Annotated in this window: 32 protein-coding genes (1 of these 32 only partly in view); 16 read left to right on the top strand and 16 right to left on the bottom strand. The window is 32.3% G+C overall.

Going from position 1 to position 41,264, the window contains the following annotated elements; genetic code table 11:
* Window positions 1–295: 295 nt before the first annotated feature.
* The 6 genes from BMZ09_RS15045 to mnmE all read right to left on the bottom strand — a co-directional run bounded on the left by BMZ09_RS15045 (window position 296) and on the right by mnmE (window position 6,228).
* Complete coding sequence (locus BMZ09_RS15045) at window positions 296–940, bottom strand: P-loop NTPase family protein (protein WP_177183551.1); 645 nt, start codon at window positions 938–940, stop codon at window positions 296–298.
* Window positions 941–991: 51 nt separating this feature from the next.
* On the bottom strand, window positions 992–1,426 hold the full coding sequence (locus BMZ09_RS15040; RefSeq protein WP_090842134.1) for a helix-turn-helix domain-containing protein: 435 nt from the start codon (window positions 1,424–1,426) through the stop codon (window positions 992–994).
* Between the two features lies 1 nt (window position 1,427).
* Window positions 1,428–1,721 (bottom strand): helix-turn-helix transcriptional regulator, encoded by a 294-nt coding sequence (locus tag BMZ09_RS15035; RefSeq protein ID WP_090842132.1) that lies wholly within the window; start codon window positions 1,719–1,721, stop codon window positions 1,428–1,430.
* A 188-nt stretch (window positions 1,722–1,909) separates the two neighbouring features.
* The gene (locus BMZ09_RS15030; RefSeq protein WP_090842130.1) at window positions 1,910–3,532 is read right to left on the bottom strand and encodes a hypothetical protein; all 1,623 of its coding nucleotides are present in this window, start codon (window positions 3,530–3,532) and stop codon (window positions 1,910–1,912) included.
* Window positions 3,529–4,662, bottom strand: a complete 1,134-nt coding sequence (locus tag BMZ09_RS15025; protein WP_090842128.1) for a site-specific integrase — start codon at window positions 4,660–4,662, stop codon at window positions 3,529–3,531. Before BMZ09_RS15025 ends, BMZ09_RS15030 begins: the two co-directional genes overlap by 4 nt.
* Before the next feature lie 174 nt (window positions 4,663–4,836).
* Window positions 4,837–6,228, bottom strand: coding sequence for a tRNA uridine-5-carboxymethylaminomethyl(34) synthesis GTPase MnmE (mnmE, locus tag BMZ09_RS15020; RefSeq protein WP_090842126.1), 1,392 nt, complete (start codon window positions 6,226–6,228; stop codon window positions 4,837–4,839).
* A 64-nt stretch (window positions 6,229–6,292) separates the two neighbouring features.
* Here mnmE and BMZ09_RS15015 point away from each other — a divergent pair, with 64 nt between their 5' ends.
* Window positions 6,293–6,805 carry a peroxiredoxin family protein gene (locus BMZ09_RS15015; protein ID WP_090842124.1) on the top strand — a complete coding sequence of 171 codons (513 nt, stop codon included), beginning with the start codon at window positions 6,293–6,295 and terminating at the stop codon, window positions 6,803–6,805.
* Here BMZ09_RS15015 and BMZ09_RS15010 read toward each other — a convergent pair.
* Complete coding sequence (locus tag BMZ09_RS15010) at window positions 6,802–7,437, bottom strand: rhomboid family intramembrane serine protease (RefSeq protein ID WP_090842122.1); 636 nt, start codon at window positions 7,435–7,437, stop codon at window positions 6,802–6,804. The two genes, BMZ09_RS15015 and BMZ09_RS15010, sit on opposite strands and share 4 nt — an antisense overlap.
* Window positions 7,438–7,500: 63 nt before the next feature.
* Here BMZ09_RS15010 and BMZ09_RS15005 point away from each other — a divergent pair, with 63 nt between their 5' ends.
* On the top strand, window positions 7,501–8,391 hold the full coding sequence (locus tag BMZ09_RS15005; RefSeq protein WP_090842120.1) for a lysophospholipid acyltransferase family protein: 891 nt from the start codon (window positions 7,501–7,503) through the stop codon (window positions 8,389–8,391).
* Window positions 8,392–8,480: 89 nt separating this feature from the next.
* Here BMZ09_RS15005 and BMZ09_RS15000 read toward each other — a convergent pair whose 3' ends face one another.
* The 3 genes from BMZ09_RS15000 to BMZ09_RS14990 are packed head-to-tail and all read right to left on the bottom strand — an operon-like array spanning window position 8,481 to window position 12,462.
* A complete protein-coding gene (locus BMZ09_RS15000; protein WP_090842118.1) occupies window positions 8,481–9,980 on the bottom strand; it encodes an aminotransferase class V-fold PLP-dependent enzyme in 1,500 nt (499 codons plus the stop codon).
* 26 nt (window positions 9,981–10,006) lie between these two features.
* Window positions 10,007–11,395, bottom strand: a complete 1,389-nt coding sequence (gene glmM / locus BMZ09_RS14995; protein ID WP_090842116.1) for a phosphoglucosamine mutase — start codon at window positions 11,393–11,395, stop codon at window positions 10,007–10,009.
* Window positions 11,392–12,462: an acyltransferase family protein gene (locus tag BMZ09_RS14990; RefSeq protein ID WP_177183550.1), complete on the bottom strand. Its 1,071-nt coding sequence runs from the start codon at window positions 12,460–12,462 to the stop codon at window positions 11,392–11,394. Before BMZ09_RS14990 ends, glmM begins: the two co-directional genes overlap by 4 nt.
* Window positions 12,463–12,502: 40 nt before the next feature.
* Here BMZ09_RS14990 and BMZ09_RS14985 point away from each other — a divergent pair, with 40 nt between their 5' ends.
* The 4 genes from BMZ09_RS14985 to BMZ09_RS14970 all read left to right on the top strand — a co-directional run bounded on the left by BMZ09_RS14985 (window position 12,503) and on the right by BMZ09_RS14970 (window position 21,777).
* A complete protein-coding gene (locus tag BMZ09_RS14985) occupies window positions 12,503–13,096 on the top strand; it encodes an acyl carrier protein phosphodiesterase (protein WP_090842113.1) in 594 nt (197 codons plus the stop codon).
* Between the two features lies 1 nt (window position 13,097).
* Window positions 13,098–14,777: a gamma-glutamyltransferase gene (gene ggt, locus BMZ09_RS14980; RefSeq protein WP_090842111.1), complete on the top strand. Its 1,680-nt coding sequence runs from the start codon at window positions 13,098–13,100 to the stop codon at window positions 14,775–14,777.
* A 428-nt stretch (window positions 14,778–15,205) separates the two neighbouring features.
* A complete protein-coding gene (locus BMZ09_RS14975) occupies window positions 15,206–20,887 on the top strand; it encodes a T9SS type B sorting domain-containing protein (RefSeq protein WP_090842109.1) in 5,682 nt (1,893 codons plus the stop codon).
* A 176-nt stretch (window positions 20,888–21,063) separates the two neighbouring features.
* Window positions 21,064–21,777, top strand: coding sequence for a hypothetical protein (locus tag BMZ09_RS14970; protein WP_090842107.1), 714 nt, complete (start codon window positions 21,064–21,066; stop codon window positions 21,775–21,777).
* A 71-nt stretch (window positions 21,778–21,848) separates the two neighbouring features.
* Here the strand turns inward: BMZ09_RS14970 and BMZ09_RS14965 are convergent, their stop codons facing one another.
* Entirely contained in the window at window positions 21,849–22,373 is a 525-nt protein-coding gene (locus BMZ09_RS14965) for a hypothetical protein (RefSeq protein WP_090842103.1), read from the bottom strand.
* Between the two features lie 129 nt (window positions 22,374–22,502).
* Here BMZ09_RS14965 and uvrA point away from each other — a divergent pair, with 129 nt between their 5' ends.
* The 7 genes from uvrA (at window position 22,503) to BMZ09_RS14930 (ending at window position 35,427) form a co-directional block, all read left to right on the top strand.
* Complete coding sequence (gene uvrA, locus BMZ09_RS14960) at window positions 22,503–25,334, top strand: excinuclease ABC subunit UvrA (RefSeq protein WP_090842150.1); 2,832 nt, start codon at window positions 22,503–22,505, stop codon at window positions 25,332–25,334.
* An 88-nt stretch (window positions 25,335–25,422) separates the two neighbouring features.
* The gene (locus tag BMZ09_RS14955) at window positions 25,423–26,112 is read left to right on the top strand and encodes an LOG family protein (protein WP_090842101.1); all 690 of its coding nucleotides are present in this window, start codon (window positions 25,423–25,425) and stop codon (window positions 26,110–26,112) included.
* Window positions 26,113–26,401: 289 nt separating this feature from the next.
* A complete protein-coding gene (locus BMZ09_RS14950) occupies window positions 26,402–29,233 on the top strand; it encodes a gluzincin family metallopeptidase (RefSeq protein WP_090842099.1) in 2,832 nt (943 codons plus the stop codon).
* A gap of 154 nt (window positions 29,234–29,387) precedes the next feature.
* Window positions 29,388–31,799, top strand: coding sequence for an alpha-ketoacid dehydrogenase subunit alpha/beta (locus BMZ09_RS14945; protein ID WP_090842097.1), 2,412 nt, complete (start codon window positions 29,388–29,390; stop codon window positions 31,797–31,799).
* Between the two features lie 82 nt (window positions 31,800–31,881).
* The gene (locus tag BMZ09_RS14940) at window positions 31,882–34,641 is read left to right on the top strand and encodes a T9SS type B sorting domain-containing protein (RefSeq protein WP_090842095.1); all 2,760 of its coding nucleotides are present in this window, start codon (window positions 31,882–31,884) and stop codon (window positions 34,639–34,641) included.
* A gap of 8 nt (window positions 34,642–34,649) precedes the next feature.
* Window positions 34,650–34,913: a DUF202 domain-containing protein gene (locus BMZ09_RS14935; RefSeq protein WP_090842091.1), complete on the top strand. Its 264-nt coding sequence runs from the start codon at window positions 34,650–34,652 to the stop codon at window positions 34,911–34,913.
* A 43-nt stretch (window positions 34,914–34,956) separates the two neighbouring features.
* Window positions 34,957–35,427, top strand: a complete 471-nt coding sequence (locus BMZ09_RS14930) for a hypothetical protein (protein WP_090842089.1) — start codon at window positions 34,957–34,959, stop codon at window positions 35,425–35,427.
* Window positions 35,428–35,506: 79 nt separating this feature from the next.
* On the opposite strand, the gene BMZ09_RS14925 is transcribed toward BMZ09_RS14930, so the two are convergent.
* The 3 genes from BMZ09_RS14925 to holA form a co-directional block, all read right to left on the bottom strand.
* Window positions 35,507–36,067 carry a type 1 glutamine amidotransferase domain-containing protein gene (locus BMZ09_RS14925; protein WP_090842087.1) on the bottom strand — a complete coding sequence of 187 codons (561 nt, stop codon included), beginning with the start codon at window positions 36,065–36,067 and terminating at the stop codon, window positions 35,507–35,509.
* Between the two features lie 164 nt (window positions 36,068–36,231).
* The gene (locus BMZ09_RS14920; RefSeq protein ID WP_090842085.1) at window positions 36,232–36,597 is read right to left on the bottom strand and encodes a cupin domain-containing protein; all 366 of its coding nucleotides are present in this window, start codon (window positions 36,595–36,597) and stop codon (window positions 36,232–36,234) included.
* A gap of 17 nt (window positions 36,598–36,614) precedes the next feature.
* Entirely contained in the window at window positions 36,615–37,619 is a 1,005-nt protein-coding gene (gene holA / locus BMZ09_RS14915) for a DNA polymerase III subunit delta (RefSeq protein ID WP_090842147.1), read from the bottom strand.
* A gap of 70 nt (window positions 37,620–37,689) precedes the next feature.
* Between holA and BMZ09_RS14910 the strand changes: the two genes are divergently transcribed.
* The 3 genes from BMZ09_RS14910 to BMZ09_RS14900 all read left to right on the top strand — a co-directional run bounded on the left by BMZ09_RS14910 (window position 37,690) and on the right by BMZ09_RS14900 (window position 40,113).
* Window positions 37,690–38,142: a type I restriction enzyme HsdR N-terminal domain-containing protein gene (locus BMZ09_RS14910; RefSeq protein WP_090842083.1), complete on the top strand. Its 453-nt coding sequence runs from the start codon at window positions 37,690–37,692 to the stop codon at window positions 38,140–38,142.
* Window positions 38,143–38,176: 34 nt separating this feature from the next.
* Entirely contained in the window at window positions 38,177–39,163 is a 987-nt protein-coding gene (locus BMZ09_RS14905; protein WP_090842081.1) for a glycosyltransferase family 2 protein, read from the top strand.
* A gap of 92 nt (window positions 39,164–39,255) precedes the next feature.
* The gene (locus BMZ09_RS14900; RefSeq protein ID WP_090842079.1) at window positions 39,256–40,113 is read left to right on the top strand and encodes an OmpA/MotB family protein; all 858 of its coding nucleotides are present in this window, start codon (window positions 39,256–39,258) and stop codon (window positions 40,111–40,113) included.
* Window positions 40,114–40,274: 161 nt separating this feature from the next.
* Here BMZ09_RS14900 and BMZ09_RS14895 read toward each other — a convergent pair whose 3' ends face one another.
* Window positions 40,275–40,625, bottom strand: coding sequence for a VOC family protein (locus BMZ09_RS14895; RefSeq protein WP_090842077.1), 351 nt, complete (start codon window positions 40,623–40,625; stop codon window positions 40,275–40,277).
* Window positions 40,626–40,701: 76 nt separating this feature from the next.
* Window positions 40,702–41,264 carry the 3' portion of an L-threonylcarbamoyladenylate synthase gene (locus BMZ09_RS14890; protein ID WP_090842075.1) on the bottom strand. 58 nt of this gene lie beyond the right edge of the window, so the window shows 563 of its 621 coding nt (coding positions 59–621); the start codon falls outside the window, past its right edge; its stop codon occupies window positions 40,702–40,704.

Below are 41,264 nucleotides of genomic sequence, written 5' to 3'. Positions count from 1 at the left end.
ATTTTGGAACTATATGCTATTATATGAATTAATATAAACAATCATTACATAACACTAAAAGCTCTCTAAGATTAAATAAAAAAACGCATTAAAATTTACTCTTATTTCAAAAAAAAAAAAAACAGAACTAATTAGCGACTTTGGAGCGTAACCCTAAAACTTATTTTAGCAAGGACAAAAACGCGTTTTTGAGTTTTGAGGGTACTCAAAGCATACCTTGCTGTTTAAAACACAAAATAAGTTTAACACCTATTTATATCATTGACTTAAACTCAATATTACAAAAGGAAAAAAATTATTCTCTCTTACCAGTTCCTTCTATCTCCAAAAAATTAAACATTTCAACAAATCGATCTTCTACTCTTGATCCGTATCTATTTTTTATGTCTACCAATGATAAATTTGAAGTTACATGAGTTTTAACGCCTTTTAATAAATACTCATTATACCTGTTTAACATTATCCGAATAAAGATATCTTCTTTACCATAATTGCTAGCTTCTTTTTCCGCTCCTAAATCATCAAATAAAAAAACACCTTTTGAATAGTTTTGAACTACATAATCTTTCTTATTATTCAAATTATATTTTTGAACAATATCTGATGATGAAACAATTGGAAACCAAAGTTGTTTTAAATGATATTTTTGAGAAATGGATTGTATTATCTGAAAACTAGTGGTCTTACCCGTACCATGACTTCCCATAACATACAAACCTTTATTCAACTCCCCTTTATGAATCGTTTCAAAAGATTCGTCATGAGCGAAATATTTACAAAGTAGGTTTAGGAAATTCTTGTTGTATTTATCCACTGTGAATATTCTTTTCTTACTAGCGTAATGTTTTTTAGCTTCATAATTAAAAAGTTGCTTCAGTTCGTCAGTACTAATAAGTGTTTTCTTTTTTATCGCAACTTTTTTACTTTCTTTAAAATTCATAGTTGAAAAATTAATTATATTAAAAATTGATTCCATATTTCTTTCCTTTTGTTATTTTAAAATCACACCTCTATTACCATTCATTTTAGCTGACTTGTTTTTGTCTTTAAATTTAGTATTTGATTTAATACTTGAAGTTTTAGTATTATCCTTAAAGAAATCTTTTATAGGTCTATTAAAGTTCACTTCAATAGGCTTCTCATATATTGTTATATACCTATTCAAGATTTCTTTAGTACCCTTATCCCTGTAAGTATGCCTACATATGTATTCATACTCTTCTAAGTTTTTAAGCCAAAAATTTATAGACTGAATTGAGACTTTATAACACTTTACAAAATACTTATTGTTCGCGTAGCAAAAACCTAATTTATTAGTTAATGATGCAATTTCTGCATACAGAATTTTTGCATTTGGAGTCAGTCGTTTATCATACCTAACCTTTGATGGTAAAATAGAATAGTAAGATGGTTCTTGTTTTTCCATATTACGATTTCCTTTTACTTTTTAAAGAATAATCAAGTGCAAGCTCTTCTATTTCCTTAGTAGATTTTTTAATTCTCTTTAATAACCAATTATCCAATAAAGATTTATCGAAAAAAATAAGTTTCCCATTTGGTTTGGAAACACCATCTATGCCGCCTGACGAAGTTAACTTGTACAAGTAACTTCTGGAAATACCTGTATAATCACAAGCTTCATCAAATGTAAGTACTGTTTTATTTCCAACTAATAGACGTTCTATTCTATCTAGTCGTTCTTCTAATTTAATATTGTTCATTATCTTATGTTTAAGATTAATTAATGAACAATTAGCGCTAATTGTTTTTAGTTATTGAATTCTTTTCAAAAGTAGAATAAAGGAAAGTATAAGTCATTTACCTAAAAATAATAGGTAAACACAAAAAAAAGCAATGTTTTGATTTACAGTGTTTTATTTTTTAATTTATTTTGAATATTTATTTTTAATTACTGTTTTTTAGGTAATTGAGCGATAAAAACATCCCAAAACACATGATTATAAATTTTAAAATTCTCTTCGATTAGTCTTTTATTGTACCAATACTTTTTTACGTTACCTGCAGAGAAACCTAAAACTTGGTTATTTTTAGAAAACATTAATTCAATTATATCAAAAGTTTTGTAGATTCTAGTCTTTATAATTCCTTTATGAAGCAATTTTAAAAATATTTTGATGATATTTTGAGTATGATCATCAGGAATAAAATCAACATACTTTAACCTAGTAAACTTTATCAATTTTGAATTATAACCTTGTTTTTTATCCGTAACCTCAATCGTAGTAAAATGATAGACAAGACTTTCTAAAGATTCTTTATCGTATTCTAAATCATAAGATTCAAAATAATGAACTAGAATTTTTAAAAGACTATTTTGATTAAAATTATTAGATAAAACTAACTTATTTGAGTTTTCAATATTATCATTAAATTTAAACCTCTTATTAATTTTAATATTTCCTATGGATAAAAAGGATTCATCTATCCATTCTATCATTTTATTTATATGGGATACTCCAGATGAAATTAATATCCCTTCTGATTTTTTCTTTAAATCCCAAAAATTATCAACATTTACATAATCATCAATTACTTCATCATATTCTAATTTATTCTTAATTTCATTTTCTTTAGAGTTCTCTATATAACTATGTGTTAAATATTCGGAATCTAATATAGTCGCGAGCTCTTTTAAACAGTTTTTAAAAAACAGTTTCTGATTATGAAATTCACAATCGCTTTTACATTCTGACATTTTTTTATTCAATAACTTCTTCCATTCATCTAATGAATAGACCAGAGGGAATACTATTTGAAATCTATAATCTAATTCAGTCTTTAAATAATTAATATTAAAGGCTCTTAATTTATTGGATAGACTTTTTAGCAATTGTTGGGACTTGGTATTAGAAACAGAATAGTACATGAAATCAAAATTGAAATAAAATCCATTTCTAATAACATCTATTTTATTATAATTTGAACTTATATCTTTATATTCAAAATGGCCATACTTTCCGCTTTCAATCCCCAATTCACCTTTATAAATAAAACTATGCTCTAAATAAGTAGACTCTGAAGCATACTCATCTAATTTTAGCTTATTTAACTTTTCACGAATTGATTTCACTAAAAGCATGTTTTTTTTAATTCGCATTGATTTAAATTCCAAAATCTCAATAATTCCTTGCTCAACTTTTACAGATGTAAATTTTGGTAATTCCGTTTGTCTATATTTAAAACTCACGTCAGTTAAGAACATTTTTGTCTTCAACTGTGAATTGGAATTATTAATACCTGAAATATAATCGTTATAATCAATTGGATGATATTCTTCTGGTCTTTTCTCTTCATAAACAAATGAAAGGAATAGCCCTATGTGTTTTTTAGAATAGGCTATACTCAAATCTATATTATCTAATAAATACAAAAACTGATACTCGTTTAAATGACTGATCATCAAAGACAACTCGTCATAATCTGCAAACTCAAATTTACCAGAATTAAATAAGTAGATTAACCTATCAGTATTATAATCTATTTCAAAAAATGCTTTTATAAATGTGCTCATAACTCAATTTTTAATTCTGGAATAATCTCTGACGCCTCTTTCATTCTAGAATCAATAATCTTTGCGTAGATTTCAGTGGTTCGTAATTCTTTATGTCCTAAACGCTTAGAAACCGTGTAAATATCTGCTCCGTTTTCAAGTAATAACACCGCATTGGTATGCCTTGCGCTGTGAAAAGTAATATGTTTAGTAATTCCTGCACGCATGCACCAACGTAAAATTTCAGCATTAAAATGTGCTCCATATTTTAAACCGACAAATACTCGATCACTTTCCATTTGACGTTCTCCAAGCAAATCACGAGCTTGTTTAGAAATATATAAGTACTCTAGTCCATCCGTTTTTTTCTGTCTGAAAATAATCCTTGAACCATTTTCTTCCTCTCTAACTTCTGACCAAATCATTTTATTTATATCACTCCACCGTAAACCTGTTAAACAACTAAATATAAATGCTTTTTTAAGCATGATGTATTTACAATGAGATGTTGACAAAGCTTGAAGTTCTAAATGCGTTAAATACTCTCTTTGCGACTCTCCCTGCTCAAATCCTTTTACTGATTTAAGCACGTTTTCTTTTAAGTATCCATTATCCATTGCACTACGCAATGCTGCTTTAAATTTATTAAAATAAGAATATTTTGAGTTTTGAGATAAGGCAATTCCACTTTTAGTTTTAGCAGAAACATCTAAGTACTTTTTGAATCCCTTAACAAAAGGAATATCAACATCATCAAAAGTAACAGATGCAGAGCAATATCCTTCTAAGTGCTTTTGAGCAGCACTCCAATTATCATAGTTAGATTTACTCTCGTAGCGCTCTTCTTTAATGTTAGTATAATAATCAAGAAAGCGCATTTTACTTTTCTTGGTATTCTTTATATTATATTTTCCCTGAATAAAATCAGCTTGGCGTAATAACAGTATTTGGTTTGCTAACTGCAATGTTTCCTTGTCCTGTCTTTTTTCTTGAGAAGTTTTAGGGTCTTGAGAAATATAAAGCTTCAAATATTCAAAACTTCTATTGTGTTTTTTTACTCCATTAGAGTCAATAATAGAACCATTGTAAAATTCTAGATACAAACTAAACTTTCCACTTTTTAGTTTTTTTTGTTTCAAACTTATTTTCATATTAAAGATGTATTTTAGTACATCTTTTATGAGTTAAATAAACAAAGGTGTACTTTAGAGACAATAAAAGTACAAAAACAAGAGAGATAAAAGAAAACAAAAAACAAATAAATAACAACTAATAGATTGACTATCAAGTAAAAGAAATAAAAACAATACTAAAAGAAAACACGCTTACTTCCCAATACAGAAATTAGCAAAAATATTACCTAGTAAATCATCACTAGTAATTTCGCCTGTAATTTCTCCAAAATGGTATAATGCTTGTCTAATATCAATTGCTAACAAATCTCCTGACAAACCAGATTCTAAACCATATTTTACTTTCTGAATTTCTTCAAAAGCTTTTAATAACGAATCATAATGTCTTGTATTAGTCACAATTGTTTCGTTATTACGAAGTGCTCCTGTATTTACAAAACCGATCAACTTGTCTTTTAACTCCTCTACTCCAAGTCCTGATTTAGCTGATAATAAATGAACACCTTCAAACTCAAGATTCAACCTATCTAACTCTTCTACATTTAGAGTATCTATTTTATTAGCAATAATTAAAAGCGGTTTTAATGGAAACCTATTTTTAATTTTTTCAATTTCTATTTTTAATCGTTTGCTTTCTGTTTTAAATTCTTCAGCAGAAAAAAGAAGCACAACAACTTGAGCTTGCTCCATTTTTTCGAAAGTTTTCTTGATACCGATACTTTCTACAACGTCTTTAGTTTCTCTAATTCCAGCAGTGTCAATAAATCTAAACCCTATACCTTCTATCACTAACTCGTCTTCAATAGTATCTCTAGTCGTACCTGCAATATCACTTACAATTGCTCTTTCTTCATTTAAAAGGGCATTTAAAAGTGTAGACTTTCCAACATTTGGTTCTCCAACAATAGCGACAGGTATTCCGTTTTTTATAACATTACCTACTGCAAAACTATCTATTAAGCGTTTTAATACAAAGGTTATTTTTTCGACTAAAGCTTGAAATTGAGAGCGATCTGCAAACTCTACATCCTCTTCTGCAAAATCTAACTCCAACTCGATTAAAGACGCGAAATTCATTAGCTCTTCTCTAAGTTTAGCTATTTCGCTAGAAAAACCACCACGCATTTGTTGCATTGCAATTTGATGTGATGCTTCATTATCACTCGAAATTAAATCTGCGACAGCTTCAGCTTGACTTAAATCTAATTTACCATTTAAAAACGAACGCAATGTAAACTCACCTGCATTAGCCATTCTACAACCACTTCTTAAAAACAATTGTATAATTTCTTGCTGTATATAAATAGATCCATGACAAGACACCTCTACAACATCCTCTCCAGTATAAGAGTTAGGGTTTTTAAATACAGAAACTAATACTTGGTCAATAGTACGCTTATCATCCACAATATGACCTAAATGTATGGTATGTGTTTTCTGGTTTAAAAGTGTTTTTTGCTTCTTAACAGACTCAAAACAGCGGTCCGCAATTGCGATGGCATCCTTACCTGATAATCTTATAATAGCTACTGCTCCTGCTCCTGAAGCAGTTGCTAATGCTACAATTGTGTCGTTATAAATCATATTGCAAAAATAGACATAAAAAATTCAATTTTTATATTTTATATTTGTGAGAAATAATATTACCATGAAACCATATATCTTACTTTTTCTAGTCGCAACATTAAGTTTTTCTTGTAAACAAGAACCACAAAAGCCTCTTGTTTTTGGAACTAATATTGGTGACTACGCCCCTACATTTACAGCTAAAACACCTGAAGGAAAAGATTTGTCCTTAGGAGATATTAAAGCAGATCTAATCATTCTAGATTTTTGGGCTAGCTGGTGTGGACCGTGTAGAAGAGAAAATCCAAACGTGGTAAAAATGTATAATAAATACCATAGTAAAGGATTAGAAATTGTTGGAGTATCTTTAGATAAGCAAGGCCAAAAGCAACGTTGGATAGATGCTATTGCTAAAGACAAACTAGCTTGGAAACACTTATCAAACCTTGAAGGTTGGCAAGAACCAATTGCACAAATTTATGGTGTGCGCTCGATACCTGCAACCTATATTTTAGATGGTGACGGTAAAATAATTGCTAAAAACTTACGTGGTAAAGCACTTGAAGATAAGGTTGCCGAAATTTTAGGAAACTAGATTTTACCTAATTTTTGCATTACGAATAAAACAACTATTGGAATAGCTAACACTAACACCATTGTTAAATCTGTTTGTAATAACCTAGGCGCAATAATCAAAGTAGTAACATAACCTCCAACAGCACCTCCAAAGTGTGCATCGTGACCAATATTACCTATTTGCTTTTTCATTCCATAAATTGAATATAACAAGTAACCAATACCAAAGACCCAACCCGGAATTATAAAGTTAATTTGCATCCAAGGATCAAATAAAATAGCGGAATAAATAATTCCCATTACCGCACCACTGGCGCCAACTGCACTATAATGGTAGTTGTTTTTATTAAACACTAAGGACAACAAACTTCCAGCTACTAAACTTATTAAATAAATAATTACAAACTTGGTTTGCCCGACTCTTGCTATAACAAGCCATGCAAAAAAGAAAAGTGTAATCATGTTAAAAAGTAAATGCTGCGGATTAACATGCAAAAAACCAGAGCTAAATATTCTAAATTGCTCTCCTCTTTTTATAGCACCAACATTAAATTTATACTTTTCAAAAAAAGCACGATCTTCAAATCCTTTATAGGAAATGATAACATTTGCTGCAATAATTATAATAGTTATTAAATTGAAATTACCCATTATCTAGTTTAAGTTTAAATCAAATATAACATATATTTGTTCTAGCAAAATTAATAAGTATTCATGCAATTATTAGCCTACATTTTAATTTATCCTTTTTTATGGTTAATTTCCATTCTTCCATTCAGGCTATTATATGCTTTTTCTGATGGATTATATTTTTTAATCTACTATATTATTGGGTACAGAAAGAAAACAGTAAAAGAAAATCTTCATCTTGTTTTTCCTGATAAAGCTGAAGCTGAAATTAATGATATTAGAAAAAAATTCTATCATCATTTTTGTGATATGATTGTAGAGGCTATAAAATCTCTAACTATTTCTGAAAAACAAATGATGAAACGTATGACGTTTCCAAACATTGAAGAAATACATAAGCACGAAAACAATAATAAAAGTATTGTTTTAATGTGTGCGCACTATGGTAGTTGGGAATGGATTTTTATCTTACAAAATCATGTTAGTAGTAAAGGATATGCAGTTTACAAGAAATTAGCAAACAAACATTTTGACAAATTAGTCAAACGCATTAGGGCTAAATACAACTCTTACCTTATAACTACTAAGGAAACCGCTGCTACACTACAAAAAGCTAAAAGCAATAACGAATTAACTATAAACGGTTTTGTGTCTGACCAGAGCCCTAAACCACATAAAGCGCATCATTGGTTAGATTTTATGGGTATTAATGTCCCTGTGTATACAGGAGCTGAAATGCTAGCTAAACAATTAGATATGGCTGTGGTCTATTTTGCTGTTAAACGCGTTAAAAGAGGCTATTACCAAACGACGTTTACAACATTAGCGGAAGAACCTAATAGTTTTAAAGATTACGAGATAACGGATGCTTTTTTTAAATTAGTAGAAAACCAAATCCATGAAGCTCCGCAGTATTACTTATGGACACACAAACGCTGGAAACATCGTGATAAATCTCCTGAAGATTATAAATAGTATTCTAAAAAAAAGACCTCAAAATTATTTAAAATTCTGAGGTCTTTTTTTATAATAACTCCTACTACTTTCTCTATCAAAAACAGGTATTACATTTCAAACCAATCACTAACTCTTACATCGTTTTTTGGTACAAATGTTTTATGTATAAACTCATTATTTGCTTTATTATATTCATAATCTTTAGCCCATTCTACATGGTTTTCTGCCAAAGCAATTAAGCTTTCGCAAACATAATCTACTTCGTTACATGTTGTTGTAGGATGTATAGACATACGGATCCAACCTGGTTTACGTATTAAATCTCCTAAAGAAATCTGATTGACTAAACTAGTAGACTGTTCTTGATCTACATGTAATAAATAATGCCCATAAGTACCAGCACAACTACAACCTCCACGAGTCTGAATTCCAAATTTATCATTTAGTAATTTTACACCTAAATTAAAATGTAAGTTATCTATATAAAAAGAAATCACTCCTAAACGTTTTTTTTGATCTCCTGCCAATATATTAATATTGTCAACATGGTCTAAATTACTAAATATTTGGTGTAGTAATTCATGCTCTCGATCCAACATATTTTTAACTCCCATTTGATCCTTTAACTTTATAGCTAAAGCAGTTTTAATGGTTTGCAAAAAGCCTGGCGTACCACCATCCTCTCTATCTTCAATATTATCAATATACTTATGTTCTCCCCAAGGATTTGTCCAACTAACTGTACCACCTCCCGGACAATCGGGAACCATATTTTTGTACAGTTTTTTATTAAACACCAATACACCTGAAGTACCAGGACCTCCTAAAAATTTATGTGGAGAAAAGAAAATAGCATCTAACGCTTCGTCTTCATCTTCTGGATGCATATTAATATCTACATAAGGTGCAGAGCAAGCAAAGTCAACAAAGCACACACCTCCATTTTTATGCATTAATTTAGCAATTTGATGGTATGGTGTTTCGATACCTGTAACGTTGCTTCCGCCTATTACAGAAGCTATTTTTAAAGTGCAATCTTTATATTTTTCTAAAAGAATTTCTAAATTTTCTAAACTAAATGAGCCATCATCGCCAGCAGGAATAACCTCTACTTTAGCCATAGTTTCTAGCCAAGACGTATGGTTAGAATGATGCTCCATATGTGTTACAAAAACGACAGGTCTTATTTCATCAGGAATTGTTGTAAATTTTTTTAAGTTTTCAGGTATTTTTAAACCTAAAATACGCTGAAACTTATTGACGACACTTGTCATACCGTTACCCGCAACAATCAAAACATCGTCCGCATTGGTATTAACATGTCCTTTAATAATTTGCCTAGCCTTGTGATAGGCATTTGTCATAGCAGTTCCAGATACCGTTGTTTCGGTATGTGTATTTGCTACAAATGGTCCAAATTGGTTTAGTAATTTATCTTCTATAGGTCTGTACAATCGTCCTGAAGCCGTCCAATCTGTATATATCATTTTTTGAGTTCCGTAAGGCGATTCAAATTCTTGATCTATACCAACAATATGTTTTCTGAATTTAGAAAAATAAGCTTCTAATTCAGACTTTTCAGTTCTTTGTGCTTTTGTAACGTACATAACTTATAACTTAAAGGTTAATATCCTTAGATGTTTGCAATCTGCTTAATCTCCGCAATAATTTTATCAGCTAAATTATCTGCTTCTGTTTGACTTTTAGCTTCCGTATAAATTCTAATAATTGGCTCTGTATTACTCTTACGTAAATGTGCCCAACTTTCAGCAAAATCTATTTTAACACCATCAATAGTTGTTAAATTTTCTTTGCTATATTTTTCTTCCATTGCCTTTAAAATAGCATCAACATCTAACGTAGGTGTTAATTGTATTTTCTTTTTACTCATAAAATAACTTGTATACGTTTTGCGTAATTCGCTAACGCTTAGCTTTCTTTCAGCTAACAAACTTAAAAACAAAGCAACACCTACTAAAGCATCACGCCCGTAGTGAGACTCTGGATAAATAATACCTCCGTTACCTTCACCACCAATGACAGCATTGTTCTTTTTCATTAAAGTTACAACATTAACCTCTCCCACTGCTGAAGCTTCGTATGTACCACCATGCTTTTCAGTAACATCACGAAGTGCTCTTGTTGAGCTCATGTTACTAACCGTATTCCCTGGGTTTTGACTTAATACCCAATCAGCACATGCAACTAAAGTGTATTCCTCTCCAAACATCTCTCCATTTTCGTCCATAAAAGCTAATCTATCAACGTCAGGGTCTACAACTATACCAAAATCGGCATTATGCTTTTTAACCTCAGCAGATAAATCACCTAAATGTTCTTTTAATGGCTCTGGATTATGTGGAAAATGACCTGTTGGGTCACAATATAATTTTACAGCTTCTACTCCTAAACGTTCTAATAATAAAGGGATAGCAATACCTCCAGTGCTATTTACCCCATCCACAACAACTTTAAAATTAGCGTCTTCAATGGCTTTTTGATTAACATATTCTAAATCCAATACTTCATCAATATGAATATCAATATAAGCATCATTTTTAGTAATTTCACCTAAGTCATCAACTTCAGCAAATGTCATAGCATCAGATTCTGCAATTTCCAAAATCTTTTGTCCTTCTGCTCCATCTAAAAACTCTCCTTTCGCGTTAAGCAACTTTAAAGCGTTCCATTGTTTTGGATTATGACTTGCTGTTAATATAATTCCTCCATCTGCATGTTCCATTGGCACAGCAATTTCTACCGTTGGTGTTGTAGATAAATCTAAGTCTACAACATGTATTCCTAGACCAACTAAAGTATTCATTACTAAATTTTGGATCATATCTCCAGACAAACGTGCATCACGACCAACAACTACTTTATAGTCTGTTTTACTACGTTGTTGTTTTAACCAAGTTCCATAAGCTGCTGCAAATTTTACAGCATCAATTGGTGTTAAGTTTTCTCCAACTGCCCCTCCAATAGTTCCTCTAATTCCTGATATAGATTTTATAAGTGTCATTCTCTAAATTTGTTTTTAAGTTTTAAAAAATAGCTTTCGTAATATTTAAACGAAAAATGCGCTATTGTTATGGTTAATGCAAAAGTTAATATATAAATAAGGACTATAGCAAAGCCATCATTAAATAAAGCGTGTTTTTGCAATTTCAAAAATAAGAAAACTACAGCGTTTAAAGCGATAACATGAAACATATATAATCCGTAAGATATCTGTCCTAAATAATTAAGGGTTTTACTTCTAATTTCAACACCAAAATTATTATGACAAATACTATGTATAAATAAGCCAAACAACACCATAGTAAAAAGGTTAAATAACCACTCTTGTTTAAAAAACAATAGGTTTGTTGTAAAATACAATAGCGTTAAAACACAAATAGATAATGGTATTAATTTTGATTTTTTTAAAAATTTTAATTGCTTTTTCTCTTCCAATATGGCTACAATTCCTCCTAAAAACATATAGAAAAACACCATAGTAAATTCACTTAAAAAAGAAAAGGCTTCCAAATGATAAAAGATAAAGTAGCCACCTGTTAACACACTTAAAACCAATAAAATCTTATTTTTATTAATCACAAATAATAATGGTGCAATCACTAAATAAAACTGTTCCTCAATACCAATAGACCATAATATTTCTAAAACACCGCCTGGCATAAATAAATCCTTAAATATATTTGGTAAGAAAAAAACACTCAATAAAATGCCATCCCTTAAGGCGTAATTGTTTTGAAAAGGAATCCCTAAGTTTGGAAGAATTACCCAATAATACAAAAAGCCAAAAATTACGATTAAATAATACAGTGGAAAAATTCTTAAAATACGTCTGACATAAAATTTCTTAATAGAAAACGTTCCTTTTTGCTTCTCATTATAAATTAATTTAATAATCAAAAAACCACTCAAAACAAAAAACATGTATACCGCTTCTGTCCCACGATTAAATATGGGAGCATCTAAAAAATACGGAAGTCCTTGATTGCGACACAATTGTGGTAAGTGAAAAAACACCACAAAACTAGCAAGTACAAAACGTAACACATCTAAATTAGGTAATCGATTCAAATTATATAATTTACAGGCTAAAAATACATATATTTATAAGATGAATTTTCTTGCGCACATATATCTTTCCGGAAATAACAAAAAAATAACTATTGGTAATTTTATTGCCGATGGTATTAGAGGTAATAAATACGATCATTTTGAAGACCAAATCCAAACAGGTATAAGATTACATTTACAGATTGACACCTTTACGGATGCCCATCCAACTGTAAGAAAAAGCACTAAACGTCTGCATGAAAACTATGGACACTATTCTGGAATTATAGTGGACATTTTATATGATCATTATTTAGCAAAAAATTGGTCCAAATATTCTGATGTTCCTTTAGAAGAATATATTGATGCTTTTTATGAAACACTAGAAGATAATTTTGAAATACTACCACAACGTATTCAAAAAATGATGCCTCACATGCTAGCTGATAATTGGCTATTAAGTTATGCCTCTATAGAAGGCATATCTAAAGTATTAGAAGGTATGAATAAGCGCACTAAAAATAGATCTAAAATGAATTTAGCTGTTAATGAGCTAGAAGAATTTTATAAAGAATTCGAAGCGGAATTCACTAGTTTTTTTGATGATTTAATAGCCTTTTCAAACCAAACCTTAGACTCTTTACAATCTCAATAAAATGAAAAAACTTGTATTAGTTATTTGTCTCTCTGTTGCTTTTTACAGTTGTAAAACAGAACAAAAACGTGGTTTAATAGCAAAAAAAGCTATGGTCGTTTCTGCTAGAGAAGAAGCTTCTAAAATTGGAAGTGCCATTTTAGAGCAAGGCGGGACCGCTTTTGATGCCATGATAGCAACAGACTTAGCTTTAGCAGTATGTTATCCGTATGCCGGTAATATTGGCGGCGGTGGTTTTATGGTGTACCGTTTAGAAGACGGTAGCTTTGGCGCTTTAGATTATCGCGAAAAAGCATCTAAACTAGCTACCAAAGACATGTATTTAGACAGTTTGGGTAATGTGATCCCTAACTTAAGCACAAAAGGAGCTTTAGCTGTTGGTATTCCTGGCACGATTGCAGGATTATTTGCAGTGCATGAAAAGTTTGGAACACTGCCTATTGAAACAATTATGCAACCGGTTATAGATTTAGCAAATCGTGGATTTGTGGTTACAAAAAAAGACAAAGCCGTATTAGATGATAAGCGTGACGATTTTAACACTGTAAATAAAACACCAATCTTATTTAGTAACCATTGGAAAGCTAATGACACTATTAAACAACCTAATTTAGCAAATACGTTAAAAGCCATAATGACTAATGGTCGTGATGAATTTTATAAAGGTGAAACCGCAAAAAAGCTATCAGCATTTATACAAGACAATGGTGGAATTATTACTACCGAAGATTTAGGAAATTATGAAGCAGTTTGGAGAACACCCGTAACTTTTGAATATGATAATTTAAACATCATATCCATGTCACCACCTTCTAGTGGCGGAATATGTTTAGCACAAATATTATTACAAATAGAAGATTATAATTTAGATGAATTTGGTCATAACAGTCTTAAAACAATACAAGTTATTACGGAAGCTGAGCGTCGTGCCTATGCTGACCGCAGTTTTTACTTAGGCGACCCAGACTTTGTAACCATTCCGCAAAACCATTTAATTAGTGCTACTTATCTAAATGATAGAATGGCTGATTTTAGTTTTGACAAAGCAACACCATCATCAGAAGTGTCACACGGTAAAGTACAAATTATTGAAAGTGACGAAACAACCCACTACTCCATTGTGGATCAATATGGAAATGCCATTGCGGTAACCACAACATTAAATTCAGGATATGGTTCAAAATTATATAGCGAAGCACTAGGATTCTTTTTTAATAACGAAATGGATGATTTTTCAAGTAAACCTGGCATACCAAATGTCTATGGTCTAATTGGTGCAGAAGCAAATGCCATTGTCCCAGAAAAACGTATGTTAAGTTCTATGACGCCTACTATTGTAGAAAAAAACGGTAAATTGTATATGACGTTAGGTACGCCTGGAGGCTCTACTATTATTACGTCCGTGATGCAGACTATTTTAAATGTACACGAATTTGAAATGTCTATGCAAGAAGCCGTCAATGCTCCAAGGTTCCATCATCAATGGTTACCAGATACTATCAGAATGGAGCCTGACTCATTTTCTGAAGAATTAATAACACAATTACAAGCAAAAGGCTATTCTATAAATCAAGAAAATGCTGATGTTATTGGTAAAGTTGATGGGATATTAGTTTTAGAAAATGGAACATTAGAAGGTGGTGCCGATCGACGTGGTGATGATAAAGCTATTGGTTTTTAGAGTGTGTAATTTTATTTCAATAAGAATAAAACAAAGCAAAAACCAAGTAAATTAAACTAAAAAATAATTCTTTTTTGTCGCAATGCAACCACGTATCGCCTATTTAAGTTTTTAATAAAAAACATGTTGCTACTTGTAAAAGGTTACTCCATATTCATTAATTGATATTTCTAATAGAATCTGCAAAACCCAATTAATAGCATCTTCATTACTTATAGGTTTTTATATAACGCCTACATTTTTAGAGTAGTAAAGTATTTAACAAATAACACTAACCAATTAAAAGCGTAGTATTTTTACTTCATTTTTTAAATTTTTAGATTAACAAAAGACAAAGAACATTTATATTTGTGTTGAAACAACCAATCCTTTTAAAGAATATTTTCTTCTAAAAGCATAGCACTTACTGTGAAAAAGAATAACTAAATATGATAAAAAAAATCTTTACAATAGTGTTTCTTTTTTTTACACTAATAAGCAATAGCACAGACTTTAATAAAGTAGAATTATCTAACATCAAAAAGGTAACAAAAACCAATACCTTTTCTAATTACACTATGCTTCTTAGTGCTACTGGTGAAGAATGCTCAGGAAATGGAAACATACAAATAGACATTAATGCTTCTGAAGTTGGTGCTACATTTGAGTTTTTAGTATATACCATTTCCGATTTAACTACACCAATAAATAGCGAAACGGTATCCGAAGGACCAATTACGTCTACTGATTTTACTACCAACATAACAACGTTAACTAGTGGAACTTACCTTATCAGAGCTATCGAAACTATTGGGTCCGTTGAAACCATAATAGAACAAGAAATAACAGTACCCAATAATATAATTCCAATTACATTTGATGCCGTTCAAGAAAGTGCTTGTTTAGGAACTATTAACGTATTATTAAACTCTGGTAATGTTTTAGAGTATAGAGTTAAACAAGCAGGCGTGTTAATCGAAACGATTACTCAGGCTCAAATTGACTCTGGTGCTGCAAGTACATTTACAGATTTAGCTTTTGGAAACTACACTATAGAGGTTGAAGATATTTGTGGTGATATAGTAGTCCAAGGAATTAATTTATTAGATCAAGCTCCTAGTTATAGTAATCCTATCAACTACCCAACCAATATTGATGATAACGACTGCTCTCAAACAAGATTATTAATCTTAATTTACGAAAATCAAAGCTCAGGATCTATTACATCTGCTCTTGACGAAAATTTCTTCCCTTTTTCTGTAACCTTAACTTATGATGATGACGCAGACGGAAACAACACTGTTGTAAGTGATACATGGAACTCTATAGATCAAAATGGGTCATACTACAATCTTCCAACACAAAACACACCATATAATGTAACTACGGAAGTAACTAACACATGCGGAACTACAGTTTATTTAAACACGATTACTTTTTCTGGTCCACCAAATTTGAATTACTCTATCCGCACCACGCAAGATTGCGGAAAGCAAAATTTATATTTTAGTAACTTTCAAAACTTTGCTTTTCCTCTAACTATGGAAGTTGTAACAGCACCACCAGCGTTTGATATAAATAATGACCCCAATTTATACAACTCTATTTTTCCAGTTGGATCTAGTATTTCCGATCCCATTACTTCAAGCAACGCTTTTACTTTTGGAAATTATAATCTAGGTCTCCCTGAGGGTGATTATACCTTTTTATTTACAGACAGGTGTGGAAGACAGTTAAGCAGAAACATATACATGAGCATAGATAACTCTCCTAGAGAATTAAATATTAGAACCAGAGAAGGCTGTGACGAAACTGGTGGTTTAGAAATAAACATAACTAGAGAAAGCACTAGCGACATTACCTCTGCTGCTGGCTTTAATAGCCTAACGATTACCTCCGCTCCTGCAAGTTACACTGGCCCAACTATAATAGACTTATCGACATCCACTGTCAATAATTTTTTTGGAGATTTTGTATACATCTATGATTTACCAGCTGGTGATTATTCTTTTTTTGTAGACACAACATGTGGTTACTCTCTAACAGGTTCAAAAACTATTAATGGAGCTATTGTTGAAGATTTTGACACCGCAATTACATCTTTTTGTGGAAGTTTTAATCTTGATTTAAATGTCACATTTAATGTCAATAAACCATTATTTGTACTTCAAAAATTTAACACTACTGATGGTGTTTGGGCTAATATAAATAGTACCACTGCTGAGTTGACCAATTACGTAGATAATACTGTATTAAACCCAAATAGCACAACATCTGTTATATTAGCTAACTATCAAAATAATTACGGACAATTCATTACTAATAATGGATCGATTAATAACGTTACCGGATCTGGATTATTTAGAATTTATTATTCATTTTTAAGAAGTGAAGAACAAGACCGTTGTTACAACACACTAGAAGAATTTACAATTGCAGATAATAATATTACGTTAGCCGATTTTGATGTAGTCGATTGCGGAGATGGAAATAATGATTTATTTATAGATGCAATAGGTGTCAACTTAAACTATGAAATTATAAGCAGTGATGGTGTCCCGCTTAGCCCGACTATTAATAATGGCAACAACCCTGTTTTTACCAACTTAACACCAGGTCTTTATGTTGTTCAAATAAGTGATGATTGCGGTGCAGTAAGTCTATTTACAATAAACACTAATCAATCACAACCAATTGTCATTCAACCTTATGATTTATGTGTCGGAGAAAATGGATCGCTTACTATCAATACTCTATCTATTATTGATGTGACATGGACTAAAGATGGAGATCCAAGTTTTTCTGCAACAGGAAATGTCATAAATTTTGAACCTTATTCTGCCACAGATATTGGCACATACAATGCCACACTAACCTATAGCGCTAATCCTAATTCTTGTATCAATCAAACATTAAGTTACACCATTACTAATGGACCTCCCAATGCTGGTACTGGACAAACTGTAGATATCGCATTTATAGACACAACTTTAGAAAGCTTGTTTAGTTTTATTACAGGACCTTATGATAATTTTGGAACTTTTACTGAGACGACTGTAATACCTTCAGGAACACTTGATGAAAGTTTATGGGACGCTACGGGTTTAGAAGCAGGAACATACACTTTTGATTATACCGTGGATACCGGATGTAATGGTATTGATAGCACAACAATAACCATAACTATATTAGAAAGCGACTTAACAGCTGTTGACGATTCTGTTTTAGATATTTGTCCATTTACGGTTTATGATAATCTTTTTAATGTATTAGATAATGACACTTATGGTCAACTCCCATTAGTGCAAACAGATTTTTTAGTAACCACAGAAGTCGCCGATACTAATAATATTATGACTATAGATTCTATGGGAAATATAGATATCGCTGGAACAAGTATCGAAGGACAAACCTATACATTACAATATAGAATTACTGAAATAACAAATAGTGATAACTTTGATATTGGAGAGGTGACCATAACAATTAAGAACATTACAGAATCTATTTGCCCTACATTTCCGACAAGCCAAACAACTGTGCAATGTTATGATGATATTCCGACCAGCACAACATTAAGTCAATCAGAATTTGAGGCACTTGGAAACGCTAACGCAGTTATTAATAGCAACAGTTGTGGAACCATTGAAATACGAGCTGAAAACAGTCCAAACAATGGAAACTGTAATCAAACTGTGACTAGAACGTATACCGTTAGGGAATACTTAGACGCAAATAACAACAACTTGTACGATGTTGGAGAACCTGTTTTTTACACCACCATCTGCACTCAAGAGTTTTTAGTAAACGACACAATAGCTCCGGTAATAACAGGAACAATAACTAATACAACTATAGATGGGTGCTCGTCTACTGATGCAAGTACAGCTGCCACAACGGTCTCCGATTTAGAATTATTAGGGGTAACAATAACAGATGCTTGTGCAGCAAATACTAACCTAATTGTAACAAATATGGATACTGCATCAGGAAGCTATCCAACTATAGTCACAAGAGTTTACACTATCCAGGATGTTTGTGGAAACAGTGCTACAGCAACACAAACAATAACTATTGAAGACAATCAAAACCCAACTATTACATGCCCACCAACTGTAACAGTTGAAGTTGATAGCACATTATGTTCAGCTACAAACGTAAATTTAGGGACACCGCCAACTGGTTCTGATAACTGTAATATAGCTAATGTAACAAATGACGCACCAACGACTTACCCTTTAGGAGACACCACAGTAACATGGACAGCAACAGACAGTACTGGAAATACAGCGACATGTACACAAATTGTTACCGTCGTAGATCTAGAAAACCCAGCAATTGAGTGCCCACCAACGGTAGTAGCATTGGTTGACAATGGGTTGTGTGAAGCTAATAACGTAGACTTAGGCATTGCACCAATCGGCTCTGATAACTGCAGCATTGCTAGTATAACTAATGATGCCCCTTTATCTTATCCGTTAGGAGATACAATTGTAACATGGATTATTACGGATGGGTCTGGTAACACAGCGTCGTGCGAGCAACTTGTTACAGTTGAAGATAATCAAGCGCCAACTATTACATGTCCAGCAGCAATTACAGTTAATGCTGATAATGGATTATGTACTGCAAGTAATGTTAATCTAGGCATAGTCCCTACTGGACTTGATAATTGTAGTATAGCCAGCGTTACTAATAATGCTCCTGCAACTTATCCGCTAGGTAACACAGTAATAACTTGGACAGCTACAGACGGGTCAGGAAATACGGTCTCTTGTACACAAACAATCACAGTACAAGATAATGAAGTACCAAGTTTTACTGCGCCTGCTGATATTGAAATTCTTTCAGATATAAATTCTAATTATGATGCTAACGTAATCGTTACGGGAGATGTTACTGACGAAATGGATAACTGCTCCACAAATATAGAAGCAACTTATACAGATACAGTTTTAAATGGATCTTGTCAAGGTACTTTTATAATTACTAGAACATGGAGTTTAATGGATACTAATGGTAATACGGCAGACAATCAAATACAAACTATAACCGTAACTAACAACACTATTCTTGCCAATCAAAACTTAGACAGCTATACGCTTTGTGACGATAATATGGAAACTGATGGAGACACAACAAACGATAGTAACACGTTTGACCTAAATTCGCAAAATACCAATGTTCTTAATGGTTTAAATACTGCCGATTACGCTGTAAGTTATTACGTATCTTTATTAGATGCGCAACTTGAACAGAATAGTTTACCAAATCAATATGATAATATAAGTAATCCGCAAACTATTTATACTAGAGTAGATAGCACGACTCCAGGAAGTGAATGCTACGCTATATCTGAACTTACTTTAATGGTGCTTTCTTTACCAATAATTGAGTTAGAAGATCAATATGTACTATGTAGAGACACTAACGCTACAGAAGTTATAAACACTAATTTGGACCCAAACAACTACTCTTTTGAATGGTATTTTAATGATACACTTCTATCAGGAGAAACTGAAGCATCCTTGGAGCCATCAAATACAGGAACTTATAGTGTTATCGCAATAGATAATATAACAGGTTGCCCAAGCTTACCTATAAATACAAGCGTAATATTTAATGAAGCTCCCATTATTACTACGGTAACAACTGCAGCCTTTGCTAACCAACACAATATAACGGTAACCGCCACTAACGCTACAAGTCTTCACGAATTTAGTATTGATGGTGTTAATTGGTTTATGAACACTCCAAACAATAATAGTTATACCTTTAGTGATGTTACTCCTGGCGAATACACCATTTTTGTTAGAGACACTATTGGCTGTGGAGAAAATACTGTTACTGTCATGATAATTGACTACCCTCTATATTTCACGCCTAACGGAGATGGTACTAATGACACCTGGAATATATATGCTATACGTAATCAGCCAGATGCTATAATTTACATCTTTGACCGTTATGGTAAACTATTAAAGCAATTAACTCCGACAGGTGCTGGATGGGACGGAACATATAATGGAAATCCTATGCCAACTAGTGATTATTGGTTTACCGTAGAATATATAGAACCAACTACCAATGTTAAAAAAATAATGAAATCTCATTTTACTTTGAAACGATAAACATTAAAAAAAAATAAATACACTTCGCACCACTTTTATTAACTACAGTCATTGGACACTAGAAAACGGAAAATTAAAAGGTGTGACGGATAAATGTGGTGACCATAAAACTATTGGTTTTTAGATTATACAATTTTAGACTTAACTTTGTCGTTTTAATAATATAAACTCATTAAATGAAACCAAAAAAAATAGTAAAAATCATAGCAGGTGTAATTATCTTTTTTACACTTCCTAGCTTGTTGTTTTTTGGATTTGTTTATTTTAAATATAACGAAGACTTACCTCCTGTTAATCAAACAGAAGCAGCAGATATATTAGCACATAAGATGTTAATCGCATTAAACGCAGACGCTTATAAAGCGACTAATAATTTAGAATGGACATTTAGACGTAAACACCATTACAAGTGGAATAAAGAAGATAATTCAGTTGAAGTTAACTGGAAAGAATACAAGGTTGATTTAGATTTAAACACCCCAAATAATAATGTGGCTTACATTCATAATTTCAGGGTTGATAACGAGAAAAGTATCGAGTTGATACAAACAGCTATAGATTACTTTAATAATGATTCTTTTTGGTTAGTTGCACCTTATAAGGTATTTGACAAAGGGACATCCCGCAGTATTGTAAAGCACAATGGTAGAGATGCTTTATTGATTACTTACACACAAGGTGGCTCTACACCTGGAGATTCGTACTTATGGATTTTAGACGAAAACTATAAACCCACAAAATTTAAAATGTGGGTCGATATATTACCTATTGGCGGACTAGAAGCAACTTGGAGCGATTGGAAAACAACAAAAACCGGAGCTTTATTACCAACACACCATAAATTAATGTTTTTTGGTTTAAATATGGGTGACGTAAAAACTAGCTTATAAAAGCATACTATTTAAGTATCCAAATTTTAAACTTCTGCCTTCTGCCTTCTGCCTTAAAAACCACAATAAATCTACTTCCCCTTCTGCCCTACAAATTGTTGGTCTTTAGATTTAAATAGCACATTAAACGTAGTTAAACTCCCATAAATACGGGTGATATATTGTTGGATATCAACTTTTTCCTGAGCATCTAAATTACTAGCATTAACTTTCTGTTCCATCACTCGTAATCGATCTCTAACCATCGTTATTTTCTTAAAAAAGTCTTCAATTTTAATTTCTTTGCTTTTCAAATTACTATCGGCTGGTTTTAACTCTAACACTCCGCCTTTCCACTTATCTCCGATTGGCACAATTTCCGAGACATCGCTATATTTTTTCAATATTCTAACTAAACTACTTTCTATATCAAAAAAACTAACCGAATCCACCTCATTTTCTGCTGCTTCAATTATTTCAAAATCATCATCTAAAGCAATGGTCTCTAATCCGTTTTCTATAAACGTAACCCAATACTGATTACTATCAAGGTTAGTAACAACTCCTTTTCCATGTTCTGGATGATTAATTCTTGATCCTATTCCTAATATTTGCATTATTAACTGTTTTTGTTCTTTCAAAAATAACAATTATTAAGAAAATCCTAACTAACCGGGCTTTAAAAAGAATTACAAAAAGCGTATATTTGCTACTTTGTCCGTTTCTGGATAATGTTTAAAAATGCTATGAAAAATTTTGAAGAAAACATAGAGGTTAAAGGTGCTAGAGCGCATAACCTTAAAAATATTGATGTCACCATTCCTCGCGAAAAACTAGTCGTTATTACTGGTTTATCCGGAAGTGGTAAATCGTCATTAGCATTTGACACTATCTATGCTGAAGGACAACGTCGTTATATTGAAACCTTTTCGGCTTATGCCAGACAATTTTTAGGTGGATTAGAACGTCCAGATGTTGATAAAATTGATGGGTTATCTCCCGTAATTGCTATCGAGCAAAAAACAACTAGTAAGTCACCAAGATCTACAGTTGGGACAATCACAGAGATTTATGACTTTTTACGTTTATTATTTGCTAGAGGTAGTGATGCCTATAGCTATAATACTGGCGATAAAATGGTGAGTTATAGTGATGACCAAATCAAGGCACTTATTTTAGAAAGCTATAAAGGCAAACGTATAAACATTTTAGCACCCGTGGTACGTTCTAGAAAAGGACATTATCGCGAGTTATTTGAGCAAATTGCAAAGCAAGGTTTTGTAAAAGTCCGTACGGATGGAGAAATCAAGGACTTGGTTAAAGGCATGAAACTTGACCGTTACAAAAACCATGATATTGAAATTGTAATTGATAGACTTAAAATTGATGATGGCGTTGATAATGACAAACGACTATCAGAAAGTATAAACACAGCCATGTACCATGGTGATGATGTACTTATGGTTATTGATCAAGACACACAAGAGGCGCGTTATTTTAGTCGTAGTCTGATGTGTCCAAGTTCCGGTATTTCTTACCCAAATCCAGAACCTAATAACTTTTCGTTTAACTCGCCAAAAGGAGCTTGCGACAATTGTAATGGTATTGGAACGCTATATCAGGTAAACGAAAATAAGATAATCCCAGACGACTCACTATCCATTAAATCGGGTGCTTTGGCACCTCATGGTCCTGAAAAAAAGAGTTGGATTTTTAAACAGTTTGAAACAATAGCAGAACGTTATAAATTTAAATTAAGCGACCCGTACAAATCAATTCCAAAGGAAGCTAAACAGATTATAATGTTTGGTGGAAATGAAAAATTCTCAGTCGAAAGTAAAACGTTAGGTATTACTAGAGATTATAAAATAGACTTTGAAGGTGTTGCAAATTTTATAGAAAACCAATACAAAAACGCAGAGTCAACCTCTCTTAAACGTTGGGCAAAAGACTACATGGATAAAGTAGAATGTCCTGTTTGCGAAGGCGCTAGACTTAAAAAAGAATCTTTATACTTTAAAGTAAACGGTAAAAACATAGCTGAATTAGCTAATTTAGACATTAGTGATTTAGCCGTTTGGTTTAAAGAATTGCCAAAATATTTATCAGAAAAGCAAATTAAAATTGCTGAAGAAATTATAAAAGAAATCAGTGCTAGGCTTCAGTTTTTACTAGATGTTGGTTTGGATTATTTATCGGTAAACCGAAGCTCTAAATCCTTATCTGGTGGTGAGGCACAACGTATTAGATTAGCAACACAAATAGGATCACAATTAGTTGGTGTGCTTTATATTTTAGACGAACCTAGTATTGGATTACACCAACGTGATAACGAAAAACTGATTAATAGTTTGGTGTCTTTACGTGATATTGGTAACTCGGTAATTGTTGTGGAGCATGATAAAGATATGATTGAGCGTGCCGATCATGTAATAGATATTGGTCCAAGAGCAGGAAAACATGGAGGAGAAATAATTAGTCAAGGTACCCCGAAACAATTACTAAAAGAAAACACATTAACTGCTAATTACCTTAATGGAAAACTAAAAATTGAAATTCCTAAAAAGCGTCGTGAAGGAAATGGTCTTTTTCTGGAACTTAAAGGCTGTACAGGTAATAACTTAAAAAATGTGTCTGTTAAGTTTCCTTTAGGAAAAATGATTGGTGTTACAGGTGTTTCTGGTAGCGGAAAATCTACGTTAATAAACGAAACCTTATACCCTATTTTAAATGCATATTACTTTAATGGTGTTAAAAAACCAATGCCTTATAAAAGCATTAAAGGTTTAGAGCATATAGATAAAGTTATTGATATAAACCAGTCGCCAATTGGACGTACACCAAGAAGTAACCCAGCGACATACACTAAAACTTTTGACGAAATCAGAAGTTTATTTGCTAAAATACCCGAAGCGATGATCCGTGGTTACAAACCTGGACGTTTTAGTTTTAATGTTACTGGTGGACGTTGTGAAACCTGTAAAGGTGGTGGTTTACGTGTTATTGAAATGAATTTTTTACCTGATGTTTACGTAGAGTGTGAAACCTGTCAAGGAAAACGCTTTAACCGCGAGACCTTAGAAATAAGATATAAAGGAAAAAGTATTAGTGATGTTTTAAACATGACTATCAATGATGGTGTTGAGTTTTTTGAAAATATTCCTAAAATTCATAGAAAATTAAAAACTATAAAAGATGTTGGCTTAGGTTATATTACCTTGGGACAGCAAAGCACAACGCTCTCTGGTGGAGAAGCACAACGTATTAAGTTAGCAACAGAACTTAGTAAACGTGATACCGGAAATACGTTTTATATTTTAGACGAACCAACAACAGGACTTCATTTTGAAGACATTAGAGTGTTAATGATTGTTTTAAATAAATTAGCAGACAAAGGTAATACGGTGTTAATTATAGAACATAATTTAGACGTTATAAAAACCGTAGATCATATTATTGATATTGGTTACGAAGGTGGAAAAGGTGGCGGAAAAGTGATTGTAGAAGGCACACCGGAGGAAGTTGCAAAACATAAAAAAAGCTATACTGCTAAATTTTTAAAGAAAGAATTAGAATAAATAATACGAATAAGACTATATAGTACCTAAATTTATAAACTACAGAAATAAATAAAATAAAGGCAATAAGCCAAAAGAGAGACAAAATATGAGAGAAGAACAACATCCAAAAGGTTGGAACGAGAAAAAAACAAACGATTCTTGGGCGATTTTTAAAATCATGGGAGAATTTGTTAACGGGTTTGAAAAAATGAGTGCCATAGGACCATCGGTTTCTATATTTGGTTCTGCTCGTACAAAACCTGATCACAAATATTACAAATTAGCAGAAGATGTCGCAGCAAAAATTGTAAATGCTGGATACGGTGTTATTACTGGTGGTGGACCAGGAATTATGGAAGCAGGTAATAAAGGAGCGCATTTAGCTGGTGGTACATCTGTTGGATTAAATATCGAATTGCCTTTTGAGCAACACGATAATCCATATATCGATTCTGACAAGAGTATCAACTTTGATTACTTTTTTGTTAGAAAAGTAATGTTTGTAAAATACTCGCAAGGATTTGTTGTGATGCCAGGTGGTTTCGGAACATTAGACGAGCTTTTTGAGGCAATTACATTAATTCAAACTAACAAAATCGAAAAATTCCCTATTATCTTAGTCGGTACAGATTTTTGGGCTGGTTTAATGGATTGGGTAAAATCAACATTATTAGACAAATTTGAAAATATTAGCGCCAAAGATTTAGATCTTATTCATTTAGTTGACACTTCTGAAGAAGTGGTTGATATTTTAGATAACTTCTATAAAGATTATGGCTTAAGCCCTAACTTCTAGAAAATAAAAAAGGTCTGCACGACGTTTTAAAGGTGTCTTATTAGTAGGCATCTTTAAAACTAATGCAAATAGAAGCCTTTAAAACAGATAATCATTGTTGTTAATATTCAACAACAAAGCAACTAACTAACTTAACAATATCAAAACCAACATATTAGATATAGCATTACAGAATAACGCGTTATAATAAAAAACTATTAACATAGATTTTTCGTATTTATTGAAAGGATTGTACTAAATTTCGGATAGAGTAGACAACGTTAAACCATTTAAAGATTATTAGATTCAATTGAAATTAAATTATTCTATTTTTTTATTATTCTTACTTGGTAGTATTTCGGCTTTAAGCCAAAATAGCATGGATATTAATGCTTTATTTAATACCGAAAAACATACTATTGAAATTACACAAAACATACAGTATCAAAATAAAAGCAGTACGCCTTTAGATACTATTTACTTAAATGACTGGAGCCACAGTTACTCTTCCAAAACAACTCCATTAGCAGAACGCTTTGCTGACGAATTTAAAACTACATTTCATTTTGCTGCAAACCAAGACAGAGGTTACACTGTAGTTACTAGTTTAAAACAAGCTAATCAAGACTTATTTTTTGAGCGATTAAAAAAACAGCCTGACGTTATAAAAGTTGCATTAGACAAACCATTAGCACCCAACGCATCTTATAATTTGACTTTAAATTATATTGTTCAAATACCCAATAATAAATTTACAAGATACGGGGTTACCAATACTGGCGATTATAACTTACGTTTCTGGTACATTACACCCGCTGTATTTGACGGTAAATGGTACTATTACAGTAATAAAGATTTAGAAGATTTGTTTGTAGAGCCTGCAAACATAAATCTTACGGTGACCTATCCTAATAATTTTACGCCTATAAGCGAATTAGATTTGGTTGAAAACAATACCATAGATAGCCAAACATCAACCAAGTTTCAAGGTAAAAATAGGATAAATACAAAATTGTCTTTAGTAAAGACTAATGATTACAACACTGTTGAAACAGACTTTTTTAGTATTCAGTCTAATATTGACAATGAAGATTTGGATCCAACCAAAGTCGCTTTAATATCAGATAAGGTTGCTCAATTTATTACCAGTAATTTAGGAGATTACCCTCATAAAAAAGTATTACTAACTTGGATAGATTATAAAAAAGATCCTATTTATGGTCTTAATCTATTACCCGATTTTATTAGACCATTTGAGGACACGTTTCAGTACGAATTAAAACTACTTAAAACGACCTTAAAAGTATATTTAGAAAACACCCTTTTAATCAATCCACGAGAAGAGCAATGGTTGTTGGATGGTATTCAGATTTACTATCTAAGAAAATATGTAGAAGACTTCTACCCTAACCAAAAAATATTAGGAAAATTATCTAAGGTGTGGGGCGTTAAAGCTTTCCATGCAGCCGATCTAAATTTTAATGATCAATATCCCTTTTTATACATGCACATGGCACGTACTAATATTGACCAACCTATTGGGATGGCTAAGGATTCGTTATTAAAATTCAATAAAAATATATCCAATAAATATAAAGCTGCTATCGGTTTAGATTATTTAAACGATTTTGTTGGAGACTCCATTGTAGACAAAACATTAAGCAGTTTTGTAAAACAAACCAAACTAAAAAGAACCACGCCTCAGGACTTTCAAGCATTAATAACATCTAAAACAAACAAGGATCTTAATTGGTTTTTTGAAGATTACGTAAAAACTAATAAAAAGATAGATTTTAAGATTAAAAACGTAAAAAAGACTGAAGACTCTATTACCATTACTATAAAAAACCTAAGAAACAATAGCATGCCTGTTTCTTTATTTACTTTGGAAAACGATAGCATTACTTCAAAGCAATGGGTTAATGGTTTTACAGGAACAAAAAAAATTACAATTGCCAATAAGGATGTTGATCAACTAGCATTAAACTACGATTACACAATACCGGAGTTTAACCAACGTAATAACTATAGCAAACTAAATGGCTTTTTCTTAACAAACAAACCGCTACAATTTAGAGTATTTAAAGACATAGAAGACCCTAATTATAATCAAGTGTTTTTTATGCCTGAATTTGCCTATAACTTTTATGACGGGCTATCTCCTGGTATAAAATTATACAACAAAACCTTATTGAGTAAGCGTTTTTTATACAATTTAAGCCCAAAGTATGGATTTAAAAGTAAGCAAGTGGTTGGTAGTGCTTCGTTAATTTACAATGCGCGACCTGAAGACTCTGACAACTACAGAACCAAATATGGACTTTCAGGAAACTACTATAATTATGCACCAAATTTAACTTACACCTCTTTTACGCCTTTTATAGATTTTAATTTTAGAGATCATAAAAACTTAAGAGATAACAAGCGTAAATTTTTATCTTTTAGATATATAAATATTAATAGGGAAATAGATCCTACCGGCGAATTCGAAACTGAAGGAGAACCAAAATACTCCGTATTTAATACCAAATTTGGTATTATAGATAACAACTTAAAAGAACATGCCTCTCTAATTACAGATTTACAATTAGCTAAAAATTTTGGAAAAATCTCTGCCACATTAGAATTTAGGAATCTAAACGAACGCAACAAACAATTTAATGTTAGAGTGTTCTCTGGTCTTTTTCTTTATAATGATAGTTATCAAGACTCTGACTTTTTTAGTTTTGCTTTAGACAGACCAACAGATTATTTATTTGATTATAACTATCTGGGGCGTAGCGAGGAAACAGGTGTACTTAGTCAGCAACTTATAATTGCCGATGGTGGTTTTAAATCAAAACTAAAACACCCTTTTGCCAATCAATGGATGACCACCGTTAATACTAGTGCTACCCTATGGCGCTACATAATGATGTATGGTGATGCAGGGGTTATTAAAAATCAAAGCTTTAGTCCAGAATTTGTATACGATTCAGGTATTAGATTAAATCTAGTCGAAGACTATTTTGAGCTATACTTCCCGATATATTCCAATTTAGGATGGGAAATAGGACAACCTAATTACGATGAAAAAATACGCTTTATTGTAACCTTATCTCCTAAAACACTTCTAGGCTTATTTACACGACGCTGGTATTAGTAAATTCTTAACAAAATTTACTTTAACATGCGTAAATTATCGATTAACCAACTAAACCCAACTTATATTATTAAATTCTTAGTTTTTTAGGATTTTTTGATATTGCAGAACTGACAAATTATGATTAAATTTGTTTCAAATAATTCCTTAAAATATGCAAACAAAAGCTAACGCCAAAAAAGACTTGTCTTTTGAAGATTTTAAAAAAGAAGTACTTAACGACTATCACATTGCTGTAACCAGTCGTGAATGTAGTTTATTAGGACGTCGAGAGGTGTTAACTGGAAAAGCTAAGTTTGGAATATTTGGAGATGGTAAAGAAGTACCACAATTAGCAATGGCTAAAGCTTTCAAAAATGGTGATTTTAGATCGGGTTACTACCGTGACCAAACCTTTATGATGGCTATTGGTGAGCTAACAATACAACAGTTTTTCTCTGGATTATATGCTAACACAGATTTAGCAGAAGAGCCTATGTCTGCAGGACGCCAAATGGGAGGACACTTTGCAACGCATAGTTTAGATGCAAACGGAAACTGGAAAAACCTAACACAACAAAAAAACTCAAGTTCTGACATCTCTCCTACTGCTGGACAAATGCCACGACTATTAGGTTTGGCACAAGCTTCAAAAATATATAGAAATGTAAAAGGTATTGATACCACTAACTTTTCTGTAGAAGGAAACGAAGTTGCTTGGGGTACTATTGGTAATGCAAGTACAAGTGAAGGCTTATTTTTTGAAACTATTAACGCTGCTGGTGTTTTACAAGTACCAATGGTAATAAGTGTTTGGGATGACGAGTACGGTATTTCTGTGCACGCAAGACATCAAACTACTAAAGAAAACATATCTGAAATCCTTAAAGGATTTCAACGTGATAAAAATGCTAAAGGTTATGAAATCCTTCGTGTAAAAGGTTGGGATTACGCTAATCTAATTGCAACTTATGAAGAAGCTGCAAAAATAGCAAGAGAAGAGCATGTTCCCGTTTTAATACATGTTAACGAGTTAACACAACCTCAAGGACACTCGACATCAGGATCTCATGAGCGTTACAAAGATAAAGACCGTTTAAATTGGGAAGCTAAAAACGATTGTAATGTAAAAATGCGTGATTGGCTAATAGAAAACAATATAGCGACTGACGAAGAGTTACAAACAATTGAAAAAGGTATTAAAAAGCAAGTTAGAGATGCTAAAAAAGCAGCTTGGACTAGCTATTTAAAACCAGCATTATCTGAAAAAGAAGAGTTAGTTATACTTTTACAAACAGTTGCGGCATCAAGTCCTAACAAAGTGTTTATTGAGAAAATAGCTAACGAATTAGCTGCACTAACAGAACCAAATAGAAAAGATTCTGCTTCTGCTGCAAGACGTGCACTACGTTATTTAATTAACGAAAACACTTCTGAAAAACAACAATTATTAAACTGGATTGATACCTTTTTTGAAAAAGTACAACCTTTATATAGTTCAGATTTACACAACGAAAGTGATTCTGCTGCTATTCATATAAAAGAAGTAAAACCAACATACAGCCAAGACGCAGAAGACGTTGATGCACGTGTTATTTTAAGAGAAAACTTCGATTTTATTTTTAACAAATACCCAGAAACTTTAATTTTTGGTGAAGATGCTGGAAAAATTGGTGATGTAAATCAAGGTTTAGAAGGCTTACAAGACAAATATGGAGAATTACGTGTCTCTGATGTTGGTATTAGAGAAGCAACCATCTTAGGTCAAGGTATTGGTATGGCAATGCGTGGTTTACGCCCAATTGCAGAAATCCAGTATTTAGATTATATCATGTACGCACTTCAAATTATAAGTGATGATTTAGCAACTTTGCGTTATAGAACCAAAGGACGTCAAAAAGCACCGCTTATTATCCGTACTCGCGGACATAGATTAGAAGGTATTTGGCATTCTGGGTCACAAATGGGTGGTGTATTAAACTTAGTAAGAGGAATACACGTTTTAGTCCCTAGAAACATGACTAAAGCGGCTGGTTTTTATAATACTTTATTACAAAGTGATGAGCCTGCTCTAGTAGTAGAATGTTTAAATGGGTATAGATTAAAAGAACAGCTTCCAACTAATATTGGTGAATTTAAAACACCTATTGGAGTTGTAGAAACAGTAAAAGAAGGTGCAGATATTACATTGGTATCTTACGGTTCTACATTAAGAATTGTACAACAAGCAGCAAAAGAATTAGCTGAAGTTGGTATTGATGCAGAAATTATTGACGTTCAATCTTTATTACCTTTTGATTTAAATCATGACATTGTAAAAAGTGTACAAAAAACAAACCGTTTAATGGTTATAGATGAAGACGTTCCGGGAGGAGCATCTGCTTACATTTTAGACCAAATATTAAACAAACAAGACGCCTTTAAGTATTTAGACAGCCAACCTAAAACATTAGCTGCTAAACCGCACAGACCTGCCTATGGTACGGATGGAGACTACTTCTCTAAACCTTCTACAGAAGATGTTTTTGAAGCTATTTACGAGGTCATGCACGAAGCGAATCCTAGTAGTTTTCCCAAATTGAGATAATTACTTTTCAAACAATACCAAAGCACTTATATTTATAAGTGCTTTTTTTATATCTTTAAACTAAATATAACTTTTTTATTACATGAAACGCTATTCATCAATATCAAAAGTATTACCCCTTATATTACTTTTATTTAGTTTTTATACTCACGCTCAAAGAGAATCTGCCAATTGGTATTTTGGAGATAATGCAGGTATTCGGTTTTTTTCTGGCGATCCAGTTGCTGTATTAGACGGTAGCCTAAACACCAAGGAAGGTTGCGCCACAATTTCTGATCCTAGTGGAAATTTGTTGTTTTATACAGATGGGACATCCGTTTGGGATAGAACCCACGACCTCATGCCTAACGGTTATGGTTTAATGGGAGACAGTTCTAGTACAGAATCTGCAATAATAATCCCAAAACCCGGATCATTGTCTATTTATTATATTTTTACAACAGACAGACCTAATTATTATTTAACGCCAGACGATCCTATTGAAGGATTGAATTACACGGAAGTGGATATGAGCCTAAACGGTGGTTTAGGAGATATTGTTACAACTAATAAAAACAATCATTTAATTACTTATAATATTAGTGATGCTGTACAAAACGAATATAAAAACTCAGAAAAGCTAACTGCCGTAACGCATAATAATGGACAAGATATATGGGTTATTACGCAGTTTATGAATAAATTTTACGCTTTTAAAGTTACAAGTAGCGGAGTTAATGAAACACCTACCGTATCAACAGTAACACAGACTGTTTTCCCGCGTATTAATGATATAGGATCCAATGTTACAGCTATTGGTTATTTAAAAGTATCCCCAGACGGATCTAAGATTGCAATCGCACATAGTTCCACGTCGTTGGGGAGCCCAACATTGGGTAAACGTAGGTCTGGAAAAGTATTATTGTATGACTTTAACAACACTACGGGTAACGTTACAAATGAAAAATTAATTTTAGAAAACTCTTATCCTTATGGTGTTGAGTTTTCGCCAAATTCTAAATTATTATATGTTACCGCAACACAATTTAGTATCGAAGATAGTTTTGTAGACAGTTCTCTGCTTCAATATAATACAGAAAGCAATAATATAGCAGGCTCACAATATACAGTTAATACATCTTCAAATGTTGCTGGAGCATTACAATTAGGAATTAACGGGAAAATTTATAGAGCAGGATATTCCATATTTAGTACAGGTACCCATCTGTCGGTTATAAACGACCCTAATTCGGTAGGTAATAATTGTAATTATACGCATAACTCTTTTTTCCTTCAAGGCAGAACGTCTCAAATTGGACTTCCTCCATTTATACAATCTATATTCAAGTTTTCTTTTGATTTTGAAGACACTTGCTATAACGACAATACCCATTTTTACATTACCTCAGAGGATCCTTATGATAGTGTATTATGGGATTTTGGAGACGGAACAACTTCAACCGACATTGAGCCTTACCATACATACGCGCAATCAGGAAATTATTTAGTAAAACTAATAATGACTTTAAATGGTATAGACTACCAACCTTTGCAAAAAATAGTAAAAATAGAATCAGTTCCAGATGTTATTCAAACACCTTACGATCTTATAACATGTGACTCATTTGATAACGACGCCACAGATGGCATAACTATTTTTAGTTTAAAAGATGCAAATATCGGGTTACTAATAGACCCTACAGAATATATTGACGTGTATTACTACCATACTTTAGATGAAGCCACAAGTGATATTGATAACCAATACGCAATTAACCATGACAACTATACTAACCAGTTTAATGAAGAAATTGTTGTAGCCAAAGTCAAATACCCTGATGCACTTTGTTATAGTATAGCCTACGTTAGATTATCAACTACCCAAGCTGTAGATGTTGGCATGTACCAACTAGAAGCCTGCGATCTATACAACTCATCTTCTGCCCTATTTGACTTAACCACAATAAGGGATCAAGTAATAGCTAATCTGCCATTAACAGGAGATATTACTGTCAAATTTTATCTTTCGCAAGCCAATGCTGCTGGAAACATAAATAGCCTTCCTGATACTTACAATTCTGGAAACAACCTACTTTATATCTCTATTAGTAATGAAAATGTTTGTTATGGCTATGGTCAATTAGAGCTTATTCTGCGTGATTTCCCCGACTTAGAAGATCAAAACATAGAAATATGCTCAAGAGATTTCCCTTTAACGTTAGAAACTGGACTAACACCCGCAGAGGTTGCCAATTATAATATTACTTGGAGTACGACTGAAACCACTAACAGCATAGTTGTAAATCAGCCTGGCATATACAACGTGACAATATCTGATCCAATTTTAAACTGTGAAAAATCTAGTACTGTAATAGTTACACAATCCCCATTACCCGAAATAGAACAGGTGTTAATCGATGATTATACTGCTACTATTATACTTGCTGAAAGTCCAAGTACTTTCGAATTTGCTATGGACAACGCCAATGGTGTTTTTCAAGAATCAAATGTGTTTAATAATTTATCCCCAGGAATACACACTATTTATGTTAGAGATATAAATCAGTGCGAAATCATCTCAAAAGATATAACGGTCATGGGGTTTCCAAAATACTTCACACCAAATAACGATTCTAATCATGATTATTGGAATGTGATAGGCTTGGAAGGAAACCAATATAATTTTATATTAATGTATATTTACGACAGATATGGAAAATTAATAACCATGTTTAATCCAACAACATCACTAGGATGGGATGGTAAGTATAATCAAAAGCTATTACCACAAAATGATTACTGGTATAAACTACGCTTGTCTGACGGGACGTATTACAGTGGTCATTTTACATTAAGGCAATAAAAAATTACATGAAAGATCAAACAGCGCTAACCACTAGAGACTGGTTAGCAATAGAACGTACTAAACTTGCTAACGAGCGTACTTTTCTAGCTTATTTTCGTACGTTTTTAGTTATCCTAGGAACAGGAATAACCATTTTAAAGCTAGACCTATTTGCGGACCTTAAAAACTATGGTATTACACTAATTGCAATAGCACCAATTATTTTACTTATAGGCGTATTTAGATTATTTAAAGTTAAACGTACTATTAAAAAACATTATAAAGTTTAATTTTGAAATTAGTTTCGCTTACGCGGAAATAAAACATGTTGTAATGAAAGCAGTATCCGTAGTCACCATACGTAAAGAGTTAAAACACAAAACCAGCGAAGAGCTAGCTGAGCTTTGCTTACGTCTATCCCGATTTAAAAAAGAAAATAAAGAACTACTAACCTATTTGCTTTTTGAAGCAGATAGCGAAGCAGGATATATTGAAACTGTTAAGGCCGAAATTGACGAACAATTTGAAATAATAAATACCGATAGCTTTTTTTACATTAAAAAAAGTGTGCGTAAGATTTTACGAAACACAAAAAAATACATCCGCTACTCGCTTAATAAAGAGACTGAAGTCGAACTACTACTCTACTTTTGTAAAAAGCTTAAAACAATGAAGCCTTCAATCTCAAGAAATACAACGTTAATCAATTTGTATGATAGAAATATTGAAGCCATTACAAAAAAAATACTAGCATTACACGAGGACTTACAGTATGACTATACTATGGCGTTGGAGGATATGTAAAAACAACTTAATATAAAACTACTCAAAAACAAAAAAGCCAACCTTATCGGTTGGCTTTTTAATATTATATTTAAAAGTATTATGCAGTTTGCATGTTATGTTTTCCTTCGTATACTTCTTCAATCAACTTTTTATTAAACGCTGGCAAATCGTCAGGATTACGACTAGTCACTAAACCTTCGTCTACGACTACTTCACTATCCTCCCATTTAGCACCTGCATTTACTAAATCTGTTTTAATGGAGCTAAACGATGTTACTTTACGTCCTTGCAATACGTCTGCCTCTGCCAATAACCATGGTGCGTGACAAATTGCTCCTACAGGTTTTTTATTTGCGAAGAAGGATTTTATAAACCGAATTGCTTCTGGATTACGCCTTAATTTATCGGGATTGATAACACCTCCAGGTAAAACAAGTGCATTATAATCGTCTTGACTTACTTGATCTAGAGTTTTATCTACGTCATAACTATTACTCCAGTTACCGTCTGCCCATCCTTTTATTTTTCCTGATTGTTCTGAGACGATGTGCACGTCTGCGCCTGCTTCTTTTAAAGCTTGCATTGGTTGTTTTAATTCACTTTCTTCAAATCCATTTGTTGCTAAAATCGCAACTTTCTTTCTCTCTAAGTTTTCCATTGTTCTGTTTTGGTTTTAGTTGTTACTATTTCGATTCACATCTAAAGTACTAAAAACAGTAGTGTTTACAGAATTACAGCATTGGTTTAACTTGGATTTAATAGGATTTGTTAAAGGATAATAGTTAGGTGTTAAATACTTAATTATAACGTTAAAAGATTTAACTATTTAGGTTCAATAATTAAATATACAGAAGTACTATCACCAACATTTAAGACTTCATGTTCGCTAATTTTATCTTTAGACCAAGTCACACCAGTTGTTACAGGAATAGTCCGTGTGCCATTTGCATCTGTAATTTGAAACGTGCTTCCAGCTAATGTATAGCCAAAATGCGGTTTATGATAGTGCTTTTGGTGTCCAACATTGGGAGGAAATGTACACTTTAAAATACGTTGCTTTTTTGTTTCATTTAAAACCTCGCAAACTTTTTTCCCTTCCCAACCAGCCTCTAGCGGGTCTGGAAGTGTTTGTACTGTTTTGCATGCAGAAAATAAAACTAAAAATATGATTATATAATAGGGTTTCATGTTAAGATAAATAAAAATTAATACATGATTTTTACTAACATCTCCTTAAGCAAATCACCTTGTGGTACAGCATTACTATCCACACCTTTACTTTTACCATCAAACTCGCGCAGCGTTGCAATAACCTGGCTTACTTTACGCATTGGGTAATGTCGTGACGCCTCAATATATTCGTTAACAAAATAGGGGTTAACGCGCAGAGCTGAAGCTACAGCACGAGGATTTCTATCCGACATACCATGTAAATGTAACAGTTGAGAGAAAAAACTAAACAATAACGAAACGGTCAAAACCATCGGGTTATCTTTAGGGTTTTCAGCAAAATAATGTACGATTTTAAACGCTTGCGCTGTGTTTTTAGATCCAATAGCCTTACGCAACTCAAAGTTATTGTAATCTTTACTGATTCCAATATTTTCTTCGATATGATCTGGTGTAATCTGTGTGTCTTTAGGTAAGACTATCTGCAACTTATCCAATTCATTACTCAATTTACTTAAATCTGTACCTAAAAACTCTACTAGCATCTGGGATGCTTTTGGCGTAATAGAATATCCTTTTGGTGACAATACGCGACTAATCCAATCCGGAACTTGATTTTCATAAAGCTTTTTACTTTCAAAAACAACACCAGATTTTTTAATTTCTTTATAAACAGCTTTACGTTTGTCTACCTTTTTATATTTATAACAAATTACTAAAACCGTTGTAGGTTGCGGATTTTTGGCATAAGCTGCTAATTGATCGATGGTTCTAGCTAAATCTTGTGCTTCTTTTACAATTACCACTTGGCGTTCTGCCATCATAGGATAACGCTTAGCATTGCTCACAATATCTTCAACAGTTACATCACGACCGTATAAAACCATTTGGTTAAAACCACGTTCTTCCTCCGTTAACACGGTTTTTTCTATATAATCCGAAATTTTATCAATATAATAGGCCTCCTCACCCATCAATAAATAGATAGGTTTAAGGTTCTTGTTTTTTATATCAATGACTAACTGTTTGACTTCGTCCAAAGGAAAAAATTTTAAAAATTTGGTTTTTGACTTATGAAGGTTAACTTTGAAGAAAACCGAATACAATTTAATGCAAGAGTTAAACTTTCCAAAGTTTGAGTTTCGATTCAAAAATAACGAAAATAAAGTATCTATTTTTGATGTTATACGTAAAAGATTTATGGTCTTACAACCAGAAGAATGGGTAAGACAACATTGTGTACACTATTTAATAACCGTTAAAAAGTACCCGATCTCTTTAATTAACGTAGAAAAAGAACTAAAAGTCAATGATTTAAAAAAGCGCTATGACATTGTTGTGTTTAACACGGATGGCACTATCCATTTAATTGTAGAGTGTAAAGCACCTAAAATAGAAATTAAACAAAATACGTTTGACCAAATAGCACGTTATAATTTGGCGTTAAACGCGACCTATTTAATGGTTACCAACGGTATTAATCATTATTATTGCAACATGGACTTTGAAGCAGAAAAGTATCATTTTTTACAAGATATTCCGGAATATAACGCGCAACACTAAGTAAAATACCAAATAACAACTAAATATCTCTTTTTTGAATATAGCAGTAGTCATACTAAATTGGAATGGAAAAGCATTGCTTGAGCAATTTTTACCAGCTGTGGTCTCCTACTCTCAAGGTGCTACTATTTATGTAGCGGATAATGCATCCTCAGATGATTCTGTTGCATTTATAAAAGCAAATTATCCTGAAGTAAAAATTATTCAGAATAAAGAAAATGGTGGTTATGCTAAAGGTTACAATGATGCCTTACAACATGTTGAAGAAGCTATTTATTGCCTTTTAAATAGTGATATCGAAGTCACTCCAAATTGGTTGACACCCATAGTTGATACTTTTAAATCGGAAAGTGAAACTGCAATTATTCAACCAAAAATTTTAGACTACAAAGCTAAAACCAAGTTTGAATACGCAGGTGCAGCAGGAGGTTTTATAGATAAATATGGCTACCCTTATTGCAGAGGTCGTATTTTTGATACTATAGAAGAAGACACTAATCAATATCAAAACGCGTCTATTTTCTGGGCTTCAGGTGCTTGTTTCTTTATCAGGAAATCTACCTTTAGAGCATTACAAGGTTTTGATGAGACCTTTTTTGCACACATGGAAGAGATTGATTTATGCTGGAGAGCCTTTAATCTAAACTATAACACAAAATACATTGGTGATTCAACCGTATATCACGTTGGAGGCGCCACTTTAAACGCTAGCAATCCCCAAAAAACCTATCTTAATTTTAGAAATAGCTTATTTACTATTACTAAAAATGCTAGCGGAAATTTACCTTCACTAATTTTTATAAGATTAATCTTAGACGGTGTTGCTGCTGCAAAGTTTTTATTTAATTTAAAATTTAAACATATTTTTGCAATACTTAAAGCACATCTGTCGTTCTACAGGCATCTAAATTCGCTTTTAAAAGCAAGAAAACAAAGTCCGCAAAAAGCCAGTTATTTTACAAATAAGTCTGTTGTATGGTCTTATTTTGTTGATAAAAAGCGTAAATTTAGTCAATTATGATGCTTTTAGCAAAAATTTTGTTAAACCGTATTTTAACATTTTAATTATTTATACTTTTGACGAGTATAAATTTAATTTATCATTCAATAATTATGAAAAAAATCCTATTACTAAGTGCAAGTGCACTTTTATTATTAAGCTCATGTGTATCTAAAAAAGAATTTGCTGCATTAGAAGCAAAACAAAAAGAAACACAGGATTTATTAAACACAGCAACTGTAAAATTAAACTCTTGTTTAGCTGACGAAGCAGCATCTGCAGCTCGTCTTAAAGAAATTCAAGCACGTTTAACAGATATGAAAGCAAATAACCTTGCTTTAATTGAAAGTACTAAAGACATGACAATGTTAACTGCACAAGGTGCTAAAAACGTTGAAAAATCTTTAGAAAGTTTAAAAGAAAAAGATTTAAGAATTACAAGATTACAAGATGCGTTAACTAAAAAGGACAGTGTAACACTAGCTTTAGTAACAAGTTTAAAGAAAGAAGTTGGATTAAACGATCCAGACATCGAAATCAATGTTGAAAAAAGCGTTGTATTTATCTCTTTATCTGACAAGTTATTATTCCAAAGTGGAAGCTACTACATCTCTTCAAGAGCTAACGAAATTTTAGGAAAAGTTGCTACAGTAATTAATGGTAAGCCAAACTTTGAAGCAATGGTAGAAGGTCATACAGACAACGTACCTTACAATAAAGGTGGAGTGTTAGTTGACAACTGGGACTTAAGTGTAAAACGTAGTACAGCTATTGTTAGAGCATTACAAGATTTAGGTGTTGATCCTAAACAATTAATTGCAGCAGGACGTGGTGATCATTTACCTTTAGTTTTAAACGACTCTCCAACAAACAGAGCAATTAACAGAAGAACTAAGATTTATATCTTACCTAAGATTGATCAATTTTATGAAATGATTGAAACTGAAATGAAAAATTTATCTAAAGAATAAGTTTTCTTTTATATAAAACAGAAAAGCTCAACCGAAAGGTTGGGCTTTTTTTATGCACTTAATTTAAAATGTCTTTTTATGTATAATACTGGTGTAAACACCCTTAAAAAACCTCAACACTACAGGGATACACTCTATAATAACAGAAATTTAGTAAAGCCTTATTTATCGTGACACCACACAGACAACTCATTACCTGAAGGATCTAAAAACTGAAAACGACTACCACTAGGAAACGAAAAGATATCCACACTAAGTGTACCTCCAAATTCTAAAATTTTAGCCTTAGCTTGCTTTAAATTATCATGATAAATAACTATTAAAGCTCCATTACTTATAGCTTGCTCTGTTTTTTCAAAACCACCAGCAATTCCGCTAGCTTCAAATGCTACATAGTTTGCGCCATAATCTGTAAATTGCCATCCAAACGCTTTATTGTAAAAGGTTTTTACAGCTTCCAAATCATGAGCTTTAAACTCGATATAATTAATATGGTTGTTGGTTGGCTTCATTATTGACAAGTTTCAAGATAGTCTGCTCTTTATTCCTAAATAAATTTAAAAATAAATCTTTTTCAATTTAATTGAATTAAAAAATCTCTATACTTCCTTTTCCTTCTCTAATAATTTCAGGCTGATCACCAGACAAGTCAATAATAGTAGACCCCTGATTATCTCCGTAACCACCATCAATAACTAAATCGACAAGGTTACCCCACTTTTCTAGAATCAATTCAGGATCTGTAGTGTATTCTAATATGGTATCTTCATCTCTAATAGATGTAGATACTATTGGATTGCCCAAAACCTTTACTATTTCTAAAGCAATGGCATTATTAGGCACACGTATACCAACCTCTTTTTTCTTCTTAAAAGCAGCTGGTAATGTTTTAGAGCCGGGTAAAATAAAAGTATATGGACCTGGTAATGCTCTTTTTAATATTTTAAAAGTTGAACTGTCTATTTGTTTTACGTAATCTGATAAATTACTTAAATCATGGCAGATAAAGGAAAAATTAGCTTTTTCAAGCTTAACCCCTTTTATTCTAGCAATACGCTCTAATGCTTTTGCATTAGTAATATCACAACCTAATCCATAAACCGTATCCGTAGGGTATATAATAAGTCCGCCTTTTTTTAAGACGTTAACAA

The sequence above is a fragment of the Olleya namhaensis genome, from assembly GCF_900114005.1.
Taxonomy (GTDB): domain Bacteria; phylum Bacteroidota; class Bacteroidia; order Flavobacteriales; family Flavobacteriaceae; genus Olleya; species Olleya namhaensis.
This window is presented reverse-complemented; position numbering and strand designations above follow the sequence as displayed.

Excerpts from the sequence above, each read along its gene's own strand:
- BMZ09_RS15045 (WP_177183551.1), bottom strand. The coding sequence starts at position 940 with ATGAATTTTAAAGAAAGTAAAAAAGTTGCGATAAAAAAGAAAACACTT.
- BMZ09_RS15040 (WP_090842134.1), bottom strand. The coding sequence starts at position 1,426 with ATGGAAAAACAAGAACCATCTTACTATTCTATTTTACCATCAAAGGTT.
- BMZ09_RS15035 (WP_090842132.1), bottom strand. The coding sequence starts at position 1,721 with ATGAACAATATTAAATTAGAAGAACGACTAGATAGAATAGAACGTCTA.
- BMZ09_RS15030 (WP_090842130.1), bottom strand. The coding sequence starts at position 3,532 with ATGAGCACATTTATAAAAGCATTTTTTGAAATAGATTATAATACTGAT.
- BMZ09_RS15025 (WP_090842128.1), bottom strand. The coding sequence starts at position 4,662 with ATGAAAATAAGTTTGAAACAAAAAAAACTAAAAAGTGGAAAGTTTAGT.
- mnmE (WP_090842126.1), bottom strand. The coding sequence starts at position 6,228 with ATGATTTATAACGACACAATTGTAGCATTAGCAACTGCTTCAGGAGCA.
- BMZ09_RS15015 (WP_090842124.1), top strand. The coding sequence starts at position 6,293 with ATGAAACCATATATCTTACTTTTTCTAGTCGCAACATTAAGTTTTTCT.
- BMZ09_RS15010 (WP_090842122.1), bottom strand. The coding sequence starts at position 7,437 with ATGGGTAATTTCAATTTAATAACTATTATAATTATTGCAGCAAATGTT.
- BMZ09_RS15005 (WP_090842120.1), top strand. The coding sequence starts at position 7,501 with ATGCAATTATTAGCCTACATTTTAATTTATCCTTTTTTATGGTTAATT.
- BMZ09_RS15000 (WP_090842118.1), bottom strand. The coding sequence starts at position 9,980 with ATGTACGTTACAAAAGCACAAAGAACTGAAAAGTCTGAATTAGAAGCT.
- glmM (WP_090842116.1), bottom strand. The coding sequence starts at position 11,395 with ATGACACTTATAAAATCTATATCAGGAATTAGAGGAACTATTGGAGGG.
- BMZ09_RS14985 (WP_090842113.1), top strand. The coding sequence starts at position 12,503 with ATGAATTTTCTTGCGCACATATATCTTTCCGGAAATAACAAAAAAATA.
- ggt (WP_090842111.1), top strand. The coding sequence starts at position 13,098 with ATGAAAAAACTTGTATTAGTTATTTGTCTCTCTGTTGCTTTTTACAGT.
- BMZ09_RS14975 (WP_090842109.1), top strand. The coding sequence starts at position 15,206 with ATGATAAAAAAAATCTTTACAATAGTGTTTCTTTTTTTTACACTAATA.
- BMZ09_RS14970 (WP_090842107.1), top strand. The coding sequence starts at position 21,064 with ATGAAACCAAAAAAAATAGTAAAAATCATAGCAGGTGTAATTATCTTT.
- BMZ09_RS14965 (WP_090842103.1), bottom strand. The coding sequence starts at position 22,373 with ATGCAAATATTAGGAATAGGATCAAGAATTAATCATCCAGAACATGGA.
- uvrA (WP_090842150.1), top strand. The coding sequence starts at position 22,503 with ATGAAAAATTTTGAAGAAAACATAGAGGTTAAAGGTGCTAGAGCGCAT.
- BMZ09_RS14955 (WP_090842101.1), top strand. The coding sequence starts at position 25,423 with ATGAGAGAAGAACAACATCCAAAAGGTTGGAACGAGAAAAAAACAAAC.
- BMZ09_RS14945 (WP_090842097.1), top strand. The coding sequence starts at position 29,388 with ATGCAAACAAAAGCTAACGCCAAAAAAGACTTGTCTTTTGAAGATTTT.
- BMZ09_RS14940 (WP_090842095.1), top strand. The coding sequence starts at position 31,882 with ATGAAACGCTATTCATCAATATCAAAAGTATTACCCCTTATATTACTT.
- BMZ09_RS14935 (WP_090842091.1), top strand. The coding sequence starts at position 34,650 with ATGAAAGATCAAACAGCGCTAACCACTAGAGACTGGTTAGCAATAGAA.
- BMZ09_RS14930 (WP_090842089.1), top strand. The coding sequence starts at position 34,957 with ATGAAAGCAGTATCCGTAGTCACCATACGTAAAGAGTTAAAACACAAA.
- BMZ09_RS14925 (WP_090842087.1), bottom strand. The coding sequence starts at position 36,067 with ATGGAAAACTTAGAGAGAAAGAAAGTTGCGATTTTAGCAACAAATGGA.
- BMZ09_RS14920 (WP_090842085.1), bottom strand. The coding sequence starts at position 36,597 with ATGAAACCCTATTATATAATCATATTTTTAGTTTTATTTTCTGCATGC.
- BMZ09_RS14910 (WP_090842083.1), top strand. The coding sequence starts at position 37,690 with ATGCAAGAGTTAAACTTTCCAAAGTTTGAGTTTCGATTCAAAAATAAC.
- BMZ09_RS14900 (WP_090842079.1), top strand. The coding sequence starts at position 39,256 with ATGAAAAAAATCCTATTACTAAGTGCAAGTGCACTTTTATTATTAAGC.
- BMZ09_RS14895 (WP_090842077.1), bottom strand. The coding sequence starts at position 40,625 with ATGAAGCCAACCAACAACCATATTAATTATATCGAGTTTAAAGCTCAT.